This is a genomic window from Vibrio sp. 10N.286.52.F8 (genome assembly GCF_041468745.1).
GTDB classification, from domain to species: domain Bacteria; phylum Pseudomonadota; class Gammaproteobacteria; order Enterobacterales; family Vibrionaceae; genus Vibrio; species Vibrio crassostreae_C.
In genome coordinates this window covers 114,741-158,888 of sequence record NZ_JBFRJF010000012.1, presented here as the reverse complement: position 1 = coordinate 158,888, position 44,148 = coordinate 114,741, and the positions used below count along the sequence as shown (strand labels likewise).

The window sequence follows — 44,148 nt, the reverse complement described above, 5'->3', positions numbered from 1 at the left end:
TTTTTGTATCTTATAAGCTCATAATGGTTATGAACCCGATTAAGCTTTATGTTCCTGGTTACACTTCCATTCACATGGCACTTCATAAATCAGCTCTTCAATCGAGGTTGGATTTAGAGCCCACTCTTCATCAATATTGAACTTGCTGACCATCTGCGTGTTGAAAAGCTGCCAATGCTTAAGTAGGGCGTCTTCGGGTGAGGTGACCATATCACCTTCATTCCAAGTGCTTTCCATAAAGGGAGTGAGGCATACAGCGCCGTTTGCGTACATGATCATTTGCCATTTAACTTCGTAAATGTTGATCATTTTGTCTGGGTTAGCTGCATTGTACTCAGCGGCAAGCCCGTTAATCTCTTTTTCAACATCGCCGACATTGTCGATGAAGTAATCAACTAGGTTGTCTTCTTGGCGAACAGAGTCTGAAATAAGCTGCATTGGCCTACGTGAGTGAATCATGTTGGTGAACAGACGCATGCTAAACAGGTAGATAGCGATATTTGGCGCAACATCTTTTGGCAGCTCTTCCATAATCTTACTGATGTAAGACTGAAAATAATCGTGTAAACAATCACTTATTGCATGCCAAATCTTTTCTTTGCTACCAAAGTGGTGGCGGATAAGGCTATGCGAGACGCCTGCCTTTTCACTGATGTTTCGCAGTGATACACGATCGTAGCCAAAGTCACAGAACATGTCTGCGGCAACGCTCATGATCAAAAAACGCGTCTCTTCGGCGTCTTTTGCACTTCTTCTACCTTGCTTCTTTTCGGTCATCTTTATTTCACATAATTACCTGATTACAACATTCTACACTGTTTTTACTGAAATAAAAAATACTGCACAAGTGGAAAGTAAATCTTGAGAATTATTTAATATTAAATATACTGCCCACCTGTGTAATAAATCATAATAATTAAACGGAGAGGTATCATGCAGTTCAATTTGTCGATCAATGCCATATCGAGCAAGCGCATGGGAGCTGTTATTGCAGCACTATTGCTCGCAGGCTCTCTAACTGGATGTGACAAAGTTCAGTCAGAGGAAAATGTGCAGGTAATCAAGCCAGTCAAGCTGTTCGAAATCCCACAACAGACTGATATTGATCTCGATAGCTTCATTGCAAAGGTTGATGCAACCGACCGTGCGGCACTTTCTTTCCAAGTGGGTGGAGATATAGAAACCTTCGATGTTCGTATGGGACAAGAAGTGAAGAAAGGTCAGGTGTTAGCCGTATTAGACGCGACGGATTACCGTATTGCCGTTGACGCAGCCCAAGCTAAATTTGATCTGGCGAACAGCCAATACAAACAAGCTTCTGAGTTGTATGCGAAAAAACTGGTCAGTACCGATTACTACGACCAAGCCGTAAACACCTTTACTGCCGCTGAAGTTGAGTTGGACCAAGCAAAAACAAACCTTGGCTACACTACCTTAGTTGCTCCATTCGATGGCGTGGTATCGATGGTGTTTGGAAAGCAATATCAATTGATCGCAGAAAAGCAGCCTGTACTGAATATTTTGAATCACAGTGAAATGGATGTGACGTTTTCAATTCCAGTATCAAAGCTTGAAGACCGTTCTATTCAAGACCTAACGAGCTCAAACATGTGGGTTGTGATGGACAGCCACCGCGGCATTCGTATCCCGACTCGCTTTAAAGAAATCTCAACGCAACCAGATGAAGATACCAACAGCTACCAAGCGGTTGTGTCTATCGAAAAGCCAGAAGGCATCAATCTACTTTCTGGTATGACAGCGCAAGTTGAAGTTCAGAAAAGTAAATCTGACTACGGCATTGGTATTGTGGATTCAGCTTGGTTAAACAAAGACGTAGGCCATGGTGAACTATGGCGTTATAACCCTGACTCTCAACTGATTTCTAAAGTACAAGTCCTTCTTGATGAGCAAGGCAAGGTTATCGACGGATTGTCGTCTGGTGACCTTATCGTTGAAGCGGGTGTGGATGCGTTATCAGACGGACAACAAGTAAAAGCTTGGCTTCGTGAGGGCGGTATTTAATGAACCTTTCAAAATTATCAGTTGTTGTCGCGTCGGTTCTGTTACTTCAAGCCTGTAACAATGAAGCTGTACACCGTGAACAACCACCTTTGTTGGTTTCTACCTTTGAAGTTGGCGCACCGCTTACTAATCAGTTCAGAAGTTTTAATGGACAGGTGATGCCAGCTGAATTGACTCCCTTGGCATTTAAGCTAGCAGGCGAGATTCAACAAGTATTAGTAGAAGCGGGCGACAATGTCGAAAAAGGGCAGTTATTAGCCACCTTAGATAACGCAACGTACGTCCAAGATCTGACTGATGCTCAATCTCAATTCAAACTGGCGAGCAAACAGTTGGCCCGTGGTACTGAGATGTTTGGCAGCGAAATGTTATCGCAATCAGAACACGACCAACTGACGGCTAACTACAAGCTCGCATCGGCGAATTTGGCGGCGGCGAAACGCAAGCTGAGTTACACAGAACTTTTAGCGCCGTTCTCAGGAACAGTTTCAACTGTCGATAAGCAACGATTCGAAAATACGACGCCTGGAGAAACACTACTGAGTGTGTACCAGAACGACAAGGTGTATGTGCGAATTCAAGTATCAGATTCGATCTTGGCGTCAATTAGCCCAGACATGCGTTCAAATAGCTATCGTCCTGAGGCGACCTTTGGCGGTCACACAGGCCAATATCCACTGACGTATCTAGAACACACCAGTGAACTGCACCCACAATCCCGTACCTACGAATTTTGGATGCAGATGCAGCAGCCTGAAAGTGAAATCCTGCCAGGCACGAGCGTTACGGTCAATGTAGATATGGCGAAAGCGGGCCTGAGCGATGTTCAAGGCTACCAATTACCAATGACAACGCTAGAAGCGGGCTCTGAAGCGAATCAGTTCTATGTGTGGAAAATGGAAGACGGACAAGCATTCAAAAGCGAAGTAGAAGTCGACAAGATCAGTGGCCAAGGCGCACTCATCGCTCATGGTGTTGAGCAAGGTGAGCTACTCGTAAATTCGAATTTAAGAAAACTCCGTGACGGAATCCAATTGTCAGGAAAAGCAGAATGAACATCGCAGAATATTCAATAAAGAACAAAGTAATCAGCTGGCTGTTTCTAGTCATTTTGGCCATTGGCGGTGTGACGTCTTTTGGTAATCTATCCCGTTTAGAAGACCCAGCTTTTACCATTAAAGATGCAATGATTATTTCAACTTACCCTGGCGCTACGTCAATGGAAGTTGAAGAAGAGCTGACTTACCCACTAGAAAAAGAGATAAGACAGCTTCCGTACATCGACAAGATTACCTCGACATCATCGAACGGTATGTCCCAAATTATGGTCAGTATGAAGATGGACTACGGTCCAGACGAGCTGCCTCAGATCTGGGATGAAATGCGCCGTAAGATCAACGATCTACAACCAACACTGCCAAGTGGTGTAAATTCCGTTCAGATCATCGATGATTTTGGTGATGTGTTTGGTGTGATGATCATGCTGACCGGTGATGGTTACGATTACGTTGAGCTCAAACAGTACGCAGATTACCTAACGCGTGAAATCGAACTGGTCGACGGTGTCGGTAAAGTAAGCATTGCAGGTGACCAACAAGAACAACTGTTTGTTGAGATGTCACTGGAACGCTTAGCCGCATTGAACCTAGATATGTCGACGGTTACGTCACTGCTAGCACAGCAAAACAGTGTGGTATCGGCAGGCGAGGTGATGCTGAATGGTCAAAGCCTTACGATCAAGCCAAACGGCACCTTAAGCACGGTTGAAGAACTAGAAAACCTGATCATTCATGGTCGCGATACAGGTAACCTGATTCGCTTGAAAGATGTCGCTGAAGTAACTCGTGGTATTCAAGAAAAGCCGGGCAATGTATTAACGTACAACGGTAAACCAGCAATCAACTTGGGTATTGCGTTCTCTTCTGGTGTAAACGTGGTTGAGATTGGTAAAGCACTGGATGCGGAACTGGATCGCCTAGAAAGCATTAAGCCAGCGGGTGTAGAACTGAATTACTTCTACAACCAAGCGCAAGAAGTAGACAAATCTGTGGCTGACTTCTTAATCAGCCTAGTTGAAGCGGTAGCCATCGTTATCATTGTATTGTTGTTCGCAATGGGCTTACGCAGTGGTTTGATCATCGGTTTGGTTCTTCTATTGACGGTATTCGGTACCTTCATCCTGATGGATTACAACGATGTTGAACTGCACCGCATCTCTCTGGGGGCACTGATCATCGCGCTGGGTATGCTGGTGGATAATGCGATTGTTGTCGTTGAAGGTATTTTGGTGGGCTTGAAGAAAGGCAAAACCAAGCTTCAAGCAGCGAAAGACATCGTCAAGCAAACACAATGGCCACTGTTAGGTGCGACCATTATCGCTATCACAGCGTTTGCACCGATTGGTTTGTCGAAGGATGCGACAGGCGAATTCATGGGTTCACTGTTTTGGGTACTGTGTTTCTCACTGTTTTTGAGTTGGGTAACTGCACTAACACTAACGCCATTCCTTGCCGAGATGTTGCTTAAAGAAGAAGACAAGGTTGATGAGAACGAAGACCCATACAAAGGCATCCTGTTTGTGGTATTCGGTGCGTGTCTGAAAGTAGCACTTCGATTTAGATGGCTTACTGTAGTTAGTATGGTCGCTCTATTAGCAGTTTCTGTCGTCGGTTTTGGTATGGTGAAGCAGCAGTTCTTCCCGCCGTCAAATACCCCAATGTTTTACGTAGACATGTGGATGCCAGAAGGCACCGATGTTCGTGAAACGATCAAGCAGACAGAAAAAGTTGAAAGCTACATTCGCCAGCAAGACGACGTGGAGTTTGTAACGACAACGGTTGGGCAGGGCATGCAACGTTTCGCACTGACTTACCAACCAGAGAAAAGCTACGAAGCGTACGCCCAGTTACAAGTAAGAACCACTGACCGCGACACTATGTTTAAGGCTCTAGCGGCGCTAGACAAAGACTTAGCGAACGAATTTGAGCAACCAACGTTCCAGTTCAAGTTGATTGAGTTTGGTCCGTCACCCGCTTCAAAAATTGAAGCGCGTATTATCGGTGCCGATCCACAAGTACTGCGTAACATTGCAGTTGAAGTCGAAGACATCTTGCTTGCCGATCCAGGCTCTCGAAATGTTCGTCATGACTGGCGTGAACGCACTAAAGAACTTGTACCACTGTTCAACGAATCTAAGGCTCGTCGCCTAGGCATTTCAAAAACTGACTTGTCTGAGACATTACAGATGGCGTTTGGCGGTTACAACATCGGCCTACTGCGTGATGGTACTCATATGTTACCTATCGTGGCGCGTTTACCGGAAGAAGAGCGTTTTGATTTCGAATCGCTAAACAATGTGAAGATTTGGAGCCCATCACTACAAACTTACATCCCAGTTGAGCAAGTGATTGATGGCGTAGAGCTTCAATGGTCTGAGCCACTGATTCAGCGTCGCGACAGAAAACGTACGCTAACAGTATTGGCTGACCACGATGTTCTTGGTTATGAAACGCCAGCGAGTCTGTTTGCTCGTGTGAAACCAAAGGTAGAAGCATTAGATTTACCAGAAGGCTACAGCATTAGCTGGGGTGGTGAGTACGAAAGCTCTAAAGATGCGCAAGAATCTCTGTTTGGCTCACTGCCAATGGGTTATTTGCTGATGTTTATCATCACGATGCTTCTGTTTAACTCGGTTCGTAAGCCGCTTGTGATTTGGTTTACGGTTCCACTCTCTATCATTGGTGTTTCAATTGGTCTGTTAGGTACCAATATGCCATTCAGCTTCACAGCGTTCCTTGGCTTATTGAGTCTAAGCGGCATGATTTTGAAGAACGGCATTGTACTGCTTGACCAGATCAACAGTGAGCTATCAACAGGTAAAGACCCATATTTAGCGGTTGTCGACAGTGCGATTAGTCGTGTACGACCGGTATCTATGGCAGCATTAACGACTATCTTGGGTATGATTCCTTTGGTATTCGATGCATTTTTCGGCTCGATGGCGATTACCATCATGGCAGGCTTAGGCTTTGCTACCGTACTAACGCTAATAGTAGTACCGGTGATGTTCGCTATTTTATATAGAATCAAACCGTCCACTGCGGGTTATTAGGGAATGATATAAAACAGATTCTTTTAAGCCAGCCCAGTCAAATTTGACTGGGTTTTTTATGCGTGTTGTCCCGTCCTGAAATGTGTTGACACGTGAGAGCGGTAAGAGGGTACGAATAGGCAAGCATTAAAAAATCCGCTACTCAATGGGCAAGCGGCTTTAAGAACAATAGGGCGATTCTAAATTGCTAGCCGTATGTCTAACTCAATCGGCTTTGGCATGGCTAAGTGGTAGCCTTGATACATATTGAAGCCTAAGCCCTGCATCGCTTCGAGTTGTTGTTGGGTTTCAATACCTTCAATCACTGTCTTTGCGCCAATTTGGTTTGCAAGATCAAGTACTAACTCCATTTCTCGAGTGTCGCCTTGTTCAAAGTCCAACATAACCGAGCGGTCTATCTTGATGATATGAGGGTTAATGTGACGAACGCGTTGTTCGGTTGATGCTTGTGTTCCAAAATCATCGACCGCTATTTGAAAGCCATTATCCGCAAGAGAAAGAGCGGCATCTTTCAAACGCTCTTCACTTTCTGCGTTCAACTCTACCAACTCCATCACTATCTGTTCGCATGAAAGGTTAAGCTCGTGAAGGCGTTTAGCTAACAAGCTATCGCTGACCTTTTCTGCAGCAAACAACTCACCAACGTTTGGAAGAACGTTCAAAAATAGATGTAAATGACGGATTGTCGATTGTGCGAAGTTACGGATATGAATCGCTCGACTCAACCTCTCTACATTGATTTTGTCTGTGCTTGAGGTTTCGTCGGAATGGAAGAAGTGATCAGGACGAACAATATCACCTTTGTTATTTGAAATGCGCACCAAAGCCTCAACACCTATTTGAGTCATAGAAGAGTCGAATATAGGTTGATAGACGCTTCTAAGCGTCAGGTCTTGGTATTTCGCAATAAACTGCATATCAGCATCTACGGATATACAGCTAATAAATTCACTTCTGTCTGATAAAATCATAGTCGCTAGTAAAGAGGGCTTATTCAATGGCGGACGTACATGTCGCGGCTGTCACAATATTGACAGGTGTAAGTAAATTGTCAATTAATAAAAACTCATTTGTAGAGTCAATATTTAAATAAATATAATTAACGAAAAAACAGCATGATAATTGATATTAGTCATTAAAATTACTTATCATTCACCATTAATAATGACTATTGTGAATTTAATCTCTGAGTGATCTATCTCATATCAACACCAATCAATATAAGCTTTCAACGCTAATACACCAGGTGAAAGTAAGGATAAAGCCTCAGGTTATGGGGGAATGTCAAAGTTACATTATTAACAAACAACTCTGTTTGCATATAAATGATATCTACTTCTCAAAATATGAACGATGAGCTGATAAGTTATTATTTTATCGAAGATAAATTTTGATTGATTATTGGGTAGGGCTTGAGTTGGGTTTTATAAAATATTGGGATGGAGGTCTAACTATTTACTTTCAAGACTGATTAAAAAAGTTGACCCGTATTCTTACTGCCATTGAAGTACTGCGTAAAGTTGCAGGTATTTACGAACCAGTTGTTGATTTCCTGACCGCTTTAAAGGGTGTCCAAATTTAATGAAGCAAGGGCTGATTTTAAAATTATTATTTAAGTCAGTAGCGAATTGAGAATCACTCTCTCTTAGCGTGATACCTTGTTGGCTATATTCCGTGATCTCGTCTGGGAGTTCACCCATCCACCAATGCAATAATTCACCACTGTTTTTACTTCGGCTAATCCAATGGTCGGAGACAATGATCAAAACGTCATTGGGTTGAATGGAAAATCCATACTCTTGTTGCCAATTATGGATGTCCAACATTAACTTTCTACGACATGTTTTCCCGGCGCTCACCATATGATGACTGATCATCCAAACGGTACCAATTTCGGAAGATATTCGGAAGTGTCGAGGCGTTTCGCCAGAAGAAAGCATTTCAAGTGGGCTGATGTTGCTTGCATGATTAAAGCTAACGAAGGTGTGCTCCATTCGGCGAGCAAATGCCTTTCCTATATGGTGCTCACTGATCCCTTGATTGTGCACCGTAGGGTAATGGCGTTCACAGAGCTTTAGGCAATCGTCTTGAAATTGATTAACGCTTTTAATCACTAGATCTAATAACAATGAAGTCCCTTATACACAGCTACTATCTTATTGATGGGCAATAGTACGGTAATTGCGGTTCCGTTACCTATCGTCAAAGTGCGAGTTCTTGATCTCTCTATCAAAATTAACCATTGCTGAGTGATTTTATGGATAGCACTGGCGCTCTACAGGTCTGTATTCTAAATTATGAGGAATTCTAGCTAGTTACCTCGACTATAGTCTAGTCAGCAAATCACAATTGATCTACTTACTCTTTATTTGGAAACATTCATGACCATTCAATTAGATTCGAAACAAAAGTCTGAGCTTACTAATACGCTCCAAAAGTACCTGCAAGATGAACTTGATGTGGAGCTTGGTCAGTTCGACACGGAATTCTTGGTCGATTTCATAAGTAAAAAGTTTGGGGCGGTTTACTACAACAAAGGGATAGAAGACGCTCAAAAAGTCATGGAACGTAAAATGTTAGATATCTCAGATGAGCTTTACGAGATCGAACAAATCGTTGAAATCTAACGTTTAGCCCAAACTTGTTCAAATAATTTGAATAACTCGTTTAATTTGAAATGATGTAACTATTGTAAAGCTTGGTAAATAATATGTTACACAAACTTAGTGTAGGGTACGCTTTTCAAAACTACACGATTCGTTAACATTCGGAAGAGATGCATGGACAACAACGTTAGAAATTACAACCCTTTAGCTAGAGCGATGCATTGGATTTCAGCTCTCGCAGTATTTGGCTTATTTGGTGTAGGCCTGTGGATGGTTGATCTTTCATATTACAGCGAGTGGTACAAAACAGCGCCAGACTATCACCGCTCGGTAGGCATTCTTTTGGCTACTGTTACTGTTATCCGCTTGGTTTGGAAACTAGTTACCGCGTCACCTAAAGTAGAAGGTAAAAGCTATGAAGTTGCAGCAGCGAAGATCGCTCACGGCTTTATGTACATTAACTTAGCGGTTTTATTTATTTCAGGTTATTTGATTTCAACATCAGATGGCCGCGGGATCGACGTATTCAATTGGTTCACTGTACCAAGTATGGGTGAACTGTTTGCAAACCAATCTGATCTCGCAGGAACGATTCACTACTATGCTGCATGGGTACTGATCATCATGGCATCAGTACACGCCTTAGCGGCGATAAAACACCACGTTATCGACAAAGACGATACGCTACGAAAAATGATAGGAGCTTCAAAATGAAAAAGTCAATTATCGCTACAGGATTAGCATTTGCAATGGCAATGCCTTTCGCTGCGAACGCCGCTGATTACGTGATTGATACAAAAGGTGCGCATGCTTCAGTTAACTTTAAAGTTAGCCACCTGGGTTACAGCTTTATCCAAGGTCGTTTTAACACATTCTCAGGTGACTTCTCATTTGATGAAAGCAACGTTGAAGCGTCTACAGTAAACGTAACGGTTGATACTACAAGCCTTGATTCAAACCACGCAGAACGTGATAAGCATATCCGTAGCGGCGATTTCATCGATGCTGGTAAGTTCTCTGATGCGACATTCAACAGCACGAAAGTTGTTGATAAAGGCGACGGCAAACTTGAAGTAATGGGTGACCTTAAACTTCACGGTGTAACTAAGCCTATCGTTATCGAAGCTGAATTCATCGGTGCTGGTCAAGACCCATGGGGCGGTGAGCGTGCAGGTTTCGTTGGTACAACTCGTCTAGAACTTGCTGACTTCAACATTCCAGTAATGGGCGCTTCAAGCTATGTAGACATGGAACTACACGTTGAAGGCGTAAAAAAGTAATCTAGCTTTCTAGCTCTCTGACAGGTATCAACATTATTTAGAAATATCAAAAGTTTGGTCGATACTAAATAGGTCAGCAGTTAGAAATAGAGAAAGGCGCAAAGTTTTCACTTTGCGCCTTTTTTATTGAGATAAATGGCAACGCGTTTAGGTCTGTTTTGTGTCAAACCGTTTAGTACGTTAAAAGCCACCATTTGCCTCTAGCCAGTCAACGTTGCCATGACTGAGTTATCTAATTGAACTACTAATCCCTAATAGTTCAACTTACGATTAGTTAAGCTGTTTCTAGTTCAGCTTGAGGAACCACGTTTAGTCGGTCACCGTAGATTGGACGCAGTGCTTGCATCACTTCAATGCGAGTCAACACACCCACCATCACGCCATTTTCTAACACTGGAAGCATATGTGGTTGGCTTACTTTCATCGCTTTTGCACGCTCTTCTAGAGAAAGAGATGTCAAGCGAGTTGCGAAGCCCATGCTTGTCGTCGGGTACAGTTGCTCTTTGTCGATGCATAGGAACTCAGCAACGTCTACTAGCTTGTCGTTTGCATCGATTGCCACAACGTCACGGCTCATTAGGTCTACAACTTTTTGGCCTTTAGTTGGGATGTAATCTTGGCACCAAAGGTCAACCATTACGTCATGAACAGAGAAGATACCCACTAGACGACCTTCAACATCGCAAACAGGAGCGCTAACAAGTTGCGCGTCTAAAAGTGTATCAATCGCGACTGATGTTGGCATTTCTACGCTCAGTGTAATTGGTTGAGTGTTCATGATTTGCTTGATAGTAGTTGCTGTGTTCATAGTAATTTCCTTAACTGACGTAATTTCTGTTGTTTGTGTAATAGCGGTAATTTTTGCTGCTTTAAGTTGTGGGCGACGGTAGATGCTCCAGTTCGCTAAGCCGACCAATACTGAACCACCTACGATGTTGCCGATTGTCACTGGTATTAAGTTTGCGGTGACAAATTGCATGACGTTTAGGTCTGCATACTGGGCTGGTGTTGCGCCGATTTGCATCCAGAAGCTTTCTGGTGCGAATGCTTGAATCGTGATGCCTAGCGGAACCATGAACATATTCGCCACACAGTGTTCAAAGCCTGAGCTTACGAACATTGCAACGGGTAACACGGTCATCATTGCTTTGGTCATTGCGTTAGCAGAGCTGAACGTTAACCAAATCGCTAAACACACCAACAAGTTACAAAGCACACCCAAAGCAAACGCTTGAACTGGGGTGTGGTGTAGCTTGTGTTGAGCAATGTTTAAAGCGTTTAAGCCCCATTGCCCGCCATCCAGTTGATACAAGCCTGCTGCGCTTACCAAAGCCAATAGGAACATGGCACCGATAAAGTTGCCGACATACACCTTGCCCCAGATAGACAGCATCTTCGTGAAGGTGATTTGCTTGTTAGCCCATGAGATGCTTGATAACACTGAGCTGGTAAATAGCTCACCACCGCAAATCACAATCAAGATCAAACCCATACTGAAGGCAAGACCGCCGGCTAAGCGACTCAGTCCCCATCCAGCATCAGCGCTGCCCGTGGTTACCGTGATGTAGAATAAAAAAGCAAGCCCGATGAATGCGCCAGCCATGATTGCCAAACTCAATGTCATGCTGCTGGTTTTATTTGCTTTACTTAATGCAAACTTCTCTGCTTCCGCCATCATTTCTGTTGGTGAGAACAGTTGATGATTTTCAGAAGTGCTGGTTGCCATATCCCCCCCTTGAACAATCCGTCATGTGTAATTCCTAGTGTTAATGACTTGGTTAATCCGTAATGGTTAATCAGTAATGTTTTGCAGGGCTCGTTGTGTCCTGCCATTCCAGATTAGGGCGTTGATGGGTAGAGGTAAAATTGATAATTTTTAGAAACCACATCAAATTTATTGATATAGATTGGGTTACGCGTAGAATGAAATTGATTGCTCATTGGCTTTATAAAAAACGAGCATCAGGACACAAATAATTAAAAGCATTAAGGATGAATTTTGCGTTATTCATTAAAGCAACTCGCGGTATTTGATGCAGTAGCAGACTCCGGGAGCGTTAGTCAGGCAGCAGACAAATTGGCGTTGACTCAGTCGGCGACAAGTATGTCTCTTGCACAGTTGGAAAAAATGCTCGGCAGGCCTTTGTTTGAAAGGCAGGGCAAGCAAATGGCTCTTACTCATTGGGGAATGTGGCTAAGGCCTAAAGCGAAGCGTTTACTGCAAGATGCGCAGCAAATTGAGATGGGTTTTTATGAGCAGCATTTACTAAGTGGAGAGCTCAAACTCGGTGCAAGCCAAACACCAGCGGAACACCTAGTTCCTGACCTCATCAGTATTATTGATAACGACTTTCCTGAGATGCGAATCTCGCTCGGCGTACAAAGTACCGATGCGGTTATTGATGGCGTATTAGATTATCAATATGACTTGGGTGTTATCGAAGGTCGTTGTGATGACAACCGAGTTCACCAAGAAGTGTGGTGTACGGACCATTTAACGGTGGTTGCATCGGCTCATCACCCGTTTGCGAAGCGTGAACGAGTAAGCTTGGCGCAATTAGAACAAGCAAAATGGGTATTACGTGAACATGGTTCGGGTACTCGCAAAGTTTTTGATAGCTCTATTCACCATTTAATTGGTGATCTTGATGTTTGGCGAGAGTATGAACACGTTCCTGTTTTAAGAAGTTTGGTTGCAAACGGCCCATATTTAACGTGTTTACCTTATCTCGATGTCGAACAGTTTGTTGAGTCTGGTCAACTGGTCACATTAAATGTCCCTGAGCTTGAAATGGAAAGAACCTTGTCCTTTATTTGGCGTGCAGATATGTCTGAGAACCCACTTGCTGAGTGTATTAAGCGAGAAGGTAAGCGCATGATGAAAGGCAAGCCATCGTTTCTGTAACGATAAATTGATAAAATACTGATAACCAAATATGTTGAATAAGCGATTTCGGTCTCTATCTAGTGATAAATACACATCTGCATACATTATTAACGTGATCGTGATCGGCTAAATAAGGGCTATCTTCCCATAGTATGCTTACTTGATTTTAAGTGAGGCTAAATCCGGTTGCGTTCAATTACGTAATTAGGCTTTAGAAATAGTATGAGTACATTAGTCGCGATTTCATTAACAACAGGTATTTTGTCAGGTCTATGGGGATGGATTGCTATCTCTTTCGGCTTATTGTCATGGGCAGGTTTCTTAGGTTGCACCAGTTACTTTGCTTCGCCAACAGGCGGCGTTAAAGGACTAGCAGGTAGCTTATTGACCAACATGACTGGCGTATTCTGGGCAATGGTGATTATCGAAAGCTCAACCTTCGCAGGGTTAGAGATTTTAGGCTACATGATTACTGCTATTGTGGCATTCTTTATGTGTATTCAAGCGAAACAAGCGTGGCTAGGTTATATCCCAGGCACCTTCATTGGTTGCTGTGCGACGTTTGCTGCAGGTGGTGATTGGCAACTTGTAGTGCCATCTTTACTGCTTGGTGGTGTATTTGGATACTTGATGAAAGCAACGGGGCTATGGCTTCACGAGAAATCGACTCAATCTTCGGAAGTTGTTGAACAACACGCTAAACAGGCAAAGGCTTAATTCGTTAACCTAACCTTAGTTAGTCACTGTGAACTCTTGCAAGATAACCCCCAATTAATTTGTATATCGATTTATACAGGCACACCGTTTGGTGTGCCTTTTTTGGTTGAGGCGACTAGCTAAATATTTCATCAGTAGAGCAACTGATAGCATCTATAAAACAAATTATGTTTAGGTATTTCCATTCGCCATGGTGATCACGCGTTTTAATGTCCACCTTAATAAAAGCGGAATGCATTCTTGTCCTTGATTCTCGCAATGAGAAACAATGGCGAGTGCAAGGTCGGGTTTTGCATGTTTCTTCAATACCTTGGCAACCACTTTCTTTGGAGGGATAGGGTGATCGTATGGAATCTTAACCATGTCACGGAAAAAGCTCTCAAACCCATTCATATATAGGTAATGCTCGATATCTTTATCTGGCAGTTCCGTGAGTCGATGTCTTTCCTGATCATTACCAAGCTTCGATAGCACCGTTGCTGCGTATTTTTTACCCGCCGCATCGCCGTCAGTTACCACATGCCAATCGATGCCAAACTCTTGCGCGACCTTAATCAGTGCCTTAAGTCCTGATTGGGCGAACTCAATAATCTGCACACCTTCTGCTGCTAGGTTATAGCCACATTGGTTGGCAAGTTCATTGAACAACCAAACCTCGGTTTCACCTTCTACTAATAGCCAACAGCGAGCAAATAGTGCCCCAGAGCGGTGGAAGCGGATATGAAAACCAATTCGTCGAAGTTCATCCTTACTGAAATGGTTCATGTTGAGTTGATTGGCGATGGTTTTGTCTGACTGACGAACCAAGCGACGAATCGATTGAAGTGGGACCGCCGCAAGTAGGTCGCCACTGTTGGTGGTCAGGATTTTCTGCATGGGCAATTTCTGCATCAAGCTCCAAGCCCTTGCCAAGTGTGTTGGGTGCAATCGACCTTCTGGATCTTCAAGGATCAAAAGAGGGCGCGCACATCGCCTTAAGTCGTTTGGCCCTTTAGCTTGTAGATAAGCGTTAAGTAACCCCATGAATAATAAGCGAGTTTGTTTGTTCTTGGTCTCTTCGACAAGTTGATGAATACTCTGATCATTGGCACCCGCAGAATAAAGCAATCCGTCTCGCTGTTTTCTAGGGTTACGACGAGAAGTACTTTTGAAAGAAAAATAGTGCTCAATCAGACTTTGCATCGACTCTAGGCTACTGCGCATTTCACCCTTATTAACATGTCCGGGTATCGCCATAAGGCGGCGGCAGGTGTTGTCGATGCGCTTTTCTATTCTTGCCTGACGGCCATTGCCATTGCCATTGCCGTTGCTGGCGTTTCCATTCGTGCCATGACCATTGGTTGTGTGATTATGTCCGTTCCCATGCCCGTTATTTGGATTGTTGTTCCCATTTCCGTTTGCATTGTTAGCGTGACCGTTATTAGCGTGAACATTAGTCGGCAGGTGAGCATTGTGGTTAAGGGACTTGCCGTTGAAAGGACGATCAAAGTGCCTTGCATCACGCAAACGGATAACGGGATGTAAGGTCATTAATTCTTGAGCAAGCTTTTCTGAATGATGAAGCTTGAGCGGATTACCGTCCAAACCAAGAAATGCATAGTGTGTTGTTGTCTCATACTGTTCTAACGTCGCGCTGATGCGATAGTAGATGCGAAATACGCCAAATTCATCTTGAACCCAAATAGGTTTGAGTTTGCGATAACGACCTGCGTTAAGTTCGCTCTTATCGTTAGCTTTTAAAGCGAGAACAATTTGAAGATGTTGAGACTGCGGGTGTGAAACAGAGTAATCGACATGAAAATCGGTCATTTCAAAGTGATATGGCACACCGTCTGAGGGCAGAATGACGGAAAGGGCATCCAATAATGAAGACTTACCCCAAGTATTTTCACCAATAAGCGTGGTTAGCTCGTCAAACGCGAGTGACATGCGCTTGATACCTCGAAAGCCAGAAATCTCGATTCTTTCTAGTTGCATAGGCTTACTCCTAACGGAAGGCTCTGCTAATTATTTGAAAGCTAACAGATATCTTTAATCATAATCGAAAAATCCAAATCCGGTATGCTCACCTGTCACAAAACCCGTTGTTTATTAATACGGTGCAAAATGAGATTTTTGATCTATCTCGAGTATTTTTTTGCAGTGCAGTTTCATAAAATTCACGATTCTGTCATGATTCTCGACCTAGTATGAAGGGACAAAGAGAGAAGAAAATATGACTAAAAAGAATAAGCCGACAAAAATAGTGTTGGCACACATCAACGACACCCACTCATACTTTGAACCAACCTCGTTACAGCTATCACTTAAAATGAACAACCACATCATTGAACCTTATGTCAGTGCTGGTGGCTTTGCTCGAATTTCAACACGCTTCAAACAAATAGAACAAGATGCCCAGCGTCAGAAGGTTGGAACCTTGTTCTTGCACGCTGGTGACTGCTTCCAGGGCACGTTGTACTTTTCCTTATTCAAGGGAAAAGCCAATGCCGATTTGTTGAATGCCCTTAATATAGATGCCATGACGCTCGGTAATCACGAGTTAGACATGGGTAATGAGCCCGTTGCGATTTTCGCGAAAAGAATCAAATTCCCGCTGTTGGCCGGTAACTGGAATCTATCGAATGAGGATATCAATAAAACTCATACGCTAGCGGACAACGACATTGTTAAGCCTTATCGGCCTGAAACACGAAGTGCTTCTTTTATAACGAAAGAGTTTGATGGCGAGAAGGTCGCAATATTCGGCTTAAGCATCGACAAGATGGCAGGCATCGCTAACCCAGATATCGATACACCGTTTGAAAATGCTTTGGAAACAGCAAAAGGGACCATTGAGCAAATCCATCAAGCAGGTATCAACAAGATTGTGTTACTTAGCCATCTTGGTTACGAAGCTGATTTAGAGTTAGCAGCCAACGTAACAGGTATTGGTGTCATCGTTGGTGGTCATAGTCATCGCTTACAAGGTGATTTCTCTGATATCGGCTTAGTTAAAGATGATGAATACGGTGTGAAAATTGGCGATACCTATGTTGTGCAAGCGGGTTTCCACGCCATGAGCTTAGGACACTGCGAAATCGAGTTCGATTCTCAAGGCAAAGTGACGCACTTCAATGGTAAAAACGAACTGTTATTAGGCCGTCGACTCTTTATAGACGCGAAACTGAGTGAAGTAGGGCAAGACGATGCCCACGATATGGCGTGTGAGTTTTTAAACAATCACCCTAATATTGCAGTGTGTAAGAAAGATCCTGAGCTGCAGAGCATTCTGACGGATAAATACCAGCCGCGAGTTCGAAAGCTTCAGCAACAAGTGATTGCTCATGCAGACACTAAACTTCGCCATGTACGTATTCCAGATGCTAAAGGCCCGAGTCAACTAGCCCCCTTGGTTGCTCAATCATTTCACCATCTAATGAACAAGAAAGGGCATCAGGTTGACTTTGCCATTCACAACGCCGGTGGTGTAAGAAATTCACTGAACAGCGGCGATGTCTCTGTTGCCGATATTGCCGGAAAACTACTACCGTTTGCCGTACCTATTGGTGTGTATGAAGTAAAAGGTGAAACGATCGCTGGCATGCTTGAAGGTGCAATCAATAACGCGATTGATAATGGTGTCGTGGGCACAGGTTCAGGTAGCTTTCCTTATACACATAATTTGAGGTTTTGTTACCACAAAGAAGCGCCTATAGGACACAGGATTCACCATCTAGAAATTCACTCTGATGATTCAGGTTGGCAAGCTGTTTCTCGCAACCGTATTTACCGGGGCGCGTCGTCAGCCTATACAATGAAAGGCAAAGAGGGCTATAACGCTGTGTTGGATATGATCGGTGATGGCACGGTCACCACTGACTCTATGGCAGACTGCTTCATCGAGTTTCTGCAAGACCACCCAGAGTCGCTTCAACTCAATGAACCGTTGAATTGCATGGAGTGTTTTAGATAACTAAAGCTGATACTGATATTTAACACTATTACTTTGGGTTATTTATAAAATTGGCATTGTTTATGCTTTATCTCTGCAGGTCGCCTTCTTGTGGAGATATGCATGGATAAGAAAGATTGGTTAGATGCGGTAGCGGTTGTCGGTTGGGTATCAGTTTGGTCAGCGTTAGTGTATTTAATACCTGCCGCAGGGCTGTAAATTGCTCTTTTTGCAACTTCATTACGCAGTGCAATAGCGTGTTTGACTTGCGAATTTATTCTTAGAATCAATTCGCGTGTTTATTTGACAAAGTGGCATCAATCAGAAAGGAGCGTTTGCTCCTTTTTTGCTTTTTCCGTGCAAATTTATATAGACGAAACACAACCAGAGGATTATTATCCACGCGTTTGGGGAGTAGTTAGCGCAAGTTTACATATCGTCATCTCGTTAGGCCAAGAGTCTATCCGGTATGTAAAAGTGAAATCCCATATTTCACTTCAACGAGACCAACGCAATCACAGTCAAGATCCGTAATGGAGCTTGATATGCTTTGTTTGCGGAAGGTCTTTGTACAGTTCTTCCGCCCGGAGGAATAATGAACTCAACTCAATCTCTATTATCTACCAATAGTGAATCCTTTTTTTCATCGCCAATCATGACGACTTATGCGGGCTTTTTCCTGCTAACGGTTATTCTCGTCTCTATTGATATCTATCAGACTCGTGGCGGTAACGTTACTATCAAGAAAGCGGCAATCTGGAGTGTTTTCTGGTTTGTACTTGCGTTTTTGTTTGCTGGCTCGATTTACCTATTTTGGGACATTTATGCGCCGAACAGTGACTACACAGCGCAAAAAGCAACCGTGTCATTCATTACGGGTTACTTGTTAGAAAAATCCCTTAGCGTAGACAACTTGTTTGTTTTTGCGATGATCTTTGCTCAATACCAAGTTCCTGAGCATCTAAGACCTCGTGCGCTTCTTTGGGGCGTAATTGGTGCATTGGTGCTTCGTGCAATTATGATCGCACTAGGCGCACAGCTATTGGCGGAATATCACTGGGTGCTTTACGTGTTCGCTGCGTTCTTGATTGGTACAGGTATTAAGCTGGCATTAGACAAGGGCGAAGAGGAGAGTGTGAATACTCTGCCTGAAAAGCTACTTCGTAAAGTGATGCCGGTAACAGAGGACTTCCATGGCCCTGCATTAATGGTTAAACAGGGTGCTAAATGGGCATTCACTCCAATGATGTTGGTCATCGGTGCGATCGCAGTCATGGACGTGATGTTTGCATTAGACTCTATCCCTGCGATCTTTGCGGTAACACAAGAACCGTTCTTGGTACTTGCGGCTAACGTGTTTGCGTTACTTGGTCTTCGCTCGTTGTATTTTGTACTGCAAGGTATGATGGACAAGTTCATCTATTTGAAACCCGCGCTTTCATTCATCATGGTGTTCATTGGTGTGAAAATGCTTCTGGTTGATAGCGAGTGGGCTATCCCAACTTACTGGTCATTGGCGGTATTGGTTTCTACGATGACGATTGCGGTTATAGCGTCGGTTTATGCGAAGAAGCCAGGCATTGAACAAGTAAATTAAAAACAAATATAACTTATCGAAAAGTCGATAATGAATACGTGGCTGATGAAGTGGAAAATTTATTTATGTAAATTTTCTGTGACATTGGCCACTGTTGTTTGCGGGGTATTTGCACTAAATGCATGATCTAAACACCATGTTGAATTTGTACTCACATAATCTGCATATCTATTTTGTGGCATTGTTAATGGTTTGTTTTATTAGAAAAACTAATCCCAAAATCTAATTTTAGTCATTTTTTAACCTGCAAAAGATCACCTATTATTCTTGTCATCAGAACGAAACACATTAATAAATTTATAGAGAGGCAATCATGGCTCAAGCAGTACAAATGAATACTATCGCTGTTCCTAACTCTATGGATAAGAAAACCTACTCGGTTAACTTCAAAGGATTGATTGCACACATTTTCGATATTCTTTTCGTAGACAACTCTCCACGTAGTTACTACGCAAGCGACCTATCTGGTCACATGCAACGCGATATCGGTATTAACCGTTAATCTCAGCGTTAACATGTAAATATAGAATTTTAAGAAAACGCCAGCCTCTAAAGCTGGCGTTTTTGTATCTGAAATAAACTCAATCTCTTCGTAAACTAAGCACCTGAAAGAAAAACCTAGGCATAACGGTCTGTATTTGAGCGCCATTCAATTCGCTTTGTACAAGGATCTCGGTATGTCACACGCCAACCGCAATTCATCATTGATTAAACTTTGTTTATTTGCCTTACCGATCGGCTTCTATTCCTCAGTGTCGCTTGCACAAACCTGGAGTAATGAAGGCCAGCCCGCACAGGTTATCGAGCTCTTCACCTCTGAAGGTTGTTCAAGTTGTCCACCTGCTGATCAGTACCTCAGTACTTTTGAAGACCATCCAAAACTTTGGACACAAGTTATTCCGCTTGCCTATCACGTCGATTATTGGGATTACTTAGGTTGGGGCGACAAGTTCGCGAGTAAGGCGTTTAGTCAGAAGCAACGCTTGTACAAAGCTTATGGAGTAACAAGTGGGGTTTACACACCCGGCTTTGTTGTCGATGGAAAAGAGTGGCGCGGTTACTTTAACTGGTTAGACAGAACGTTGCCTTCGCTCAAACAACAAAATAACCCCAAGCTAACGGTCAACTATAAAGGCGATACGTTCAGCGTAAGTTACGAAGGCAAAGGGGATTATGTTGCTCATATAGCTTTGCTGGCGATGAACGAAGTCACCAGCGTTAAGGCGGGCGAGAACAGGGGTAAGAAACTCGAACATGATTTTGTTGTGGTTTACGATGGTTATCAGCGTGGTGAGTCTGAATGGCAATTTAATATCAATTTTGAGCCACTTGTCGCTACACCAGACGCAGTCGCTGTTTGGTTAACCGAGCCGAATTCGTATGCACCGGAACAAACGGTAGCAGGTTGGCTGAACTAACTGCAACCCACGACAATTGTGTAGCTGGAATACTCTTAGACGAAGTTGGTACGGCGAGTATCGAGGTTCTCACATCGATAACTTCGCTTCTGACGGATATTAATCAGTGAAATAGAAGCGAAAGGGCGATTTAGTTACGTAATACTGCTGAAATACGTTAATATAGCGCGCTATTATTTTAGCTTTGAGTTCCTGCAATTAATGACTAACACCACTACACCAACCAACTTCTCTGATCTTGGCTTAATCTCTCCTTTGATGGCTCGTTTATCTGAGCTTGAATACCAACAGCCAACGCCTATCCAAGCGCAAGTTATTCCAAGTGTGTTAGCAGGACGCGATTTAATTGCAGGCGCAAATACCGGTTCAGGTAAAACCGCAGCATTTGCACTTCCACTGTTACAAAAGATTCATGAAGATGCCCCTCTGGACCGTCGTTCAGGCAAAGGTAACTTTGTTTCTGGCCTTATCTTGGTTCCTACTCGTGAACTTGCTAAGCAAGTGGCTGACAGCGTTAAATCTTACGCTGTGCATTTCAATGGCGCGATTAAAACGGTTTGTGTGTTTGGTGGTGTATCGGTAAACACTCAAATGCAGGCGCTACGTGGCGGCACTGATATCTTGGTGGCAACACCGGGTCGTCTGCTTGACCTTATTTCAAGCAACGCTATCAAGCTAGACAAAGTGAAAACGTTAGTGCTTGATGAAGCTGACCGAATGCTAAGCCTAGGTTTTACCGAAGAACTTGATGCAATCTTGAAGCTCTTGCCGAGCAAAAAACAAACCTTGTTGTTCTCTGCAACTTTCCCAGAGCAAGTTAAAACGCTGACTCACGAACTTCTAAGCGATCCAATTGAAGTTCAACTTCAAAGTGCCAATGCGAGCACACTGGTTCAACGTGTATTCGAAGTAGAAAAAGGTCGCAAGACAGCGTTACTCGCACACCTAATTCAACAACATGAATGGCGCCAAGCTCTGATCTTCGTTAATGCGAAGAACAGCTGTGAGCACCTAGCAGACAAGCTTTACAAGCGCGGTATCATCGCAGAAGTATTCCACGGCGATAAAGGGCAAGGTTCACGTACTCGTATCCTAGAAGATTTCAAATCTGGCGAGATTGACGTTCTGATCGCGACAGACATCGCGGCACGTGGTCTGGATATTGAGAAGCTTCCAGTGGTAATCAACTTTGACTTACCGCGTAGCCCGTCAGACTACATGCACCGTATCGGCCGAAGTGGTCGTGCAGGTGAAGTTGGTCTTGCGTTATCTCTGATCGATCACGAAGATTACCACCACTTCAAAATCATCGAGAAGAAGAACAAGATTCGTCTTGAGCGTGAGCAAATTGAAGGCTTTGAAGTGGATGAAGAAGCGACAGCTGAACTGATCGCAGCACTAAAACCTGTTGCGCCACCGGCCGGTACTGGCAAGAAGAAAAAGAAGAAGAAAGCTCCAAAAAACCAAGATGTGTGGCTGAACAACAACTGATCTTGAGTCAGCAAGCCATATAAATCAGCAAGCCATATAAATCAATAAGTAATAGACATTCAAAAGGTGCTTAATTGCGCCTTTTTTGTGTCTGTAGGGCTGGGATTTGAGTCGTTAATAAACGACTGTTGCGGTGTTAAACAACCCGATAATCCGTTCGAAGGATAGCGTCCTCCATAAGAGATTCAGCGATTTAACGCTTTGCTTATAACCTGTTCGGGTTTTGAGCAATTGGGTAACCGCGTGAAGACCTCGATTAAACAATTAGTGCTGGCCACTTCATTTTTCCTGTTTACCCAACACTCTTCTAGTGCTGCTGAATTTGAGGTTAAAGGGGTTAATAAAACTCTCACCGAAAATGTAGAATTATATTTAGAACCTTTAGCCGATGTTCCTGCATCACAGCTATCGAAAACGAAGCTATCTAAACGTATTCAAGATGCACTCAACCCTTATGGTTATTATCACCCACAGCTCGATATCGACCTCAATGATTCTGATAACGTGATCATTAACATCGATTCTGGTCCTGTCATGCGCATCGCAGAATCGATAGTAAAAATAACAGGTGAAGCTAGCCTAGATGCGGAGTTCATCAATATACTCAATCAAAGCAAGTTAGGCTCAGGTTTAACTTTGTCTCACCAAGAATATGACCAAACTAAGCGTGCGATTTTCTCTTTAGCAAAGCGGAAAGGTTATTTTGACGGCAGGTTTATCGAGTCAAAGATTGAAGTTATTCCTAGCGAGAACATCGCGAATATACACTTGTATTTTGCAAGTGGTCCACGCTACAAGTTCGGTTCTATAAGTATTCCTGATGATGGGGTTGACCCTACCCGTATCGAGAAAATACCCACCTTTAAAAAAGGTGATGACTTTGACACCATCAAGTTAGGTGAACTGCAATCTGATTTGTCAGACACTCAATGGTTTCGAAGTGTCATCGTACATGGTGACTTTGACAAACTTGATGACAACCTAGAAGTTCCAATTGAAATCATTGCCGAGCCAAGTTCTCGAAATATCGTGCAGGTCGGTGGCGGCTATTCTACAGATCTCGGTTTACGCGCCTCTCTCAGTTGGTCAAAGCCTTGGTATAACCGGAGAGGCCACAGCTTTGAAACACAGACATATTTGTCTGAACAGGAGCAATCACTTCAGTTGGGGTACAAAATCCCCACAGAGAAAGTCACAACGGATTACTTTGGTATTCAGTTTGAATCGAAACGAATTGATCATCGAGACACCAATAGCTTTACAAACGATCTTAAGTTCGAACGTTACTGGCAATTAGACAGTGATTGGCAAAGCACCATTTATGTCAAATACTTGCACGAACAGTACCGTCAGGCGTCTGAGGAAGAGCAATCGCAATTGCTGTTACCTGGCATCAGTTTTTCTCAGGTTGATCGTAAAAATGATCAGTTGGAGCTCAATCATCGACACATCTATTCTGTCGAGTATTCTGACCCTAGTCTGTTCTCTGACTCAAGGCTGTTGCGGTTGGAAGGAAACAGTGTCCTTTCATGGGATATTAGTGACAGGCAGAAGCTCCATTTCCGCTCCAACGTAGGCATCAACATTGCCAAATCATTATCTGATGTGCCGTCGTCACTGCGGTATTTTGCTGGTGGCGATGGAAACCTGCGAGGTTATGGTTACGAATCTATCTCCCCTAGAGACGAGAATGGTGAACTAACGGGGGCACGTTATATGTTAACTGCTGGGCTCGAATATCAGCATCAAGTCTATCGTTCAATTTGGTTGGGCGCATTTCTTGATGTGGGTGATGCATTTGATCAACAAGCGGATTGGAAGCGTGGGACGGGCGTGAGTTTGATTTGGAACTCACAGTTAATGCCAGTTAAGCTCGATTTTGCTTACGGCTTAGATGCGCCTGAAGGCGACGAATTTCGTATTCATTTTTCCTTTGGTACTCAATTCTGATTTTTGTACGCTGTTTATGCACTCGCGAGGATGCGAACCATCTAATAGGATTCAAGTAAATCGAAAGAGCGTAATAACCTTTGTGCTTTAGCAAACACAAAGGTAAAAACAATGAAAAAGCTACGATTCGGTGTATTTGGTAATATGGGCCCTGAAGCAGATGCTCTGTTCCAAGATATCGTCGCCAAGAAAGAAATTGAACACGGCGCACTTAAAGACTAAGACCACATGGCCATGATATTGGTGAAAAACTCAGATATCCCCGATCGATCTGAAGTGATTAACGAAGGCGGTACCGATCCTGTGCCTGAACTGATTGAGTCAGCGTGCATTTTAGAACATGCCAATGTTCAGTTTGGCGTGATGACCTGTAACACCGCTCATTACTTTAGACCTGAGGTTCAAAAGCACACCAACGTTTATATCGTCGACATGCTTCAAACCACCGTTGATCAAATCAAAGAGCAGAACTCTGAATCTGTTGTTGGTATTTTATGTACCAACGGCACATACAATTCGGGAATCTATGATCGTTACCTAACGGACGCGAATCTGGTGTTCGTTAAGCCAGATTCCTTTGAGCAAGAGCATAACGTGCATAGTGCTATCTATGGTGAAGTAACCGGTGAGATGACAGAGTGTGGACAAGCAATCCGAGAAACCAACGGGATCAAAGCGGGCGAGTTTGAGCGTAATGCCGCACTGCTTGCTGTAGCGATTCAATCCATCGTAGAGAAGGGCGTTGATACGGTTATTTGGGGATGCACGGAACTTCCTTTGGTTAGAAAGCAACTTGAAACGGCATTTCCAACAGTCACTTTTATTGATCCTATGGAAGCGGTAGCTGAGCGTGTCGTTGATATTTACCGTCTCGCTGAGCAATATGTGGAGCGTGGACATGTGGATTACAACATTAATGATGTTAATTCGATCTTCACAACGCTTGATATGGTGAACTACGTAGCCCAAAGAGCGATGACCTACCGTCTATAAGCTCAGATACGTGTATTTGAAACATGAGAAAGCCGCGAATTACGCGGCTTTTTTACATTTGGACTGGAGAAAATTAAAAATTAAGATTCGAAGCTGAACACTTAAAGCTCGAACTCGCCATTCATTTTTCGAAATAACCAATCAGGTACCTTGTTCCATGAACTGTAGTTCGGGTTCTTAGTATGGATTTGTTCCTCTGAAGCCCAGATGGTGTCACCTGATTGTTCTCGCGACACAGCCCAGAACAACTCCTCTTTCTGACGTGTTAAGTAGTGTGTCACTTGCTTCGCAAACTCTTCACTGTCAACCAACACCCCAAACTCAACGTTGAGAAAGTCTGATCTTGGATCGAAGTTAGAAGAGCCAATATAGGTGACACGCTCATCTAAAATTACTGTCTTGTTGTGGTAGTAGGTATCAACATGAAAGTAGTGATCATCATTGATCGCTTGGCTTTTGTACTCATATATACTTACGCCCTTGTCGAGTAGAGTCTCACGGTGTTTTTCGTAATACGCAGGCACAAAGCCCGAATCATTAGAAGCCGATGAATTCGTCAGTAAGGTGACTTCGGCTTCGCTCTCTCTAAGTGCATCGACGAATACAAACTTGTTATCGCTTGGCACCATATAAGGCGTAGAAATAATAACCTTAGAAGGTGTCGGTACTTTTTGCTTCATCAAGTGTTCAATACGTTGGCGAAAGTAGGGCTTGTTGTCATTGAGTTTCTCCAGTGAGTCAAATACCGGCGTGACAGAGGCTGAAATGAACTTCGGTTGGTTTAAGCTCTTTATCTGCCTTTCGACTTCAGACGTGATCAATGCTTGATTCTTTTCACCTTTGTTCAACGCTTTGGTGAACGCTTGGTATTGCTCTTTCTCTTTGATTTTAATGCGTTCTTGAATTGGCACTACATGCTCACTGTTCCACAACGCTTGGTAGTTTCGGTCGAAAGCAGCAATCACGTCGCCTTTAAACAGCACATCCATATCAAAGAAGTTGGCACTTTCGCTGTAGCCAAAGTAGTCATCACCGATGTTGCGCCCACCGAGGATCATCGATTGGTGATCAACGTTAAAGTATTTCTCATGCAGTCGATTATCTAACTGTTTTTGATGAGTAGAGAAGTTGAGCGCACGACCAATCCAGCCAGCTTTACGTGACTCAAAAGGGTTGAACAGTCGAATCTCAATATTGGCGTGTGAGTCCAACTCCGCAAGCCATTTGTCATTGAATACCAACAAGTCATCCAGTGTGAGGCGCACGGCCACATCGCGATCAGCGGCGTGTTTTAGCTCGTTTAACAGCATCAAACCCAGAGTGTCGTTTTCCCAAGAGAAGTAGGTCATATCTACGGAATGTTGGGCTTGGCGAACCAGATCAATGCGGCGAGCAAAGGCTTCAGGCGCACTAGGGATCAAATAGACTTGAGCTTGATGTTCTGTGCTTTGCCAGTTAGCTTCGAAGTCGGGTTCAACATCGGGGTAAGGTTGGGCGCAGCCAGTAACTAAGATCGACAAAAATAGCACCATCAGCGCGTGAATACGTGTGAAGTACATTGTGATGTTCCGTAAAAATAGGGTAGAGGTGACAATGGCCAGATAACTGGCCATTGTGTGAGTGATTGATGATTAAGCGTTAGTTCTGATTAGGAATTTCGTAATCAGGCATGTATTTTAAGGTAAGTTCAAGATCATTTAAGCCTTGAAGTCTGCCGTTAAGCATATTGCCATCTGCAGCTCCGTTGAATCGAGCGTCCCAATTGTCTTCAATGATGATTTGACCATCACCATCGACGAACATTACGTTATCTTGTTGCTGGCTGTACTCATAGTCTGTAAACAGATTGTCGCTGAACCATAGGCGAGACATGTCGTTCATCAGAGCTTGGTCTTTTGAACTTAGGCTCACTTCTGAACCGTCTAGTTTATACGGTTTGTTGAAAATAAACGGCAGTTCTGAACCACCACAAGCACCGGAGATACAAGCAAACGTTTTTAGCAGGTCACCGATATCTAAATCGCCATCTTCACCTTGAGTATTGTATGTCCAAACGTTGAAGCTAGGCTTGAACGCAAAATGGTACATTGAAACTGGCGCGTATACGTCTGCATTTTCAGTTGAACGAATCGCTTGGTTACGTGCTGGCGCTTGGAATAGCATGTCATTCATCAGCATTTTGAACTCAGTCATGTTCTGTGTTGCACCACCCAGTTCATTTTCCAACTCAGGCTTGTAGTCTGCAAGTTCCAGTAATTCGTTGTTCATGTCAGAGTTACCTAGGCCAAAAAATAGCTTGGTCACGGCTTCATATGCGGTGGATGGTAGTAAATTCAGCACATCACCGAGTTCAATCTGCGCTTGAACTTCTTCAGCAGACATTGCTGACACCATATCGATAATGCGTTGCTTATTGCCATCAAGTTGCAGCCATACCGCGAGTTCTAAACCTTGATTGTTTTCGCTTAGCGATTCAAAAGTACCGCTGTCTACATCTTCCTTTAATAGCTCCAAAATGGTCGGAATTAAGAATGTAAGACTAGGCAGCATAGCCATCGTGTCCGCATCTTTTTCATTGTTACCAATGACGGTTGGTACTGAAAGGTTATCCAGCGCAGGTTGTGAGATCAGATGATGACCTTTAGAAAATATTGATTTATATTCGACATAGGGTGCGAAAGGTAACAAGTTTGTCATTGGCGTATTATTGTCATGGCTTAGTAGTGGAATGTCGTTTTGTAACGTCAATACACTTTCGATAACCCAATCTAGTGTTTTGTTGATTGGATCGAGTAATACTTTATCTTGAGCTTCTAAAATCGAACTGAGAGGTAGTTGCTTTTGTAGTTCTATGTAGTTGTCTACACAAACGGTAGTATCCACCTGATCAGGCATCCCATCGACAATCGGCTCTAATACTTCTTTGAAGTCGTCAGAAAATTCCATCAAGATTTTGAGTGCTGATTTGAGTGTATTGCTGTCGCTTTCTATTTGTGAAACACCAGTCGCTTCACAAATAGAAGTACTATTTGTTTCTGCTGAATCATAACTTTGATATTCAAAACCATACGCATTACTTTGCATTATTGAACGTTTGAAGTAACCATTGTCACCGGCGATTGGCTCTTTACCATCGGTTTGTTGAAGTATGCCAACCGACATTGCTCCCGAACCTTGGCCCATCAAAGTGACGTTTTCAGCGTTACCACCAAACTGAGCGATATTCTCGTTAACCCACTGCATAGCACGCTTTTGGTCACCAATGCCAAAGTTGCCACCTTCTTTGAAGTCTCCACCGTCGACCCACTGTTTGCCCAACAAGCCTAAACGGTAGTTAAATGTCACGTAAATGAACGGGTTACCTTCATCCGCGCCTTGCGCTACAACCGTATCACCTTGGATGAGCGGCTCTGCACCAGATCCGTATTCGAAATCACCACCGTGAATGAATACATAAACCGGTAGTTCTGCATCAGCATCTACGCCTACTGGGCGCCAAATGTTAAGGTTCAAACAGTCTTCAGATTGTGTCTGTGAAACGGTCTTCAATTGAGGACAAGCATCACCAAACGACGTTGCTTCAACAATGCCTTCTGAATTGATCAGTTCAGTTAAATCGACAGGATTGCTGTGTTCAAAACGCTCTGCATCGGCAAACTTAATGCCTTTAAAAGACTCAACAGAAGCCAGTTTATCGTCTTCGGTATTAGATGTAACAACCAGCTCTTCTTTGGTCGCAGTAATCATCACATCGCCGATTTGAGTGGTAAAGGTTTCTGAAGGTGCTGGAATTAAAGGTTCAGGTTTATCAGGGAAAGGAACCGTTGGTTGGCTATCGTCGCCACAGCCTATAAGGGCAGTAGCAATAGACAATGCGATAAGTGAGCGGTATGCAATATTCATATTTAATTTTCCACAATAATATTCGGTATAGTTACGATCAAACGCACTTGTATCGACAATCCTGCAGTTCCATTGGGTATTGCGCTCCATCTATGGAGCATCGACATGGCATATATTTGAGTTGTCATCTTGCTGGACGACTGAGCTTCAGAGGCTCGTATGAAAATATCGCTCTAACGAATCTATATTCACAATAGAGCGATGGTTTGACCGTTAGAATCGATAGCCAAGGTTCAATGTCACAGCCGAACGAGTTTCACCTTTGTTGTACAACACGGTCATGTTGTAATGCTTGCCAATCTGTTTGTTGACTCCGGTTAAAAATGCCCACTGGTTAATGTCGACACCAACGTCGTAATCAAACTCAATATCGTCTGTCTTTACAGTACCTTGCATACGTGAATCTAAACCTTGGTATTCAGCACCAACGAAGAATTGAGCGCGATAATCAACTAATTGGTAGCCCAACATTGGCTGAATCGTGACAATGCCGTCACCCCAATCATCCATCCCTTTCAGACGGGTTTGTGAATAGGTGCCGGTCAGTGATGCAAAGAACTCTTTGTAACCAACAGATAGTGTTGTACCCGCACCGCGTAAGTCATATTCGAGATGCAGTGGTACATTTAAACGCCCACTGTTACACAGTGCTGATACGCCCTCGCACAGTTTGTCACCTAGACCAGGTAGTTTGTTATTGAGTTTATCTTGTAGATATTCTCCCGCAGCGCCGGTGTAAGAGGCATCAACATTCGCGTCAACGTTTACCTTTCCTACATATCCGAATACATTCCAGAACGGCAGAATATTCACATCACCACGTATCGAAACACTTTCCGCTTTAACCGTTGCAACGCTATCTTCAGGGTCGAATAGGTCATTCAAGCGCACACCGCTAATGACGTAATCGGTCATAGGAAGGTTCATGTCTTGATTGCGATAAGCAACTGAAACACCGAATGGTAATGGCAAATCGATACCTTGACGACGCACCATGTCACCCATTAAAGGGAATACTCGATCTAACTTAACACTCGCTTCTTGCATACGAGGATCTGAAACTTCTTTTAGACGCTCTTCATGCAGGACATTAACGCCGTTGTCGTCTTCATAAATTGCGACGGGTTCAGTTACAGCGCTCATGGTCATCGGTTTCGTTTTAGACGTACCCTCGATGTTAGTTGTCTTACGTTCAATAACGACTTTACCAGAGTCTAACGTTTGGAAATCAATCACTTGGTAATAGGTATCGACTTTTGACTTACCAAGATTAAATGGCTTGTCGTTGGTGATTACCATGCGTTTTGGTGTGCCGCCTACAAGTTCAATATCAACATTCAAGAAACGGAAATAGGCGATGTCTTGTGGTAAGCCGTATTTCGAATAGTTGAAGCTAATGGTCACGTCGCCGTTGTCTTTTTCATTGACTTTCACTGACGATGGATCGAAGCTTTCTGCATAATTTCTTAGTCGATACTCAGTGCGCGTAAACTCTTCAATTTCATCGATCAGTTTTTCGTTTTCATCCAGCTCTTGCGGGTTGTATTTGATGCGCAGGTCGATGTTGCCTTTGCTGTCTGTGTTTTTTATCAGATAGACGCTTGAGTCACGAACCTCATCGCCAATTTGTATGGTTCGATGTGCGTGTTCAACTAGGTGTTCGCCCTGTACGAGCGAACTGATTGCTAGCTTTGGTAAATCATGACTGATGCCATATTTGTCAAATAGTGCTCGACCTTTTTCCATAACTTCGCTGTAAGTCTTGGTTTCTGCCGCAGACGCAAAATTGGGGGTGGTAAGTAATAGGGCGCTCGCTAACACAGAAAGAGTATGGGTCTTACAGGCGCTGGTGCGTATTTCAAAAAAACTCATGACGGTTTCCACGCTGAGTGGCCTCAAACCTTCGAGACTCAAACAGTCGATGTAATACTGAACGTCGTGTTCAGTTGTTATGTATTTATCCGTTAGGATTGCTAGTGTGAATGTCGCGACTAAAAATGCATTGCGTCAATCAATGAGAGGATTTTAAGAGGAGGTGGCAGATCGCGTTAATCGCTTTTGATGGACGCTATCCTCACTTAGTGATAATTAGCGTTAATCAATTGATTTATAATGATTTTCAATAGATAAAAAAACGGACTGTGAAGTAAAAATACTTGGCAGACCGTTTTGTTGTGAGTTGTTAAGCGCATTTAGTTCTAAGCAGTTACCCTCACTCTAAATAGATCAGTAAACAACTTCGCTATCATCAGAATAATCAAAATGTTTACGAGCATCAAAAGTGGCGTTTCAATTCCATAAACAGGTGTGAGGTTGAGCGCACCAGATGTAAGAACAACTAATAAGTTAATACCCAATATTCGGTGTACCATGAGCTTAGGTGTCGCGAACACTTTCCATATCACCATAATGTTAAGGAAGTAGAATAGTCCCAGCTCCCATAGTTCTGTCATTAATGGCATCACAAAGATGTATTGCAACAGAACCACCGACCCTGTACCCAACACACCATAAAAAGCGTCCTTAATAACGCTTGGTGGCATGGTCGGCACCATAGAAGAGAATACACCGGCTAACATAGGAAATATGAAACCACCTGGAACTGGAAGATAAATCCAAACCAACAGCGATGTGATAAACATCGACACGCCTTGCAGCACTTTGCGCCCATCTTCATTCAAATGTTCAACAAACGTGCGATGTGCATGATGCCAAGACACGTCTTTATGATCACCTATGACATTGAGTTCACCCTCAACAAGAGATTGTTCTGGTGTTAATACATCGAACGTCTTCAAGTTGTGAGTAAGAACTGCCCATTGGATATCTAAGTCTGATTCGCTGTTACTTTGTTTGAGTAATGTATCTTGGATATGTGCCATTTCATCGATACGCAAGCGCCATGTTTGGATGTTCTCTTTAAGGTGGTAGCTTCCGGTCAGTGGCAGATCTAAAAGTTGATACAGCTTATCAATATTCGCGGTGTTGCTTTCAAGTGCGGCAATGTCGATGTTGTCTGTTTTTTCCATCGCATCTAACAACGCTTGTTTACTGGTTTCGAAACGTTGTACAAAGTTGAGTTCAGTATTCACAGGCCACACGATGCGATACACAATAGAGAACACAACAACACCTAATAGTGTTTCTTGAAGTCTAAGTACAGCAAAGTGAAAGGTGGTTTGGTTATCAAACCCGCCCATACAAGCAACAATCGAACACACGGTAAATCCTATTGAAAAGATGTAGCCGTATTTCTCGTCACTAGACATGAAAATACAAGTGCCTAAGAACACGGTAAGAAATGTTAGAAACAAAAATCGATCTTGTGAAAACATCGCAATGAGGAAAAAGGCATAACCGGTCCCTAACAAGGTTCCCATTAACCGGTTATGGCCTTTGTTTATTGAATGGGCGAAGCTCTCGTTCAATGCCATCACTGCGACGGCTATCGCAGCCCAATACGGTTTTTCCCAACCAAACCACAACGCTAGGCAGATTGCGATAACGATAGAGAGTGCGACTTTAATCGCGTCTTTAGTCGATGCAGTGAACATAAGAATCACCTAGCTATTTTTGATTATTTTGATCGAGGCAGTCATACCAACACGCAGTTGTACGTCTTCTGGTATTTTGTCTAACTTCACTTTGATAGGGATGCGTTGAGCTAGGCGTATCCATTGGAAGTTTGGATTCACGTTTGGCAATAAATCATTACCTGTGCTGCCGTCTTGCTTCGCGATACCAAAACCAATACTTTTGATATGTCCTTCTAGCTGAACATTGTTGTGCATCATTAAGGTCACATAAGCAGTGTCCTGAGCATCGACACCGACTAAATCAGTCTCTTTGAAATAACCTTCAATCCAGAAGCTATCTTCATCAATTAGCGCAACCACAGGTGAATTCGCGACAACTTGAGAGCCAACACGTAGGTTCAGATTGGTGATATAGCCGTTAGTAGGCGCATATACCTTGGTGTACTCAAGGTTGAGATGTGCTTCTTCTACGTTCGCTTTTGCCAGTTCGACATTTGCGGCGCTGGTTTCTACCGCGTTGTTCAAGTTGTTTAGTGTCAGCACGGGCACGGCACCGGGCGTTCTTTTCTCTAAATTCAACGCGCGTTGCTCTTCGTTTTTGGCTTTGGCGAGTAGGGCAAATGCTTGTTTTTGAGTCGCAAGTGCTTTTCTGTAGGTCGCCTTGTAAATACTCGGATCGATCTCAAAAAGAAGATCGCCTTTTTTTACCTTCGAGTTGTCTTCGACATGCACTTCAATGACTTGACCCGTGACTCGAGGTGTAATCGAGACGATATAAGCGCTGACTTGTCCGTCTCTGGTCCATGGGTTACTTGAGTACGACTGGTAATAGCTATAAACCACAGTTCCCGCAGCAGCCAATAATAAAAGTGTGATGAGATAACGTTTGATCACAGTAAGTGCCTCAAAAAATGGTAATAAAATGGCCGATAGCGCCAGTAAAAATCACGATCAAGCTCAGTTCTGCTATTGCAGGAAAGGCGACGTACTTATGAAGGCCAAACCGTGTCGCGATTGCCCCTGTTAGCATTGTCAGTATGTAAGCCAGTGCGATAACCAATAACAGCGGTGGGAAGTAGACTTCATCCCACACAAGCTCATGCGGCATGGTATTCATGGTTCTGTTCTCTATTTGTTTGATGAATGCAACGATAACGGAGTTCGATTTATTGTGATAATCGCTTATAGAGGATCGTACCCATCAAAATCCAACTTTATTCGGTGATTATGCCAACTGCCTCTTTGTTGAGAGCCGTAAGCCAGTAAAACAACGGTAGGTAGGTTGTCGTTCTTGAAGTGGAAACACTTAATTGAAATTGATTTCGAAAATCATCTACTTTTGCCGGTTTAAGATAAATCCATTTAAAACAATCACTTAAGATGTAAATTGCACTTCAAAAACTATGCGAACAGTTAAAGTGATGATTTGATCCATCAAATGGGATTACATAATAAAACCTTTTGTTCTTAATATTCGGTTCGAAGCAACGAGATGCTTTATTTATTTTGAATAATCCAACAAATATCATTATTAAGTTATTCGTTAGATTATTTACTCCTTATATTTAGTAACAAGAGTAAATTTGTCATGGACATTATTTCTAATCTGTTTGACATGGCACCATTTGTCGCACTATTTATTACACTCTCATTGGGTTATATGGTTGGTAAAATTACTATCGGCCGATTTGTTTTAGGCGGTGTGGCCGGAACATTATTAATGGGCGTAATTATTGGGCAATTTGGTGTTCAGATTGATCCCGGCGTAAAAAGTATTTTCTTTGCGCTCTTTATTTATGCTGTGGGTTATCAAGGCGGCGCACAATTCTTTAAAGCGCTTAACTTTAGAACCATCAACATTCTGTTGTCTGCGGTTGTTATGACGGTTTCAGGCTTATTGTGTGTACTTGCCGCTGCGTGGTTGTTTGACTTAGATAGAGGTACTGCTGCGGGCCTAGCTGCCGGTGGTTTAACTCAGTCTGCGATCATTGGTACTGCAGGCGATGCGATCGCCCGTTTGGGTGGTGTGTCTGAAGAAGCCAAACATCTGATGCAAACTAACGTTGCTGTTGGTTACGCTGTAACATACATCTTTGGTTCATTAGGTCCAATCCTAATGGTGACATGGGTATTCCCAACACTAATGAAATGGGATATCCGCGCTGAAGCAATCAAAATGGCAGAAGCGAACTCAGATGGTAATGCAGAGCTTGGTGCTGGTGAATTCAATGCGATGACAAAACTTGAGACTCGCGCTTTTGAAATCAAAGCAGAGAGCAAACTGAATGGTTTGACACTAGCCCAAATCAATCAAGATTCAATAGACGCATGCATCGAAGTTATCGAGCGTGATGGCAAAGCGATTGAAGCAGACAAATTTACTAAGCTTCAACAAGGCGATGTTCTGGTTATCACAGGTACTCGTAAAGCCATTGGTCAGTTGAAAGGTGACTCTGTTGGCTCTGAAGTTGTGCTTCCAGAAGAGTACGAAGTCATTGAAGAGAACCGTCAGCTTATCGCAGACAACAAACAACTGATTGGCCGTACACTAGGTCAAATCAAATCAGAAGCGAACAAAGGCACTTACCGTGGTGTTTATGTGACTGACTACCTTCGCGAAGGTGTATCAATCCCAGTTCACGCTGACCTTGTTGTTAAGAAAAATGATGTTATTCAATTAACTGGCTCACCAAGCGATATTAATCGTGTTCAAGGTACAATCGGTAAGCCAATGAACTCAGCAACAATGACTGACTTCATTGTACTAGGCATGGGTATGGTATTGGGTCTTTTGATTGGCCTAATCAACTTCAAAATTGCAGGTATTCCGGTCACTATCGGCTCTGGTGCAGGCTGTCTAGTGTCAGGTCTGATTGTTGGTTGGTTACGCAGCCGTAACCCACATGTGGCGCAATTCCCAGAATCAGCAGCAAGCTTTATTCGCGACTTCGGTCTAGCAGCATTCGTGGGTATCGTTGGTCTTGAGGCTGGCCCTCAAGCGGTAGACACCATCAAAGAACACGGTATGAGCCTACTATTCTTGGGTGTTGCGGTAACCATCATTCCACAGATTATTTCATTCTTCTTCTCGTACTTTGTATTGAAGATAAAGAATCCGGTAGAAGCTTTAGGTTGTGTAACAGGTGGTCGAAGTGCAAACCCAGCGTTCGCTGCATTGATGGAAAAAACAGGCAACGCAACGCCAGTATTCTCTTTTACTGTGACTTACGCCGTAGCCAACGTGTTACTGACTCTATGGGGTCCAATTATCGTCGGCATTATTACCGTTAATGCGGGTATGTAATTAAAACCTACAACTCATTATAGATTTAAAAAATCATCAACTTATTAACAGACCTACCCAATCAAAAATAGGGTAGGCCTGAATAATCACGCTTAAGTAAAACACTTTATTTAATTACAAGTGTTTAATATTAAATTATTAGGTAAATATTATGACTACTCAAACTCCAACTATCGATTTTTCAAAATTCGCTGACCTAAGCCCATTCGAGCTAAAAGACAAACTGATTGAAGTGGCGCAAGCTGTGCCAGATCGTGCACTTCTTGATGCAGGTCGTGGTAACCCTAACTTCCTAGCAACGCTACCTCGTAAAGCCTTCATCCGTCTTGGTGAGTTTGCGGTAGCAGAAGCAGAGCGTAACTACGCTTACCTAGGTGGTGATTTCGGTGGTATCCCTGATGGTGTTGGCATCGTTGAGCGTTTCGACACGTTCGCAAGCCAATATGCAGCAGACAAAGGCGTTGACTTCCTACGTCGTGCACTAAGCTACGCAAAAGACCGTCTAGGTATCGAAAAACAAGCGTTCCTAAACGAGCTAGTACTGGCTTACCTTGCGTGTAACTACCCAGTACCACCACGTATGCTAGTGAACATCGAGAAAGTGGTTAAACAATACATCGCAGAAGAGATGTACGGCCCAATGCCAATGACGACTAACTTTGACTTGTTCGCAACAGAAGGCGGCACAGCGTCAATGACGTACACGTTCGCAACCATGTTCAACAATGGTCTATTGAAAAAAGGTGACAAAGTTGCGCTAATCACGCCAATCTTTACACCTTACCTAGAAATCCCAGAGCTAGCAGAGTATGAGCTGGAAATCGTTGAGCTACGCCTTGATGAGACGACTTGGCAGCTACCAATGTCTGAAATTGAAAAACTTGCAGATACAGACATCAAACTGCTTTGCGTTGTTAACCCTGCAAACCCAGCATCAGTGAAATTCTCTGATGAGACTCTAGAGAACCTAACAAACTTTGTGAATGAGCAACGCAGTGACCTATTCATCATCACTGATGACGTTTACGGCACATTCGCAGATGAGTTTGTTTCTCTGTTCGCAAAACTACCGTACAACACACTATGTGTTTACTCATTCTCTAAATACTTCGGTGCAACAGGCTGGCGTCTAGGCACTATCGGTATTCACGATGAGAACGTGTTCGACGATACACTTCGCTCATTCAGCGAAGAGACACAGTGCCAATTGGATGACCGTTACAAAACACTGACTCCAGAGCCACGTGACATCAAATTCATCGACCGTATCGTTGCTGATAGCCGCAGCGTAGCGCTGAACCACACAGCAGGTCTGTCTCTACCTCAACAAGTACAAATGGCGATGTTTGCATTAACTTGTCTAATGGACTCAGAAGGTCGCTACAAAGCCGCTTGCAAACGCATCATCCGTGAGCGCTACACAACGCTTTACAAAAACATGGGTGTAGAAATCGAAGAGAACAAAGACCGTGTGGATTACTACACACTCCTAGAGCTAGACACGCTAGGTGGCAAACTTTACGGTCAAGAGTTCGTTGAATGGTTCAAAGCAAGCGGTAAAGGTAAAGATTTCTTATTCCGTCTAGCTCACGAAACTGGTGTTATTTTACTACCAGGAAATGGCTTCGATACTGTACATGCGTCGGTTCGCGTATCTCTGGCTAACCTGACTCACCATGAGTACGAACTGATTGGCCGCGCAACTCGCAAGGTATTGGACGAGCACTTCGCTGAGTTTCAAGACGCATAAGTTCAAGTCTGGCTTAGAATCAAATACATGATTTAAAGCCGATGACGTCCAACTCATTAAGAATAAGCCTCGGCGATGTCGAGGCTATTCCGACCAAATAAGCACAGTGGTTAGATCGATAAAACTTCCTATCTTGATGTTCCGTTGTGTTTATTTAGTCGTCTTATCCAAGTATTCAAATCCATTTCAAACTGAAAGAGCGACGCATGAAAAGCATTATTTCTATTCAATCTCACGTGGTTTACGGGCATGCAGGAAACAGTTCTGCGGTTTTTCCAATCCAAAGAATGGGACTCGATGTGTGGCCAATCCACACTGTTCAGTTCTCTAATCACACTCAATATCAACAAGGTTGGACCGGTCAAACATTCGGCTCAGATGATATTCGAAACTTGATTCGAGGCTTAGACAACATCAACGTACTGAAAGACTGTGGTGCGATCCTATCGGGTTATCAGGGAAGCGCAGACCAATGTAAAGCGGTTGCCGAGTCGGTTAATTTAGTTAAAGAAAAGAACCACAGTGCACTCTATGTTTGTGACCCTGTAATGGGTGACCCAGATAAAGGTTGTATCGTTGAGGATGGCGTTAGAACCGCCATTACTAAACACTTGCTTCCTATTGCCGATGTTATAGTGCCAAACCAATTTGAACTAAGTGAATTGACCGGCATTAAAATCCTCTCCCTTTATGACGCGGTTACAGCATGTAAGAAAGCATTGGAGCTTGGTCCAAAGATGGTGCTCGTGAAGCATCTTCACTCATTACCCGATGACGCGTTCAGTATGATTTTAGCAACGAAAAAGGCATGTTATTTAGCCCAACGACCGAACATTGAATTTGCTCAACAACCGGTTGGTGTCGGTGACCTTATCTCTGGCCTGTTTACCGCAGGGTTAATAAAGAGAATGTCTCCCGTAGCTGCATTCCGACATGCAAATAACGCGGTCTATGGTGTGTTGGAGCTAACTAAAAGCTATGGCACTTGGGAGCTACAAACAATCAATGCACAATATGAATTTGTAGAGCCTACCCACGATTTCAACGTGGTCAAAATCGGGTAGAGCGTTTAACTCCGATAGTGGTGGAGGGTGTACCTATTCGATGGGTCGCATCCTACAAACGAGATTACGAGCTAAGACTAAACCTAGCTATATTACTCCCAGAAAGAGACGGACTTCACTTTATCCCTATTTATTAACTTCTCTGTTTATAGCTGTTCTTTTGATTAAACAGAGTCTCTGAATCATTTTAGAGAACATTAAATGAGCCTAATTATGAACCGTCTAATTTCCTCGGGTTTTACCGTTGCTTTGTCATTACTTGTAGTGGCATGTAGCTCACCCCACACGTTGGATGTACGCGTACACAAAGACAATTACAAAGAAGTGGTTGTAGAAGAAGCGATATCAGTAAAAGAGCCATTGCGTATGTGGGCGAGTGAGAACCCAGACTTCTTATACTCTCCAATCGATCAAACAACGCCAATTAAAGTGTCAGGTGAGCAACTAAATATCTTAGCTTTGTCAGGAGGCGGCGCGAACGGAGCCTTTGGAGCCGGTATTTTGATAGGGCTGGAAGAATCTGGCCAATTGAAAGACTACTCAATAGTTACTGGCATCAGTGCAGGAGCGCTAATGGCACCATTTGTATTCATCGGCGGAGATGCATTTCCGAAGATGAAGGAGGTGATGTTAAACATCAATGACAAATCAGTGCTCGGCAAAAAGAACTTTTTAAACACCGTGTTTAAAGATGCTTTTACTGACGGTAAAAACTTGAATCAATTTATCGCTCAGGCGTTCCCTGAACCGATGATCGAGCAAATTGCTGCGCGACACCGCAACGGTAAGCGTTTGTTTATTGGTAGCACACACTTTGATTCTGGAGAGCTTGTCATTTGGAATGTGGGCGCAATTGCAAATAGTGACATGCCAGATAAGTCTGAACTTATATATAAGGTTTTAGCAGCAAGTGCTTCTATTCCTGGAGTCTTCCCACCGCAGTTTATCAATGTGAAGTACGAAGGTAAAAGTTATGAAGAACTTCACGTCGATGGTGGTTTAGCCGCTCAAGTATTTTTCAATCCATCTAACTTCGACTATCAGCAGATCTCAGATGCTCTTGGGTTAGAAAAACCACCACAGCTCGATGTTATTCGAAATGGAGCACTGAAAGCGCCGTACCACTCGCTGAGAGATAAGGGTCTAGATTTAGTAGCAAAGAGCGTATCAAGCCTGACTCTTGCTCAAACACGTGGTGATTTATATCGAATGAAATACATCTGTGAAATCAACAACATTGATATGCAATTTACTTACATCGAGCACGACTTTGGTTACGCCAAACGAACCAAAGACATGTTTGATGAACACTATTTATTAACCATATACGAATATGGTTATCACAAAGCAACTCAGGGCAAACCTTGGGTAACAGAATTACCTTAATTTAGGGATATCGTAAAATGAATAAAACAGCTTTAGCGCTACTTATCATGGCAACGTCTAGCGCTGCCATGGCACAAAATGTGACCTCAATGGAACAGCAAAAAGTCGATAACGACATGCTACAACTGGCCGACGTTCAACAAGAAGCGGCGTTGTTCATGGTTGAAGAAAATTCAGACTACGTGGAGATTGACTACATTGGTCAGTGGGTTGACGTGAACAATTACGTCACACACAAAGAAGCTAAAGAACGCCAGCTTCAAAAGACCACCAAGAAATACATTTACTCGCAAACAGGTGAAACTCTAGAATCCATCGAGCAGCGAATTGCTGAGCATATTCAAGTGGACCAACCTAGATATTTCAGTGTCGATGTTTACCGTAATTACCACGGTGATTCTGGGGACTTTAACTATCTAGCTCGAGTTATCGAATACATTTAAGTTATTCGTTTGACATCAACGATAAAACCTACTAGCTTACGTAGGTTTTTTTGTTTCAAATTGAGGAATTATTTTCACTAATATTATTCTGACAAAGTAGATATTTCGCCAACCTGTGATAATTTAAATACATAACGATTAAAAGTAAGCACAACAACATGAATTTCAGCATTGAACAACTTCTCGCGTTCGTTACCGTTTATGACCAACTCTCTTTCAGCAAGGCAGCAGTCAAGCTTAACAAGCACAGAACGACAATCGGGCAGGTTATAACTAACCTTGAAGACCAACTCGCGGTAAGCCTATTTGAAAGGGTTGGACGCTCTGTAAAGCCGACAGAAGATGGTCATCTTCTTTACCACTACGCTAAGCAAACGATTGAACAGGCACGCACTTTCGACAAGGTAGCCTTGAGCTTGTCTTATGGCGGTTTGGAAAACATTACTTTTGCTTATTCAAGTGTGATACCTCATCAAATCCTTGTGGATATTCGAAAGAAGTTGCGTCGTGATTTCCCGATGATGCGAGTGAATTTTCTTGTACGAAATAAAAAAGACATTAAGCAAGGCCTTCAGAGCGGTGAGTATCATTTTGGATTGGTCAACGTGCATGACAGTCGTGGAATACACAGTTTTGATGCCACCTTTTTAGGCCATATAGAATTTTTTCCTTTCGTTCAAAAAAATGGTGAGTTTTCATCTTTGGCAAAAGAAGATGTACTTTTAGCGCTAAGAAATGCGAAGCAGTTTGTCTTAAAATCCTTCATTGAAGAAGGAATGTCCGAAAAAATAACCGTTAGTTCTGACAATGAAGAAGTCGACCAATTAGCGCTAGTTATCAAAATGGTTGAAGCAGGTCTAGGATGGGCACTTCTACCAAAAACGTTCGCTCATTCTGAATTTTCGCATTACGACATCGAACCTATACAATCGTCTGAAATGGAACAAGGATTTAAATTTGGCTTTGCACTATGGTGCCCTCATTCTAAACAAATTAGCGAAGTTAAGTCATCAGTATTATCAGTTATCAAAGAAAACGTAGAGCGATTGCTAAAGCGAGATTAATGAACCAATAACACAGTTTACTTGTTCACAGAGGCTCATTTATATGAGCCTTTTTCGTATTTGTCATCTTTAGAATGATTTGATTTTGTAGGGCTAGATCCTCCATATGAGAGTAGGGCAATACCACAGTTTGACCTATTCTAACCTTGTCGATTAAGGACCCCTTTATTGGCAATAAGTGTTTAATTTCTATGTTTATTGCAAGGAAGCAAACTTTCGGCCGGGTTTTATTACCCGGCCTTTTTTATTGAGGCCAATCTTATGAATCGCTGCGGCGGCTTTGCTCTTTTTTCCTGCTTTTTATTTACAACATCTTCTTTCGCATCGTTTTATGATCCTGTTGATGGTCAATTTGATATGGGGCATCACCTTGCGGAAAACGCATATGGCTTTTTGCCTATCCCAATTTTGATTACCGAGCCTGCGGTGGGGTACGGCGGCGGTGTGGCTGGTTTGTTTTTACATGAGACGGATGAGGAAAAGCGACAAAGAAAGCAAGCTGCTCTTTCTGCCATAGATGGTGGTGCGCAGTTAGTACCCTCAGCAATGTCAGTAGTGGGCGCAGTAGGGACAGAGAACGAAACTTGGTTTGTATTTGGTGGCCATAGACGATCTTGGATGAATGATTCCATTCGTTACACAGGAGGCGGCGGCTTTGGTGTTGCGAATTTGGATTTGTACACATCAATCAACTGGGGCCCCATAGATCATGACCTTAGAATAGGCACGTCAACTTCGGTAGCCGTACTTTCACAAAAGGTGCAGTTCCGGATTGGGCATACGCCTTGGATGTTGGGAATAAAGCAGTTATTAGCTAAGTCTGAGATTGAATTTGATAACATGGTTTTAGACCGAATTTTGGGTAACGAATCGGTTACTTCTGGTTTAGGGTTGGAGGCTGAATATGACACAAGAGATAATTTATTTTATCCAACCAAAGGTTACAAATTGTCTGCAGATTACATGGTGTACGACGATGCGATTGGCAGTGATTACAATTACCGAAATTTGAACATAGATGGCGAAGCCTATATCCCAATTACCAATAAATGGACGTTAGGCTTGGCTGCAAATTATCAAAGCTTCGAACAGCAAGACCTGTTTGTATCACCCACAGCGAAACCGTACGTGTCGTTACGCGGGGTGTCATCTTATCGGTACCAAGGAGATGAGATTGAAACAATCCAAGGCCAATTGACGTATAGCATCACTCATCGTTGGAAGGTGTCTGGGTTTTACGGTTCAGGGGTTGCAAAGCAAGATAACGGCATAAGCCACGACAGTACCGTCAATGCCGGAGGTGTCGGCTTTCGATACCAAATCGCGAGACGTTACGGTTTGCACCTTGGGATGGATTATGCGCAAAGCCATGAAGAACGCGCTATCTACTTTAACGTAGGCAGTGGTTTCTAGAACAACGGAATAGGTTAAATTTTTCCAAGAAAAAAGGCGCTAATTAGCGCCTTTTCGTTTTCTATCACTTTCTTACAGTAAGATTACTTCTTACGGCAGAACTCAGCGATTACGTACATTGATTGACCGCCGTTTGTTTTACCAGAAACAAGCTTAGGATCGTCACCAACGCTGATACCACGAATAACAGTACCTTGCTTAATCACTTGGTTAGTACCTTTGATTGGCAGGTCTTTGATTACTGTTACGTCGTCACCTTTCTTAAGTTCAACGCCATTCACATCAAGAGGCTTGTCATCAGCAGACATGCCGATTTGTGCCCAAACTGATGTTTCTTCTTCAAGGTACATCATGTCTAGCGCGTCCTGAGCCCAGCTTTCTGTGTTCAGACGAGTAAGTTGACGCCATGCCGTTACTTGAACTGGCGCTTCCTGGCTCCACATGCTGTCAGTCAGACAACGCCAGTGGTTGATATCTTTAGGATCGTCAATCTCACCAAGACATTTGTCACATACCATGATGCCGTGATCCACTGTTACGTGGCTGTGTGGCGGCACTGCGTATGCAGTAAGAGAAGAATCAGAACCACATAGTTCACATTTAGATTGGCAGCGTTCTAGCATAGTAGCTTCAGAAGACATAATGGACTCACATTTATTAGGTATTAAATTACGGGGCTATTATCCACTTTATTTACAATAAAGAAAGAGGTCGTACGGTATTCTGTCTTGATTAATTTTAGCTGAGATCAACCATTTGTGTTTTAAAGTTTTATGCAAACGGTCAACTAGGGGACTTGTTCGAACGACAGAGACAAAAATGCCAGCGGTTAGGCTGGCATTTGGTTTCATTTAGAGCTCGTTATTATTCCAATACAGAGGCTGCGTTGGACACTGTACTCAATTTGTTGTTTACCAAGAAATCTTTTGCTTGTGCCTGCATTTCTGCATGGTGAGCGGAATCTAAAGGTAATGGTGTTGTATCGTCTTGTGGGATAACAAAGGTACTGTGCGCTGCAACATTGTTAAATTTCACAAATTCGTTAGTTCCGGCACTGCTAGGTGTCGCACTACTTGAATCAACAACAGTTAGGTTAAGCTTGGTTGCCAACGGTGTTGTTCCCGCGAATGGAGCGCTTGCTACAGAGTTAGGTACTGTATCATCGCCTTGAACTTGCCCAATATAAATAGGTAGTACAGGTGAACCAGAGCTTAACAGGTGGACAGCGTTAGTGAACGGGTCTATGGTATCTAACACGGTTTGAGCTGCATACGCGAAT

At 43.2% G+C, this 44,148-nt stretch carries 35 protein-coding genes (1 of these 35 cut by a window edge); 22 read left to right on the top strand and 13 right to left on the bottom strand.

Annotation, left to right across the window (positions count from 1 at the left end):
- Positions 1–39 precede the first annotated feature (39 nt).
- Positions 40–777, bottom strand: a complete 738-nt coding sequence (locus AB4133_RS08240) for a TetR family transcriptional regulator (RefSeq protein WP_017059828.1) — start codon at positions 775–777, stop codon at positions 40–42.
- A gap of 156 nt (positions 778–933) precedes the next feature.
- On the opposite strand from AB4133_RS08240, the gene AB4133_RS08235 reads away from it, so the two are divergent.
- From AB4133_RS08235 to AB4133_RS08225, 3 genes are read left to right on the top strand one after another with little or no spacing between them, the layout of a single operon-like run.
- A complete protein-coding gene (locus AB4133_RS08235) occupies positions 934–2,022 on the top strand; it encodes an efflux RND transporter periplasmic adaptor subunit (RefSeq protein WP_065584249.1) in 1,089 nt (362 codons plus the stop codon).
- On the top strand, positions 2,022–3,077 hold the full coding sequence (locus tag AB4133_RS08230) for an efflux RND transporter periplasmic adaptor subunit (RefSeq protein WP_017065790.1): 1,056 nt from the start codon (positions 2,022–2,024) through the stop codon (positions 3,075–3,077). Before AB4133_RS08235 ends, AB4133_RS08230 begins: the two co-directional genes overlap by 1 nt.
- Positions 3,074–6,133 (top strand): efflux RND transporter permease subunit, encoded by a 3,060-nt coding sequence (locus tag AB4133_RS08225; protein WP_372097482.1) that lies wholly within the window; start codon positions 3,074–3,076, stop codon positions 6,131–6,133. The genes AB4133_RS08230 and AB4133_RS08225 overlap by 4 nt, the downstream gene beginning before the upstream one ends.
- A 179-nt stretch (positions 6,134–6,312) precedes the next feature.
- On the opposite strand, the gene AB4133_RS08220 is transcribed toward AB4133_RS08225, so the two are convergent.
- Together AB4133_RS08220 and AB4133_RS08215 are read right to left on the bottom strand one after the other, a co-directional pair.
- Positions 6,313–7,050 carry an EAL domain-containing protein gene (locus AB4133_RS08220; protein WP_029235240.1) on the bottom strand — a complete coding sequence of 246 codons (738 nt, stop codon included), beginning with the start codon at positions 7,048–7,050 and terminating at the stop codon, positions 6,313–6,315.
- A 576-nt stretch (positions 7,051–7,626) separates the two neighbouring features.
- A complete protein-coding gene (locus AB4133_RS08215; protein WP_017069925.1) occupies positions 7,627–8,262 on the bottom strand; it encodes a hypothetical protein in 636 nt (211 codons plus the stop codon).
- A gap of 252 nt (positions 8,263–8,514) precedes the next feature.
- Here AB4133_RS08215 and AB4133_RS08210 point away from each other — a divergent pair, with 252 nt between their 5' ends.
- The 3 genes from AB4133_RS08210 (at position 8,515) to AB4133_RS08200 (ending at position 10,019) form a co-directional block, all read left to right on the top strand.
- Positions 8,515–8,760, top strand: coding sequence for a DUF2164 domain-containing protein (locus AB4133_RS08210; RefSeq protein WP_229647529.1), 246 nt, complete (start codon positions 8,515–8,517; stop codon positions 8,758–8,760).
- Positions 8,761–8,913: 153 nt separating this feature from the next.
- A complete protein-coding gene (locus tag AB4133_RS08205) occupies positions 8,914–9,453 on the top strand; it encodes a cytochrome b (RefSeq protein ID WP_017059820.1) in 540 nt (179 codons plus the stop codon).
- On the top strand, positions 9,450–10,019 hold the full coding sequence (locus AB4133_RS08200; RefSeq protein ID WP_017069926.1) for a YceI family protein: 570 nt from the start codon (positions 9,450–9,452) through the stop codon (positions 10,017–10,019). The genes AB4133_RS08205 and AB4133_RS08200 overlap by 4 nt, the downstream gene beginning before the upstream one ends.
- Positions 10,020–10,293: 274 nt before the next feature.
- On the opposite strand, the gene focA is transcribed toward AB4133_RS08200, so the two are convergent.
- Positions 10,294–11,745, bottom strand: a complete 1,452-nt coding sequence (gene focA / locus AB4133_RS08195) for a formate transporter FocA (protein ID WP_050650436.1) — start codon at positions 11,743–11,745, stop codon at positions 10,294–10,296.
- Between the two features lie 273 nt (positions 11,746–12,018).
- Here focA and AB4133_RS08190 point away from each other — a divergent pair, with 273 nt between their 5' ends.
- Positions 12,019–12,924, top strand: coding sequence for a LysR substrate-binding domain-containing protein (locus AB4133_RS08190; RefSeq protein ID WP_136978571.1), 906 nt, complete (start codon positions 12,019–12,021; stop codon positions 12,922–12,924).
- Positions 12,925–13,128: 204 nt separating this feature from the next.
- Positions 13,129–13,623 (top strand): DUF1097 domain-containing protein, encoded by a 495-nt coding sequence (locus tag AB4133_RS08185; RefSeq protein WP_017059817.1) that lies wholly within the window; start codon positions 13,129–13,131, stop codon positions 13,621–13,623.
- A gap of 171 nt (positions 13,624–13,794) precedes the next feature.
- Here the strand turns inward: AB4133_RS08185 and AB4133_RS08180 are convergent, their stop codons facing one another.
- Positions 13,795–15,600 (bottom strand): ATP-dependent endonuclease, encoded by a 1,806-nt coding sequence (locus AB4133_RS08180; protein WP_372224197.1) that lies wholly within the window; start codon positions 15,598–15,600, stop codon positions 13,795–13,797.
- Between the two features lie 238 nt (positions 15,601–15,838).
- On the opposite strand from AB4133_RS08180, the gene AB4133_RS08175 reads away from it, so the two are divergent.
- The 7 genes from AB4133_RS08175 (at position 15,839) to AB4133_RS08145 (ending at position 25,006) form a co-directional block, all read left to right on the top strand.
- On the top strand, positions 15,839–17,578 hold the full coding sequence (locus tag AB4133_RS08175) for a bifunctional UDP-sugar hydrolase/5'-nucleotidase (protein WP_372224196.1): 1,740 nt from the start codon (positions 15,839–15,841) through the stop codon (positions 17,576–17,578).
- A gap of 574 nt (positions 17,579–18,152) precedes the next feature.
- On the top strand, positions 18,153–19,154 hold the full coding sequence (locus AB4133_RS08170; RefSeq protein WP_017059813.1) for a TerC/Alx family metal homeostasis membrane protein: 1,002 nt from the start codon (positions 18,153–18,155) through the stop codon (positions 19,152–19,154).
- Positions 19,155–19,467: 313 nt separating this feature from the next.
- Entirely contained in the window at positions 19,468–19,656 is a 189-nt protein-coding gene (locus AB4133_RS08165; RefSeq protein ID WP_017059812.1) for a hypothetical protein, read from the top strand.
- Positions 19,657–19,831: 175 nt separating this feature from the next.
- Positions 19,832–20,572 (top strand): DUF1223 domain-containing protein, encoded by a 741-nt coding sequence (locus AB4133_RS08160; RefSeq protein WP_372224195.1) that lies wholly within the window; start codon positions 19,832–19,834, stop codon positions 20,570–20,572.
- A gap of 201 nt (positions 20,573–20,773) precedes the next feature.
- Positions 20,774–22,063, top strand: coding sequence for a DEAD/DEAH box helicase (locus AB4133_RS08155; RefSeq protein ID WP_017059810.1), 1,290 nt, complete (start codon positions 20,774–20,776; stop codon positions 22,061–22,063).
- Positions 22,064–22,294: 231 nt separating this feature from the next.
- Positions 22,295–24,013: an autotransporter assembly complex family protein gene (locus AB4133_RS08150; RefSeq protein WP_029235239.1), complete on the top strand. Its 1,719-nt coding sequence runs from the start codon at positions 22,295–22,297 to the stop codon at positions 24,011–24,013.
- A gap of 228 nt (positions 24,014–24,241) precedes the next feature.
- Positions 24,242–25,006, top strand: a complete 765-nt coding sequence (locus AB4133_RS08145) for an aspartate/glutamate racemase family protein (protein WP_372224194.1) — start codon at positions 24,242–24,244, stop codon at positions 25,004–25,006.
- 101 nt (positions 25,007–25,107) lie between these two features.
- Here AB4133_RS08145 and AB4133_RS08140 read toward each other — a convergent pair whose 3' ends face one another.
- The 6 genes from AB4133_RS08140 to AB4133_RS08115 form a co-directional block, all read right to left on the bottom strand.
- The gene (locus AB4133_RS08140; RefSeq protein WP_372224193.1) at positions 25,108–26,565 is read right to left on the bottom strand and encodes a phospholipase D family protein; all 1,458 of its coding nucleotides are present in this window, start codon (positions 26,563–26,565) and stop codon (positions 25,108–25,110) included.
- A gap of 79 nt (positions 26,566–26,644) precedes the next feature.
- Positions 26,645–28,909: a carboxylesterase family protein gene (locus AB4133_RS08135; protein ID WP_372224192.1), complete on the bottom strand. Its 2,265-nt coding sequence runs from the start codon at positions 28,907–28,909 to the stop codon at positions 26,645–26,647.
- A 213-nt stretch (positions 28,910–29,122) separates the two neighbouring features.
- Positions 29,123–30,781 carry a hypothetical protein gene (locus tag AB4133_RS08130; protein WP_372224191.1) on the bottom strand — a complete coding sequence of 553 codons (1,659 nt, stop codon included), beginning with the start codon at positions 30,779–30,781 and terminating at the stop codon, positions 29,123–29,125.
- Between the two features lie 326 nt (positions 30,782–31,107).
- The gene (locus tag AB4133_RS08125) at positions 31,108–32,463 is read right to left on the bottom strand and encodes an FUSC family protein (protein WP_017059804.1); all 1,356 of its coding nucleotides are present in this window, start codon (positions 32,461–32,463) and stop codon (positions 31,108–31,110) included.
- Between the two features lie 9 nt (positions 32,464–32,472).
- On the bottom strand, positions 32,473–33,339 hold the full coding sequence (locus tag AB4133_RS08120; protein ID WP_017059803.1) for an HlyD family secretion protein: 867 nt from the start codon (positions 33,337–33,339) through the stop codon (positions 32,473–32,475).
- Between the two features lie 10 nt (positions 33,340–33,349).
- Positions 33,350–33,562, bottom strand: coding sequence for a DUF1656 domain-containing protein (locus AB4133_RS08115; protein ID WP_372117195.1), 213 nt, complete (start codon positions 33,560–33,562; stop codon positions 33,350–33,352).
- Positions 33,563–34,033: 471 nt separating this feature from the next.
- Between AB4133_RS08115 and aspT the strand changes: the two genes are divergently transcribed.
- The 7 genes from aspT (at position 34,034) to AB4133_RS08080 (ending at position 42,869) form a co-directional block, all read left to right on the top strand.
- The gene (gene aspT / locus AB4133_RS08110; RefSeq protein ID WP_372224190.1) at positions 34,034–35,749 is read left to right on the top strand and encodes an aspartate-alanine antiporter; all 1,716 of its coding nucleotides are present in this window, start codon (positions 34,034–34,036) and stop codon (positions 35,747–35,749) included.
- Between the two features lie 151 nt (positions 35,750–35,900).
- The gene (locus tag AB4133_RS08105; protein WP_372224189.1) at positions 35,901–37,499 is read left to right on the top strand and encodes a bifunctional aspartate transaminase/aspartate 4-decarboxylase; all 1,599 of its coding nucleotides are present in this window, start codon (positions 35,901–35,903) and stop codon (positions 37,497–37,499) included.
- 206 nt (positions 37,500–37,705) lie between these two features.
- On the top strand, positions 37,706–38,563 hold the full coding sequence (pdxY, locus tag AB4133_RS08100) for a pyridoxal kinase PdxY (RefSeq protein WP_017060057.1): 858 nt from the start codon (positions 37,706–37,708) through the stop codon (positions 38,561–38,563).
- Between the two features lie 213 nt (positions 38,564–38,776).
- Entirely contained in the window at positions 38,777–39,949 is a 1,173-nt protein-coding gene (locus tag AB4133_RS08095) for a patatin-like phospholipase family protein (protein WP_017060058.1), read from the top strand.
- A gap of 17 nt (positions 39,950–39,966) precedes the next feature.
- Complete coding sequence (locus AB4133_RS08090) at positions 39,967–40,392, top strand: hypothetical protein (RefSeq protein ID WP_017060059.1); 426 nt, start codon at positions 39,967–39,969, stop codon at positions 40,390–40,392.
- Positions 40,393–40,550: 158 nt separating this feature from the next.
- Positions 40,551–41,456 (top strand): LysR family transcriptional regulator, encoded by a 906-nt coding sequence (locus AB4133_RS08085; protein WP_372058309.1) that lies wholly within the window; start codon positions 40,551–40,553, stop codon positions 41,454–41,456.
- A gap of 261 nt (positions 41,457–41,717) precedes the next feature.
- On the top strand, positions 41,718–42,869 hold the full coding sequence (locus AB4133_RS08080; protein WP_017064610.1) for a BamA/TamA family outer membrane protein: 1,152 nt from the start codon (positions 41,718–41,720) through the stop codon (positions 42,867–42,869).
- Positions 42,870–42,952: 83 nt separating this feature from the next.
- Here AB4133_RS08080 and AB4133_RS08075 read toward each other — a convergent pair whose 3' ends face one another.
- Positions 42,953–43,510, bottom strand: coding sequence for a PhnA domain-containing protein (locus AB4133_RS08075; protein WP_017060062.1), 558 nt, complete (start codon positions 43,508–43,510; stop codon positions 42,953–42,955).
- A gap of 223 nt (positions 43,511–43,733) precedes the next feature.
- Positions 43,734–44,148: the end of a VolA/Pla-1 family phospholipase gene (locus AB4133_RS08070; RefSeq protein ID WP_372224188.1), read on the bottom strand. It continues 2,030 nt past the right edge of the window; 415 of the gene's 2,445 nt are visible here — the last part of the coding sequence; its start codon lies off the right edge, out of view; the stop codon is at positions 43,734–43,736.

Excerpts from the sequence above, each read along its gene's own strand:
- AB4133_RS08240 (WP_017059828.1), bottom strand. The coding sequence starts at position 777 with ATGACCGAAAAGAAGCAAGGTAGAAGAAGTGCAAAAGACGCCGAAGAG.
- AB4133_RS08235 (WP_065584249.1), top strand. The coding sequence starts at position 934 with ATGCAGTTCAATTTGTCGATCAATGCCATATCGAGCAAGCGCATGGGA.
- AB4133_RS08230 (WP_017065790.1), top strand. The coding sequence starts at position 2,022 with ATGAACCTTTCAAAATTATCAGTTGTTGTCGCGTCGGTTCTGTTACTT.
- AB4133_RS08225 (WP_372097482.1), top strand. The coding sequence starts at position 3,074 with ATGAACATCGCAGAATATTCAATAAAGAACAAAGTAATCAGCTGGCTG.
- AB4133_RS08220 (WP_029235240.1), bottom strand. The coding sequence starts at position 7,050 with ATGCAGTTTATTGCGAAATACCAAGACCTGACGCTTAGAAGCGTCTAT.
- AB4133_RS08210 (WP_229647529.1), top strand. The coding sequence starts at position 8,515 with ATGACCATTCAATTAGATTCGAAACAAAAGTCTGAGCTTACTAATACG.
- AB4133_RS08205 (WP_017059820.1), top strand. The coding sequence starts at position 8,914 with ATGGACAACAACGTTAGAAATTACAACCCTTTAGCTAGAGCGATGCAT.
- AB4133_RS08200 (WP_017069926.1), top strand. The coding sequence starts at position 9,450 with ATGAAAAAGTCAATTATCGCTACAGGATTAGCATTTGCAATGGCAATG.
- focA (WP_050650436.1), bottom strand. The coding sequence starts at position 11,745 with ATGGCAACCAGCACTTCTGAAAATCATCAACTGTTCTCACCAACAGAA.
- AB4133_RS08185 (WP_017059817.1), top strand. The coding sequence starts at position 13,129 with ATGAGTACATTAGTCGCGATTTCATTAACAACAGGTATTTTGTCAGGT.
- AB4133_RS08180 (WP_372224197.1), bottom strand. The coding sequence starts at position 15,600 with ATGCAACTAGAAAGAATCGAGATTTCTGGCTTTCGAGGTATCAAGCGC.
- AB4133_RS08175 (WP_372224196.1), top strand. The coding sequence starts at position 15,839 with ATGACTAAAAAGAATAAGCCGACAAAAATAGTGTTGGCACACATCAAC.
- AB4133_RS08170 (WP_017059813.1), top strand. The coding sequence starts at position 18,153 with ATGAACTCAACTCAATCTCTATTATCTACCAATAGTGAATCCTTTTTT.
- AB4133_RS08165 (WP_017059812.1), top strand. The coding sequence starts at position 19,468 with ATGGCTCAAGCAGTACAAATGAATACTATCGCTGTTCCTAACTCTATG.
- AB4133_RS08160 (WP_372224195.1), top strand. The coding sequence starts at position 19,832 with ATGTCACACGCCAACCGCAATTCATCATTGATTAAACTTTGTTTATTT.
- AB4133_RS08155 (WP_017059810.1), top strand. The coding sequence starts at position 20,774 with ATGACTAACACCACTACACCAACCAACTTCTCTGATCTTGGCTTAATC.
- AB4133_RS08145 (WP_372224194.1), top strand. The coding sequence starts at position 24,242 with ATGGCCATGATATTGGTGAAAAACTCAGATATCCCCGATCGATCTGAA.
- AB4133_RS08140 (WP_372224193.1), bottom strand. The coding sequence starts at position 26,565 with ATGTACTTCACACGTATTCACGCGCTGATGGTGCTATTTTTGTCGATC.
- AB4133_RS08135 (WP_372224192.1), bottom strand. The coding sequence starts at position 28,909 with ATGAATATTGCATACCGCTCACTTATCGCATTGTCTATTGCTACTGCC.
- AB4133_RS08130 (WP_372224191.1), bottom strand. The coding sequence starts at position 30,781 with ATGAGTTTTTTTGAAATACGCACCAGCGCCTGTAAGACCCATACTCTT.
- AB4133_RS08125 (WP_017059804.1), bottom strand. The coding sequence starts at position 32,463 with ATGTTCACTGCATCGACTAAAGACGCGATTAAAGTCGCACTCTCTATC.
- AB4133_RS08115 (WP_372117195.1), bottom strand. The coding sequence starts at position 33,562 with ATGAATACCATGCCGCATGAGCTTGTGTGGGATGAAGTCTACTTCCCA.
- aspT (WP_372224190.1), top strand. The coding sequence starts at position 34,034 with ATGGACATTATTTCTAATCTGTTTGACATGGCACCATTTGTCGCACTA.
- AB4133_RS08105 (WP_372224189.1), top strand. The coding sequence starts at position 35,901 with ATGACTACTCAAACTCCAACTATCGATTTTTCAAAATTCGCTGACCTA.
- pdxY (WP_017060057.1), top strand. The coding sequence starts at position 37,706 with ATGAAAAGCATTATTTCTATTCAATCTCACGTGGTTTACGGGCATGCA.
- AB4133_RS08095 (WP_017060058.1), top strand. The coding sequence starts at position 38,777 with ATGAACCGTCTAATTTCCTCGGGTTTTACCGTTGCTTTGTCATTACTT.
- AB4133_RS08090 (WP_017060059.1), top strand. The coding sequence starts at position 39,967 with ATGAATAAAACAGCTTTAGCGCTACTTATCATGGCAACGTCTAGCGCT.
- AB4133_RS08085 (WP_372058309.1), top strand. The coding sequence starts at position 40,551 with ATGAATTTCAGCATTGAACAACTTCTCGCGTTCGTTACCGTTTATGAC.
- AB4133_RS08080 (WP_017064610.1), top strand. The coding sequence starts at position 41,718 with ATGAATCGCTGCGGCGGCTTTGCTCTTTTTTCCTGCTTTTTATTTACA.
- AB4133_RS08075 (WP_017060062.1), bottom strand. The coding sequence starts at position 43,510 with ATGTCTTCTGAAGCTACTATGCTAGAACGCTGCCAATCTAAATGTGAA.